Here is a 57671-nt window from a genome sequence, read left to right on the forward strand (position 1 = left end):
AGCTGAAGTGATGATGACTTGAACACCGCGATCTGTGTCTAATGGTTTCCTCATCACAAGTTTGCGTTTTTCCATCCGCGTCAGATGATGGGATAATCGACTCTTATCCCAGTCCATCGAGTCGGCCAACTCCTGTTGGCGAAGGCTCCCGTTCCCCAGAAGGACTAACCGATCCAATACCCCATAATCACCCTCTGATAGTCCTGTGTGTTCAGACATCTCTTTTATTACGCGACCGAAAATGCTCTGAAAGGAGCCTTTCCACATATGCCATATTCGCATTTCCTCTTCGTTTAGCTCGTTCTTATCCATAGGAACATCATAACACGGTTGACGTGTCAACCACAATATGCTACAGTTGCTTATAGTTGACGTGTCAACCTATTGTTCTGGCTTATTTCAGGGAACCTGCTTGATCGCTTCCTTCCAGAAGCAGTTTGGCTAATATTTCTTCAAGAAAGGAACATTTATGATGAATATCAACATTAGTTCGCCTAGTCCAGTCGTCTCGGTGAAGCCGGTAGTGCTACCAGCTCCAGATCGCGGTGAGAATCTGCAAGTGCGAGTGTCCGCGCCCGCGGTTGGGAGTGAATTGCCTATTATAGTTTTCTCGCACGGCTATGGCTGGTCGTTGGACGGCTACGGCCCGTTGGTCGACTACTGGGCTGCTCACGGCTTCGTGGTCATTCAACCCACTCATCTCGACTCGAGGACGCTGAACCTTCCTCCTGACGATCCCCGTACGCCACGGATCTGGCGTTTCCGAGTCGAGGACCTGAAGCGCATCCTCGACCAGCTTGATCTTATTGAAGCTTCCGTTCCCGGTCTCAGTGGGCGCCTCGATCGAAGCCGCATCGCCGCAGCCGGACACTCCTGGGGAGGCCAAACGGTGAGCATGCTGCTCGGCGCGCGAGTCCTCGATAACCACGGCGAGCCGGGAGAGGACATGTCCGACTCGCGGATCAAGGCGGGCCTGCTGCTTGCCACGACTGGCAAGGGTGGAGCTGACTTGAGTCCGTTCGCGGCAGAGCACTTCCCCTTCATGAACCCGAGCTTTGCGGAGATGAGCACGCCGACCCTCGTGGTAGCGGGGGACCATGATCACTCTCAACTGTCCACTCGGGGGCCCGACTGGTTCACCGACCCGTACTTTCTGAGCCCGGGCAGCAAGAGCCTGCTCACCCTCTTCGGGGGAGAGCATTCGCTCGGCGGGATCTCCGGTTACAGCGTCGCGGAGACGACGGACGAGAACCCTGAACGAGTCGCCCTGATCCAGCGGCTCACGCTGGCCTACCTTCGCAACGCGCTCGACCTCGACGATTTCAGTTGGCCGGCAGCTCGTGCGGCTCTGAAAGAGAGCGCCATCCCGTTGGGGCGTATTGAGTCGAAGTAAGGGTCTGGCGGGCAGTAACGACCCGACAGCCACGACAATGCCTACTGGCCCTTATGGTAGTGTAAATATTTCAATGAAATAACGAAGGAGCTGCCGCAGCAGCTCCTTTCGTTTTTTTTCGCCTATAGTCCCGTTAAGGAGAACCGTACAACTAGTGACGGATATTTGAAAGTTAGCATTACTAACGAGAAAAACGGGTCACATCGTTGATGAATCGGCATCTCGAAAGAGGTGCTTTTTTCGTTACAGCAAGATTGGGAAAGTGCAGGTCTAGCCATTATGTTATCTTGTGAGCATCCCATCATTATTGCATCAGAATGGAGGGCTTAAAGGAGATTAGGGGTGGCCGGAAGAGACCTATTCATAATCCGAATCAATAGGCAGTTTTTTAACAGGTGCATAGATGTGGTAGGTCGATTCAAGATTGTGAATATCATCAAAAGCTTGAATGAGTTCGATGTGTGAATGTTCAGTTTCCTGCTTGGAGATCTTTAAAAATCTTGCGTAATCCGTTTTGAGGACATCTCCTATATCAAGAAGATCACCAAAATATTTGAATTTGGCACAGAAGAGTTGTGGGACATCAACGGTAAAATAAAAAGGTTTATGGATCTGAATGTCATATGGAATTCCGAACAGGACCTTGAATTGGGTTGAATCGGGTTGGCAATTTGAATAAATGACATAACATGGGCCATGTACGGTTTTATCAATGTCATGTAACAGTTTATGCGAATGAGACCGGATCTTCGTCTTGTAATCATCCGTTGCCAGGTCAACCTCAAAGGCTATGCCGCACACCCGGATGGATTCGAAGTCCATTAGGGTGAAATCGGTAACGATATCACCATTAATGTTTTTGATGGGTCTTCTAACCACGGAAGGGATGGGTGTCTGGGAAATGGTTGAATTTTCTACTCTTAGAGTGCTTGGAGCCATACCGTATTGGTCTTTGAAAGCGCGGGTGAACGATGATGGAGTTCCAAAGTTTAGCTGATAGGCGATATCCGTTAGTGATAAGTGACCGGTATGAATGAATTGTAGGGAGGCGTTCAATCTTCTGGATCGTATGTAGTGGTTTAAAGAACAACCCATCATGGCAGAAAAAAGTCTGTGAAAGTAATATTTGGACATGTTGAAGGAATTAGCCACAGACTCAAGTGATAATGGCTGGTCTAAATTGTTCTCAATATGGATTAAAGCACGCTCTATGACTTCAAAATGGTCCATAATAATCCCCAATCCATGAACAGAATGTTCTGTAACTTATTGCAATTATGGTAATAGCCAAAGGAGGAACGTTATATGACGCAAGACAGAAAGAATGGAATTCTGATCGGAATTTTTTATATTGCCGCTGCGGTCACTTCGGTCATCGCTGTTATTTCTTATGAGCCGGTATTGTCAGAACAATGGTACAGGTCCGCGGCCAATGGATTGAAAACACAGGTTATGATCGGTGTTATTAACGATCTTTTGCTCGTCCTGACTGCAGTAGGGACGGCGGTTATGCTGTTTCCTTACCTTCGTCGATGGAATGAACATCTAGCCCTCGGGTACCTATGCTTTCGATTTATGGAGGCTGTTCTTATTGCCATAGGAGTGGTGAGTATATTAGGTTTAGTTCAGCTTAGTATTCATTATGAAGCAAACCGCATAGCAAGTGAAGACCATCTTCACGAGATCGGCTACATGCTGCAAGCTTTCCATCGTTGGACTTCGACGTTAGGCCCCAATTTTATGCTGGGTATCAATACGGCATTGTATAGTTATTTGCTTTTTAGAACAGGTTTGGTGCCAAGACCGTTAGCGCTATTTGGTATGATTACAGCAGCACTCGTATTCGCAGCCGGTCTATTAGAAATGTTCGGTCTGATCGAACCTCTCTCCGCTGCAAAAGGTTTCCTTGCTCTGCCTGTGGGTGTTTATGAAATGAGTTTAGCAGTCTGGTTCATTGCGAAGGGGTTTCACCAGCAAAACCTTGAAAAATTAAAAGCGAGATAGAGGTGCTTACAGATGCTAACGAGAAAAATTTTACACATTTCTAACCTTGCAAGGTCAAACCAAAATTCAGGTGAAAAGTAGGTAGACTCAGGACAAACGATCTCTATAATGGAATAAGAGACATATGATGCGAGGGGAAAAGGTGAGACGATTTGAAAGCAAATCGGATGGAAGCATTCAGCGATGGTGTGTTGGCCATTATTATTACGATCATGGTGCTGGAATTCAAAGTGCCGGAAGGCCATGACTGGCATGCGCTAGTTGAACTGGGACCAAAAATTATTAGTTATATTTTCAGTTTCGTATATGTCGGCATCTACTGGAACAATCATCATCATCTGCTGCATATGGTTCGAACGATGAATGGACGGTTGATGTGGCTCAACTTGCTGCTCTTATTCTGGCTATCCCTTGTGCCGTTCACGACAGCTTGGATGGGGGAAAGCCATTTTGCACCTACTCCAACGGCGCTGTACGGGATTATTTTATTGCTAGCGGCGTTCTCGTACTGGCTGCTTCAGCGCATGATTATGAACCAGCATTCCGGCGATTCCTCATTCATCGGAGCGATAGGAAAAGACTGGAAGGGAAAACTATCTCCTTTACTCTACTTGACTGCTGCCTTGACCGCTTATGTGAGTGTTTGGATATCCGGCTTCTTTTTCGTACTTGTTGCCGTAATCTGGTTCATGCCGGATAAGCGAATCGAGCACGCGTTGAGAAGCCACTAAGAAAAGCTCTTCGATTCTCGCATGCAGGCGGGCTTCGAAGAGCTTTTTTTGGTTTATAGAGCTTGCTTTCGTTCGATCATGGTCTTGCTTTTCATAGGCATAAATAATGTTATAACCAATGCGATCACGGAGAGAATCATCATGAAGTAGTAGGCGTCGCTTGCCCCTAAAATGGATGTAAGGGATTTAAGGAGCTCAGCAGTCGTTGTAGGATTGTTCTGCATCACATCCGCTGCGTGGCTGGTTGCCTGCACGGTATAAATCGTAATCACGACGGCTGTACCAATGGCACCGGCAATTTGGCGAACAGTATTATTCACGGCTGTACCGTGCGTACCGAGATGTTTAGGCAGCGCATTGAGTCCGGCCGTATTGAGTGGCATGGTGATGAAGCTTAATCCGATTCGCAGGCAAATGGTACGAATCATCAAATACATATACGTTGTTGACTCCGATAAATCTGTTACCGCCCACATGGATGGAATAATAAACAGCAAACCAATGATGAACAGCGGTCTCGCACCGAAACGGTCATATAATTTACCGGTGACGGGTGACATCAGTGCATTTACAAGCGCACCCGGCAATAAAAGCAGTCCTGCATCGAATGCTGTAAAACCCCGACCATCCTGCAGATAAATAGGCAGTAAGATCATGTCTGCGTACATCATCATCGTGACTAGTACGTTAATAAGAGACGTTAACGTGAAGATTTTATTTTTGAAGACAGACAGGTTCAACAGTGGATCATCGGACTTGACTTGTCGAATACAGAATAGGGCCGTTACAACGATCCCGATGCATAAGGATAAGATGACCATTACATCGTCCCAGCCTTTACTGCCTGCACTACTGAAGCCGTATAAAATAAAGCCGAATCCGACGGTTGATAATAGAACGCTTCCCACATCAAGCCTCGACTTGGCTGTTTCGGATACATTGACGAGATACTTGAATGCCAATGCGATGACCATGATGACAAGCGGGATGAGACCGATAAATAACCAGCGCCAAGAGTGGTATTCGACAATAAATCCCGAGAGCGTCGGCCCAATGGCCGGAGCAAAAATCATGGCCAGCCCCAGCAGCCCCATAGCGCTGCCGCGTTTTTCAACGGGAAAGATGGCGAGCACAACACCCATCATGAGCGGCATGATAATGCCGGCACCGGCTGCTTGGATCATCCGTCCTAACAAGAGCACAATAAAGCTGGGCGCCGCCGCACAAATGATCGAACCGATTAATAGAAACGACATGGCGCTTATAAATAATTGCCGCGTAGTAAAGCGTTTCATTAAATAGGCCGTAATCGGGATCAATATCCCGTTGACCAGCATAAATCCCGTTGAAATCCATTGTACCGTTGCTGCCGTGACATTAAATACATCCATTAGATTGCTTAAGGCGACATTTAATAGCGTCTGATTGAGCGTGGATAAGAAACAACCAAGGATTAAGATGGTCAGTAATATCCCTTTATTTATTTTCTTTATGTCTTCTTGCATGGCTGCTGTCCTCTCTTCATTGCTTTTTCGACACAGTGTCAATAAAATATATCTTATCAGCATTGAAGAGTGATTCCTATTTACAATTCGGCTGAAACTGTCAACTAAACGACAGTATGGGGAGATTGGTCGATGAAGTGACAAATAAACGATAATCGAGGGATGACATGGCTGAACATAAAAGAGTGGATCCACGAGCCATTCGCTCCAAAAAGATGCTGAAACAGGCCGTTTTTTCATTACTGGCCGACAATCAGGAAATTTCCCAATTGACCGTTCAAAAAATTGCAACCCGTGCAGACCTAAATCGTGCCACGTTCTATTTGCATTATGAGGATATTAACGACTTGCTGCGCCAGATCGTGCATGAGATCTTTGACGACCTGTCCATGAAAGTCGAGCCGCTATTACAAGTGAAGAGCCGAAACGAACGGGAGCAGCTGATTACATTTTTAAATTATTTTTATGAATACCGGAAAATTTTCGCCGTATTGGTTGAGCATACGGGCTTCAAAACTCACTTGTCGAACCTATTGAAAAATACGATAGAACAGCGCAGAGACGCTAGAAACATCAATTCCACGAGTCGGGTTGCCTCCGTTGATATTGTGGCATCATCCCTTCTCGGGATTATTATGTGGTGGATTAAGGATGGTACCGAGCATAGCGCTGAATACATAGCGGATCAGATTACCTTGATGTATAGAAGAAAGTATTTGTAACCGATTAGGCGCAAAGAGGCCAAGCTTGGAACGTTAGAACCAATATGCATAGAAACATTGAAAATATTCCCAGTCCTCTTTATCATGGACGTATCTTCAATAAAAGTTATGACAGCCAGTTTTTGATATCCTGGCCCAGGAGGAGAAGAATATGCACACATTGGAAAGCATAATGAAGCAATTAGAGCAGCTGGGCATTGACGGCAAAGGGACGCTGTTGGTCCATTCTTCCATGAAGAGTATGGGGCCGGTCGAAGGCGGCGCGGACACGGTCCTCGATGCGCTAACAGCGTATATGAAAGAGGGGCTGCTGGTGCTGCCCACCCACACGTGGTCTTATATCAATGCGGATAATCCAAGATTTTACGTGGACCAATCCCCATCTTGTGTCGGAGTCCTGCCGGAGCTTTTTCGAAAACGCCCGGATGTGGTGCGTTCGCTGCACCCCACGCATTCCGTGGCAGCATTAGGTCGGGATTCCAAAGAGTTCACAAGTGACGATCATCGTTTCGATACGCCATGCGCTAGGGGATCCGCTTGGGGCAAGCTGCTTGACCGCAAGGCGACGATTTTGTTAGTGGGTGTCGATTTAAAGCGCAACACCTTTATTCATGGCGTCGAGGAGTGGGTGGACATACCGGGCAGGTTAACGGATGACCATGAGAAGCTGTATACGGTGTTACCGGATGGGACGGAAATCCCCGTACCTTCACGCAGACATTGCGGGTTGTCGTGGTCGGAGCATTTTTGGAAAGTCGATGAGGTCCTTGAAAGTCGGGGTGCGATGCATAAGGGGTATCTTGGCGATGCCGTTGTCCGCGTATGCGATGCAGCCGCGGTGGCGGATGTCATAACGGAAATGCTCAAGCACAATCCGGATTTGTTCTCGGATAATCATCCTTTGGACCATACCATGCTTAACGTTTAGAGGACGTCATCGACCTACAGATGACGACATGAGAACTGCGGGACGAACTGAATGAAATGTCCGAAACGCTGCGGGTAAAGACTCAATACGAAGTGATTCAGAAGCTTTTGGCGTACTATCACCGGAGTGAGAAAGAAAAAAACGATCTGAGGGATTACCAGGAGCAACAGATGGTGGATTTAGGAATGGATTCAAAGATTCGGTTCAAGGAAATCCAGCAGGTGTTAGGATTGCGGACCGAAGGCGGGGTATTTCAGTTCCTGGGCGACTGCTATCAGGGTTCGTTGCAAATGCCTATGGTGGCGTTCGATACGTACCGAAAATTGAAGATTGATGGTAAGTAGTATACAAAATAGGGGCAGCTGCGCGAGGCCACTCACCCAGCCTATACAAAAAGGAGTTACACAGCAAACGGAAGCAATTCAGTTCCAGGGAAGCGAAAACGGCGCTCACGGTGAAAACGGCTGAAAACCGGAATCGGAGCGCCGGACTATTTCACCAAATTCCGAAATGTCCGGCGAAACGGGAGGTTTTGGGTATGATGTTTGAAGAATCAACGTAGAAGGAATACCGAGTGCTTGACGTGTTCAAAGCCATTTTGTTTCTGCCGAGATAGTAGTGGGATTTCAACACAATAAGGTAGTCCGTATATAGTTGAAGGCAAGTTTTTACTTTAGGTGGGCATAATGGAACCATTGCATGCGACAGAAAGGAAGGATGGGCATGTCTACGGAAATGGATTATCCCTGCATCATCTTGCCGGAAGAGCAAGCGCCCGAAGGTATTCATTGTGAGCGCTGCGAACTGTTCAAACAGCGGAATCGCGTCGTCTGGGGGGAAGGCAATCCGCAAGGCTCGCTGATGATGATCCTGGATAATCCGGGAGCCCGGGAGGACCGGGAAGGAAATGAGTTCTTATGCGGTACCCGGGAAACCCTCCAACTCGGCATGAGGGAAGCGGGTATGGATATACATACGGTTTATGTCACTTATTTGCTGAAACGCCGGCCAATCCGTGCTTACGATAAACCTGCAACCCGAGCGGCATGTCTTCCGCATCTGCAGTCGCAGATCCTTCAGAAGCAGCCGCTAGTACTATTTGGCTTTGGGAATGCCGTGGCCGAAGGATTATTCCCGCAGAAGGAGAATGCCACCGTCAAGGAGCTTCGAGGAAGCTGGCACGAGTTCCAAGAGGTACCGATCGGCTTTACCTATCACCCGCTGGCAGTAAGAAGAAGACCCAATTTGCTAAGGTTCTTTGTTGAGGACTTGAAAGCTTTGAAGGAGAAGTGGGAGGACAGGGCAGCAAGGGAAACATAAATCAACGAATTCTATGAAAAGAGAGCCGCTACGTTACCAATAGATCCTTCGGGCCTCCTCGACGTAGAAATCCAGAAAATAGGCTCCGAACAAATCAAAGGTTATCAAATGTTCACTTATGAAGAAGACCCCTAAATCGCTAAAATAACACGGTGATACATTTACTTGGAGGGGTGATGATAGGGGATGGCAAACCAGAAGTACGTAGAGACAAGACTGCCCAGAAACATCTAAAAGTGATTCCTATGATGTGGGTCATCGTCGTGTTATGCGTAAAGATAGTTGCGGGCCCTCTCATTAGTAAGGTGATGCCGAAATTTGTAGGACAGACCGATGGATTTAATGCAAGAGTATTACTAAATATCGTACTAAATGTAACGGTATTATCTCTTTTGCTCTCCATTATAGGCCCTATGGTTGGTACCAAACAAATAAGTCTGGACCGTTTAAAAATTTCCTCCATACTTGGCCTCGAAACTTTGGCGTAGCGTTCTGAATTGAATTGTTGATCGCACAGCCTATAGCAAGATTCGCAATGAAAGTTTTACATTCAAGACAGGCGGGTAAAGCGGCGAGTGCACATTCGTAATTTTGAAGCTATATGCAAAAAATATAAGAGATTCAACTAACGAGAACCAACGATAGATGAATATTTATGGCGGATGAAGGAGAGCGAGTTTATTTATATGTAGACCCATATGGAAGGAGGAAAAGCCCGATGTTGTGCGATTTACAAGGGGAAGCGAATATGTCACCGATCGTGGGCATGCTGTTCTCGGCTGTGAAAGAAAATAGCCAGCGACTTCAACTGATCACGAAGGGGATGACGCAGGAAGAAGTCGATTACAGGGGGCTCAATGGCAGCTTTAATAGTACCGCCCAATTAATAAGACATATCCTGTATGTTGATTTGAATTGGGTGTACCGAATGAAAGGGGAGCCTCTTCCTCAATCTTTACAAGAACAATATGGCCCCATGATTGATGCGAGTAACCGACTTCCGATGGTCAAAGGCAAGGCTCTCAACACCCTGATATCGGAGTATGAAGATGTGTTAAACATGTTGAAAGACACCTGCACCCAATTACAAGATGCTGATCTAGACCGAGTTGTCACCTTTGGCCATGAGAATGAAAAGCAAGCAACCATTCGCTGGGGATTATGGCATATGGCTGACCACAACCGATACCATCAAGCGCATATTAATCTATTAAGAAAGTGGTATGCAGAAAATTCAATTTCAAAATAAAAGGGGTTATAGGGCAAGCAATTGCCGTATTGAATCCATTTCCATAAAATCAGGGCCCTCTTATGAATGAGAGAGCCCTGATTTATTGGATATTGCGCACTTGCAACCCGGAGCAGACACCGGTTTTTCAACCATTTACATGTTCGCCCAGACTTACCGGGTTACTCCGGCGTTCCTTGCGTTATCCCATGAACATACGTCTGCCAAGGGGTGTCCAGTGCTCCTTGCCCCGGGTTATAGGTAAAGAAGTACTCGACGGTATCCCCATGCTTCAAGTTATTGACAGGGTAGGTATAGCTGCCGTTCCCCGTTGGGGCCATGGCTACGTTCAGCTGCCCGCCATGATTGACCTTATAGTGTAAATCGGCAAAGGTCGCGCCATTGACATAGAACATCAAGTCATCGCCGATTTTCTTCAGGCCCTTCACCTCATCGCCGATGACAATCACGGTGGATGGTGCCTGCACAACGGTAATGGTAGCGCTGGCTGTTTTATTGCCGTCAGCGGTCGTCGCCGTGACGGTTGTCGTACCCGGGGCAAGCCCTGTCACGAGACCGCTCGGACTCACGGATGCGATGCTGGAACTCGAAACGGACCAGGTGACCTGCTTATTCGTTGCATTGGACGGTGCCACGCTGGCGTTTAATTGAGCACTCTGCCCGACTTCCACCTGTGCTGTGGCTGGATTCACCGTTACGCCGGTAACGGGCACGTTTCCCGGATTCTGGCCGCCGCCTTCTCCTTCTTTATACACACGCACATAGTCCACCTGCATCGTTGCAGGAATATCGGACGGATCCGGGGTCCGGCCGCCGTCAAAGGTCCCGCCGATCGCCAGATTCATAATGAGGTAGAACGGCTGATCGAAAGGAGCATTCGGATTGTTCGGCGCCGCTGCGGAATACCATTGATCCTGGGTTACTTTAAAGAAGAACTTGCCATCCACATACCATTTAATGCTGTCCTCTTCCCAGACGACCGAGTAGACATGATAGTCATTGGCAAAGGTTTGCCCCTCAGGGAAGTGATATTCGCCGGAAAGATGCCGGTTCGTCGGCCATTGCCCCCCAAAGTGTACGGCGCCGCTCGTCGCGCCAGGCAGGCGTCCTCTTGCTTCCATCACATCGATTTCACCGGAGGATGCCCATGTCCCATACACATTATCCTGCGGAAGCATCCAGAGCGCAGGCCAGATGCCGTTGCCTGTAGGCAGCTTTGCACGGAAGTCCACTCGGCCATACTTAAGGGAGAAATGATCTTTGGTGTTAATCTTGCCGGAGGAGTATTGTGCATACCGATTTGGATCCTGCGGGAAGGATTTTGGCTCGTTTAAGGCCTTGATATTAAGCTTTCCATCCTGCACATAAACATTTTGTGCATGATCGGTATAATGCTGCAGCTCCGAATTGCCCCAACCCCAAGTATTGGGATCGTCGCTGAGATAATAGCCTGTTTCATAATTCCATTTGCTGAGATCGAGCGCAGTTCCGCTAAATTCATCCTGCCAGATGAGATCCATGCCCTCGATGGCCGAGTCGCTTGGCGTTCCGATCGGAATATCCTCCTGATCGGTTACATCCGGACGGGGAGCATCCGGGTTGCCAATCAAAGTATAGTTGACGAAATTGCTGCCCACACTTCCACCTGCCTGCCCATTTAGCGGATAGCCGATACGGATCTGCATATCCTCCTGGATCGGCTGAAACCACAGGCCATAGATATGGTCGGCCCAATATCCCCACTGATTGGCATCAGACATGTTGTTGTAGCCATTAGCGGCATATACAAATCCGCTCTGACTCGAATTGTCCAAATCCACCCATTGCCCGTTGATATGGATCTGGTATACGAAATTGCCAAGCTCGTTGCCGATTGGCGCACCCCCATCAATTTTAGGCAGTGGGATGCCGATAGCGCCGCTCGCATCGGCTGTAAAGGTCGTTCCTTCATAAGGCGTAAGGTCATAAGAATTTCTTACGGGCTCATTAAAGGTGATGGTATATACGATGTTAGCCGAAGAGGTCTTTGACTCTAATTTGACGTTAATCGATTCCGTTACGTTAAACCAGTAGCCGCCGCCTCCGTCGGTGAATTGTCCGAAGTTCTGATCATAGATCCAGCCGCTGGCTGCATTGTTGTCGATATCGATCCATTGGCTGCTGTTTACAGGCTTCACATACACCTTTAAATCATCCGCTACGGCCGCATAGGTTATCGCGGGATCATGGTTGAAAGTCGGATAGGTAAAGCCGGCACCGCCCGTAAAACCTGCCGTGATTTGCGGGCCTTGCGTCGGGGTCATCGCCGTGATGGTTGTTTTGTTGATGTTTTGAAAGACAAGTGAATATTCAAGCGTGACCCCATTGGCTTTGGAGTGCAGCTGAATTTCGGTCGTTGCGGTGAGCGTGAACCAATAGCCGGTAAAGCCGCCGTCGTTCCAGTGACCCCAATTCTGGTTATAGACAAAGCTGCTGACACTGTCGATATCAACCCAGCTGCCATTTACTTTCACCTTTACTCCCAGGTCCTGGGCAACATCATTCCAGGTGGCGGAGCCTCCGTTGAAGATCGGCATGACAAAACCGTAGCTAGCCTGATCAACCCCTGATTTTGTGATGACAGGCCCGTCTGCTGCCGAAAAGTAAGACATTGAGGTAATGGTAGTCCCGGCAGCCTCAGCTGCCTGAACCTTCGAGGTCGGCCATAGGCCGATGCCAGCCAGCATCAGGACCGCCAAGAACAAACTCAATCCCTTTTGCCTTAACCGCCTTTCCGTAATGTAAGATCGCCTCATAAATACCCTCCCTTAATCATTATGGATTCTCCCAGACTATGCGCGCAATGGAAAACGCTTACACCTAAGAACATCTTTATTCTATCGAATTTCATAATCAGAAGGATAGGTACCATTTTTTTGGTTGTGTCCCATTATTTCGGGTTTTAGGCGGGGATAGATCATTCATCAAAAAAGGAGTGAAACGCACCCGGCGTTCACTCCTTATGCTGCAGCTGTTTCATCAAGGTCTTCATAAAATGCTCCTGGAACCGCTTGGCGTCGACACCGGTGCAGACGTTGACGTTCGGCCGAGCGGTACAACGCGGACGCAGATCGGCAATGGTTCTGCCATAGGAGTGAATGCCTTCCAGATCCACCTGCAGCACCATCGGCTGAACCTCAACCAGGCTCGGGTCGATCACGACGGCTACCGCCAGCGGATCATGCAGGGCACAGCCGGTCCGGTCGCCATAGGCTTCCCGGTAGCCTCCGATATAGTAGGAAGTCATATCGGCCAAGAAGCGGGTCAGGTCCGAATCCAGGTCTCTCCAGCGCTGAATATCCTCCAGACTGAGCTCGGTCTGCATGGTCACGTCCAGGCCGACCAGCGTAATCGGAGCTCCGGATTGGAAGACGAACTGGGCCGCTTCCGGGTCGGAGTATACATTCGCTTCCGCATGCATCCGGCGGTTGCCCGGCACGCCCACGGCTCCGCCCATAATGATAATCTGACGGACCAACGACGATATCTCCGGCGCCTGCAGAATGGCCGCAGCCAGATTGGTCAATGGGCCGACGCAGATCAGCGTTACCTGCTTCGGATATCGCCGGACCTGATCCACCATAAAGGCCGCGGCGGACGTGGAGACCGGCTTGGCTCCCGGATCGGGGAATGCTAGGTTGCCGAGTCCATTCTCGCCATGAAACTGGACGGGATAAGACTTGATAGAGGGATGGAACAAGGGGGCGGCTTCCCCCATGGCGACAGGGATTCCGGTTGCGCCAAGTCGCTCCAGCACATGGAGCGTATTGCGAGTGGCGTACTCTACCGGAACGTTTCCGAAGGAGGTCGTTATTCCCAGGATATCAAGAGCCGAAGAGCGGACGGCATAGGCAATCGCCAGCGCATCGTCCACGCCCGTATCCACATCCAATACGATTCGATGCATTAATCATGCTCCTTCCTCTGACGGTTATGACAGCACCGTGCGAATGTAATGCTGTAGGAATGCCTCTTCACGGACCTGCATGCAGACAGAGGCATTGGTCCGTGACTGCGGACGCCTGAAGTCGACCAGCGTTGCACCGGAAGATACCTGTCCCTTTGTCTCGATATAGACGTAATAATCCTCCATCTCCACAAGGGAAGCGTCCTCGACGACAGCCAGCGCCAGCGGATCATGCATCAGCCGATATCTGCCCTCGTTCAAGCGGTCGCTTGCCTCAAAGCTGAAGGTGAATATATGGTGCATGAATGCTTTTAATTCTGCCTGTTCATCCGTGAAACCGTTCATAAGCTGTTGAAAATGAGCCTCGCCGAACTTGGCCTTTCCGGTCACGTCCAGGCCTACCATCGTAATCGGAATCCCGGACTCGAACACCCGGTGCGCCGCTTCGGGATCGCCGTGGATGTTGGCTTCGGATACGGGCGTTGTATTGCCCGGCACCTTGATGGCGCCTCCCATCAGCACCAGCTTGGCTTTCTGCGCGATCGACGGGTCTTTGGCGAGCGCCACCGCCAGATTGGTCAGCCTGCCCGTGAATACCAGGGTAATGTCATGTGCCTGTTCCCGTACCTTCCGCACGATGAAATCAGATGCCCTCTCGTTCACCCGCGATTGGCGCGCCTCCGGCAGTTCGTATCCGGCCAGGCCGTTGGCTCCATGAATGGCGGTTACGTTCTCGCGGCGAGGGCGAAACAAAGGGGCGTCCGCTCCCATGGCAACGGGAATTTCGTACCGGGGCTGTGCCAATTCGAGCACCTGGAGCGTATTCTCCGTCGCCTGCTTCACGTCCACATTGCCGAACACCGTTGTAATGCCTTCTATATGCAGCTTATTGGATTTTACGGCAAAGATGAGCGCCAGGGCATCATCCACGCCGGTATCCACATCCAACAAGATGTGCTTTACCTGCTCCATATCGTCACTCCCTTATTCCATCACTTATGCTTGGCAAGCTCGTCCGCAAGCTCCGCTATCGCCAGGATGTTGCGGCCGATCTCCAGGGAGTTGCAGAGCCTGCTAATATGCGGCTGCTTCAGCATCGCCTGCTCCAGTACATCCAGATTCCAGAAGATGGCCCGCTTGTCGTCATCCGCAATGACCTGGCGGTTTGCCATGACGATGACCCGATGGAAGTTGTTCACGACAAATTCCATATCATGCGTGATGGTGATAATGGTTTTTCCTTCCTGGTTTAAAGCCTCGATCAGATGGGCGAGCCGCGCCATGGCCGGAAGATCCTGACCTGCCGTCGGTTCATCCAGAATGATGACACTGGAATCCATCGCAATGACGGAGGCAATCGTTACGAATTTACGCATGGAATAGGGCAAATTATACGGATTGTCCTTAAGAAACGGGACGACGCCTGCCAGCTCCGCCGCTTTCATGACGTTTGCTTTGACCTGTTCTTCCGGAAGGCCGAGCTTGCGGGGGCCGAATTCAATCTCGCTGTACACATCGTTATGAAAGATCTGGTCGTCCGGGTTCTGGAATACATAGCCGACCTTCCGCGATATTTGCGCGGTGGTATAATCCCGCGTATTCCAGCCGTCGATGACGACATCTCCCTCGGAAGGCTTGAGGAGCCCGTTCATCATCTTGACGGTGGTCGTTTTCCCTGCCCCGTTCTGGCCGACAATGGCAACGGATTCCCCCTTTCGGAAGGACATGTTGACGCTATCCACCGCTTTGTAGCCGTTCGGATAGGCATAGGAAACATTCGTTAAAGTCAGAAAGCTCATGCGTTAACCCCCTTCTTCATCCATGTCTGCACGGCCTCGAGGGCTTCTTTTTCCGTTAAGGGGATGCTGCCGAGATCCATCCCCCGTTTGCGCATGTCCAGGCCGAACAGCGAATATTGGGGGAGCGCGGCTCCGAATGCCAGGGCACGCTCATCGGTAAGAATCTCCTGCGTGCTGCCTTGCATAGCCACTTCGCCCTCGCTCAGCAGGATGACATCGTCGGCATATTCGGCAATCAGCTCAATTTTATGTTCGACGAGAATGATGGTTTTTCCCTTTTTCTTCATCAACTCGATAATCTTGAACACTTCTTCCGTCCCCTTCGGATCAAGCTGCGAGGTTGGCTCGTCAATAACCAGCACATCCGGCTCCATGACGATGATGGAGGCGAGCGCAACCCGCTGCTTCTGGCCGCCGGAGAGCTCGAACGGGTTTTTGTCCCGCAGATAATCGATCTCCAGCATGTGGATGACCTGATCCACCTTCTCCCGGATAAGTCCGGGCTCCATGCCCAGATTTTCAAGGCCAAATGCAATCTCTTCAAACACGTTATCCTTCACGCCGCTGATCTGTGTAAAAGGATTCTGGAACACATAGCCGATTTTTTGGGAGAGCTCGCCCATTTCCCACTCACGGATATCCTTGCCTTCGATCAGCACCTCGCCGTGCAGATCTCCCTTATAGAAGTGGGGGATAAACCCGCGAATGACGTTGCACAGGGTCGTTTTTCCGCCTCCGTTGGCCCCGATCAGCGCATACAGCTTGCCTCTTTCGATCGTTACGTTCACGTTCTTGAGTGCATCGGATTCGCTGATCGGATATTGGTAGGATAGATTCTTGATCGTAATGATACTCATAGCGCAACTCTCCAGACGATTAAGATAGCAAGCAGTACGACCAGCAGTATTTGTACCAGCCGGTCATGCTTTGTTTTCTCCAGTTTGTAGATGCTGCTTTTTTTGACATTGGCCGAGAAGGCTCTCGACTCCAGCGTCAGTACCCGTTCCTCCGTGCTGGCCACGGAACCGAGAATGAGCGGGCTAAGAGTCGGCAGGAAGGCCTTCATGCGGACAAGCAGCTTGCCTTCGGTTTCAACGCCTCGTGTTTTTTGGGCATCCATGATGACGTGGGTCAGCTTTTTCATCTCCGGAATGAGCTGCAAGGTGGACAAGATGACATAGGTTACTTTGGAAGGCAGGCCGACCTGTTCCAGGGAATGGACCAAATCCTTGACCTTGGTGATGCGGAAGAACAGAATAAAGGTCGATGCCACCGCGACGATTTTGGATGTCAGGAACAGGGCGAATTCAAGTCCTTCCCGCTTGATAGAGAAGATGCTCCAGCTCCACAGAATGTCGTTGCCGGGATAGAAGAAGCTCTGCAGAATAAAGATGAACACAACAATCATCAGCAGTGCCTTGATCGCCAGATTGGAAAATTCCTTGAAGCTGCCGGCAAAGTAGGCCAGCACCATGCAAATCGGCAGAACGGCGTAGCTAAACCCGTAGCCGGGCACGATAAATGCTGCCATACATAAAGCGATGGTAATCATAAACTTGGTTGTTGGATAAAGACGGCTCAATAAGGACCGTTCGTTATTCACAAGAACCCCTCCTTTATGAAAGCGTATCCATTACGGACTACACGTCATTTCTTTTTGATAAAAGCTGCACCGTAATTGAGCTTGGACAAGTATCTCGGGGACATCTTCATCACGATGACAAAGGCAATGACGTTGCTGATGATTTTGTCGACGCTTTCCACCAGGATTTTGGTTGAGAAGACCGCTGTCCAGATCTGCTGACCGGAGGCCAGAAATGTAGCAACCACGGCATCCGAAGAGTTGCCTGTCGCTCCGCCGAACATCAGCACCTGGATTGGAGAAGCCACGATCAAAACGGTCAGTACGACAGCGAATGAGGACAAGATGACTTTCCACAGCTTCGTATACATGCCTCTCATGGAGAGCAGGCCGACCACCAGACCGACGGCCATTTGTACAGGCGTAAATGCGAACGAGACCGGGTTCGTTATGCCGACAACAAGATTGGTGCTGGCCCCCGTAATCATACCGACCCAAGGACCGGCGATCATGGCCGTCAGAATCGTCCCGATGGTGTTCAGGTAAATCGGCAGCTTGAGCAGCAGTATAATTTGCGCGCCGACAAAGTTGATTGCGATCCCAATCGGGATCAACAAAATGGCCAACAACGAAAAATCATATTTAAATCCGCGTTTGATTCCCATTGATTTTTCCCCCTAGAGCATAGTTTGTTTTCAAGCAATCCCTATTCGTCCGCTAAGATGGTATGGAGCGCGACCTCGACCATGTCGTGGAAGGATTTCTCGCTGTCTTGATGGGACGAACGTTCATTGGTCAGCAGATGGCTGCCTACCGTCAATATGGACAGGGCCCTGACGCCGTATTTAGCAGCCAGCGTGTACAGGGCGGCACTTTCCATCTCAACCGCGAGCACGCCGAAGTCCATAAATTTATGAAGACGGTCCAACGTTTCTCTATAGAATTCATCGGAATTATAGATATTGCCGACAAAGACATTCACCTGCTTCTCCTGAGCCAGTCGATGGGCTTTGCTTAACATGTCATAATCGGCTGTTGGCGCGTAATTGCAGCCATAAAATATTTTTTCCATCAGATTGCTGTCCGAGGATACGGCTTGAGCCAGTACGATGTCGCGGACCTGAAGCTCTTTTTGCATGGCCCCGCACGTACCGATGCGGATCAGCTGTTTGACCCCGTAATCCTGAATCAGCTCCGTCGCATAAATGCTCATGGTCGGGTTGCCCATTCCTGTACCTTGGACCGAAACGGGAACTCCTTTATAAAGGCCGGTGTACCCGTACATGCCCCTCACTTCGTTGTAACAATATACCTCCTCTAAAAAGTGCTCTGCTACAAACTTCGCCCGCAGCGGATCGCCGGGCAGCAGCACACGTTCAGCGATTTCTCCCTTCTTTGCTCCCAAATGTATGCTCATCTTGCTCCTCCTGCTTACTGGCCTCCCTCTTAAGAAAGCGCTTTATTATTGATCTGCCTTCATCATAGTCAGAATCGGAGGGATAACCAAGACCAGAAAGTTACGGAGCCTAACGGAAAAATGCAACCATGAGGTCTCATGGTTGCATTAATTCCTTGCGGATATTTTCCAAATCCCGTTTGGTCGGTATCGTTGAAATGATGACCACGGGTACCGCATTCAGCTCGACAGGAAACGTGCTGATCACAAAATCGATGCCGTGTTTTCGAATCATTTCATCGGTAAGCCCCTCCATAATGGAGGTGTTGATGATCAGCTCGTCACCGATTTCATTCTTGATGAGCTTGGCGACGTAATGGCGGATGGAGAATTCCTCGCCGATCAGCAGGAAAGCCTTTTTGCTGTTATAGCGCAGGCTGGAGCTGATCAACAGCGTCAGCTTCGTCAGATGATAGTCGTTATAATGAATGCCCGGGTAGCGCTGGCTCCATTCCAGCATGCAGCTTTTTACGCTCTGGTACATGGGCCGGCAATCCCTTTGAACATATTCCGTCAAGCTGCTTGCCGAGATGGCGATCAGATCGGGAAGCGCATTTTCCAGCCGCAGCTTCTCGAAGAAATCGCCGATTTCCCAGATGAACCGGTCGTTCATATCAATCGCAGGGAACGCGGCAAGCGCCAGCATGAGGAAATGATTGAGGAGTCGATACTTTTCCTCCCCGATTTCCACTAGGCTTGCTTTCTCCCTCGATATCATCGCGCTGACTTTCGCATCATCATAATAATTGTATTGGCCCAAGCTGAACATGGCTTGCAGAAACCGGATTTCGTCCAGCGGCAGATGAATGGCGTACCGCTGTTCCAGCGCTCTGGCCAATGCGGCAACAGATGCGTGAAGCATGCTGCTCTCCCAGTCATAGTGCCCGTTGGGAACATCCGCATATTTGCCCTGCAGCACTCGGGTAATCATGATCGCCGCCAGAAAAGACAAGCTCCGCTTGGCGTTCAGGAAATACACGATGTCATTCTCCGACTCGATCGCCGTAATATACTCATGGATCTGGGCTTGGTCGATGTCGGCAAATGGCCAGCCGGAGAATTCATAGGCATCGTAATATAATTTCCAGTAAAAATAACGGATACCGATTTCACTGCCTTTGACCTCAGGCATGGAATATGCGATGCGCAAATGGTATCGCTTCAGGTCATGGTTGTTCAGCCGGATAATCAGCTTTTTCAGCGAAGAAGAGCTCATATACAGCTTGTCGGCCAGCTCTTCCAGCGAGTAGCGCCCTCCCTCGGCGAATAGCACATCGAGCAGCTGGTAGAAGGTTCTCTGCCTGTACATGGAAGAGATGACCTCGCCAATCGCGACATTCCGTTTATCATAGTGGAGAATGACGCCTTTTCCACGCGAAATCTCAAAATGAATCGAAGGAGGAAGCTCCTCCTTGGCTTCATCGATAATTTTACGGATCGTTTTGTCCGATACGCCAATCTGCTCTTCAATCTCGGCAAGGGTGAACCAGCGATACTCGGAATCGAGCAGGGTCAGCAGCTTATGTGTCAGTATGAATTCCTTTTCCATGCGTCGGTTCTCCCCCTGCTTTTGGATTACAAATAAATCCTCCGCGCCTCCTCATTAAAGAACGCAATCACATTCTCATACTCGGCAATGTCGATCCGGTGTTGCCGCATGATCTTTTGGATAAAGATAGCATCCGTAAAAAGGGAATTAATCATTCTCTCGCACCATACCGGCGTGTCTTTAAAATAATCCACCAAATGATGAATTTCATCAAACTTAAAATAAAGGATATAACAGACATAATTCTGAAGCAGCATACGGAAACAATGATCGCGATAGGGGTTTGAGCGATTGTCCGAGAGAAAGTCTCTCATCATACCGAATAATGTTGTTTTATTTTCGGAGTACATATGTATTAAACCATCCACGTCATTAATCAGCTGCAATACAGCCGCTAGCCCTTCTTCAAGGGGCATCTCCAGCTTGGCCGATTTGCCCTCGATGGACCTTAACAGCTCCAGTGTAAGGCTTTTGCAGGTTTGGATTTGATGTGGATCGATGGATATTTGATCTCTGTACTTGTCGTGATGCTTGCTGTAGTAATCGTGATAAGCAGTTACATACTGCTCAACATGAATGTTGGTTTTCGTATGGACCAAATCAAGCCCGCGGAATGAAAAGGCGTAGAGGGTCTCCTCATTCACCGGGTGCGCGTATAAGTAGAAAAAGAAGAAAAAATCTCTTAATTGCTGTCTCTGTTCCTCGTTCAACCTGGAGGCATCCGTCAATTGGGCCAGCTGAAAAAAGCAGTAGTTCTTCATCATATCATTCATGGCATTATACGGGTTGAGCTTGGCAATGGACGTCGTCGCATTGATCGTAAACAACAAATAATAGAATACCAATTCATCATAGACATCCAGCTGCTTATAGGAGTCCGAGAGCACAGGCTTCCAGTCCGGACTCGCAACATAATTGGGGTCCCTTGGCTGTAATTCATACGCCCACTCCACAAAGGCCTCATCGCTACGTTCGGCAAAGAATAACGCTGCACTGTCATCCTCAAGAAGGCCATATACAAAGCCGTCCGTTTGAACGGACGGTAATCCTCTATTGAATTTAATATTAAGATATTCATTATATAGTAATTGAAGTTTCATTCGTCTATCCTCGGCTCTTATTTGATTTAACTCGTTATTAACGTTTTGGCGCTTCTCCTACTCTTTTCCTTATAGATATTCAACATATAGCGGGGCATTCCTCTAGTCCATAATAGATGGACGATACCTCAAAGCAGCGGTCCCGTGCCTATCCATGCGCATAAGCTGGCCTGGCTGTTCAATGCAATTCGCAGCATAGGGGTTCCTTGCCGCGTTCGGTCAGAACGAACGCCATGTCGCCCCCCGTACCCTTCGCAGTCCGTTAATGCTGTTCTAGTCAAACGGCGCTTGTTCATAAAGATGCAAATTTCAATTGCCGGGTTTACGGAAAGGGTGTACACTGGGTGCCGAAGTGACCATTATAGAACAGGGTGTGTTTCATATTTTCAGACTGCGCCAATTCTATTTAAATCATCTAAAGCGAAAAATGTTCAACAAAATCGTTGTGCTGTATTCGACCGTCATGATCGTGCTGTTCGCGATTGCGGCAACCCTGGTTTATCAATATCAGACGCAGCGCATACTCCGCGAGCAGACCGATGCGAATCTCAAATCCGCGCATGTTCTGAATATTTATTTGAGCCGGCAATACGAGGGCATACAGAATATATTTCAGCAGATATATGGAGATGCCACGCTGAGCGATGAGCTGATCTATTTTTTGAACAACGAATATGAGAGTTACCTGAAATATCGGCTGGATTTATACACCAGGACGGGAGAGCAGCGTTTACGGTCTTTTAATACCTTGCTGAAAAACTACCTGGAGCAGGAGTCAAGCGCCAGAAGCGTGTCGATCTACAGCTATCCGAACAATTTTTACATGCATATCAGCCGGACCAATCAGCAGTTGAATAATGAAGCGGGTTCCAAGAACAAGTGGGAGACCTGGTTTGCCCGCCGGGAGCAGCACAGCTGGGATACCATGCCTCAAAACGAGTCTTCGGGTTCATCCGGAGGTTCCGGTCCTAGATCATATTCCTATTCGAGAGAGCTGAAGGACCCGTGGACCCTGAATCGGGTGGGGATGATGAATGTGGAGTTCGACGCCCGGCAAATTTCATCTTGGCTGGAGAGCCGAGCTTCGGTAAAGGGCCGGATTTTGGTGTTGAACGCACAGGGAACCGTTATTTACGATTCGGAGGATGAGTACTACGGTCAAACCTATCCCTACCACTTGGAGCAGGAAAAAGCCGGGGACTGGGTGGAGCTGGATGAACCCTCTAAAGTGAACATATTGAATGTCGGCAACGCGGGCCTGTCGGTGGTGGGGATTGTGTCGCAATCCCTGATCAAAGAGAGCACGGAGAGTTTAAGAACCGGACTGATCCTGGTCACGCTTGTGTTTATGGCGGCCAGTTTTGCGATTACGTTTACGATCATTCGAAAGTTCTCCAAAAAAGTGCAGCGGATTATCCGCTCGATGAACCGGATCGGCGAAGGCGATCTGTCGACGCGCATTCAGATGTCCGGCGAAGATGAGCTCCAGCAGATTTCCCGCCGGTTTAACGACATGGGCGACCGTTTGGAGCAATATATCGATAAAATGTATACCTCGGAAATCAAGCAAAAAAATGCGGAGCTGGTTGCCCTGCAATCCCAGATCAACCCTCATTTTCTATATAATACGCTCGAATCCATTCGCATGAAGGCGTATTTCGAAGGGGCGAAGGAAGTGGGGCAAATGATATACAGCTTGTCGGTCATGTTCAAGAACATGGTGAAAAAAAGCACGGTGGTTACCGTTGAAGAGGAAATGGACATGTGTTCTGTTTATCTCGACCTGTTCCGCATCCGCTATGACGGACGGCTGGAGACGGAAATCGAGGTGGATCCAGAAATTCAAAGTGTCAGCATTATCAAGCTGCTGGTCCAGCCGATCGTGGAAAACTATATCGTTCACGGGTTTCGCCCGCTGGAAGATAACAATAAAATTTCAGTCCGTGCCCGCCGGGCAGGGGACCGGGTCGTGATCATCGTATCGGATAATGGAACGGGCATACCGGAGGAAAAGCTTACCCAAATCCGCGGCACGCTGGACAAGGTTCTCCAGCCTCCCGACAAGGGTTACCGTTCGATCGGGCTCATGAATGTGCATGAACGAATCGTGCTGAATTACGGAAATGATTACGGAGTGGCCATAAACAGCACGGAGGGACAGGGAACCGAGGTCCGCATGGAAATACCGATGGTTCGCAAGGGGGAGACGACATGAGGAAGGTATTTTTTGTTGATGACGAGCCTTTGATCGCTCAGGGGTTGGCCACCATTGTGGATTGGCAGAATTACGACCTGCATGTGTCAGGTTCGGCCAACGATGGGTTGCAGGCGCTTGAGCGGTTGAGGGAAGAGCCCGTGGATCTGCTGATCACGGACATTATGATGCCGAGAATGAACGGACTCGAGCTTATCAAGAAGGTAAAGGAAATGCATCCCCGCACCAAATTCATTGTGCTCAGCGGGTACGAAGAATTTGAATATGTGAAGGTGGGGATCACGCTCGGCATTCAGAATTATATTTTGAAGCCGATCAACATCGAGGAGCTGGAAGCGACCATTAAGCATATCCGAGGGGACTGGGAGCGCGAGGAATTGAAACGGTTTCGCTCCGAGGAGGATTGGAAGATCCTGCGCAGCAATATATTGCAGCGATGGGTCAACGGCGAAATCAAAAGCTCGGAATTAAAGCAAAGAGCCGAACTTCTCGGAATTCCGCTGAATTATGTCTCCTACCAGGTTTACGTTCTGCGGCTTATATCCGACGAACGCCCGGTATCCCAGCTCTATCGCTTGACCAGTCTAGCCGATGAATTTTGCCGGGCTTTTTCGGAAGAGCTTGGGGGAGATCATGAGGTGATCTGTTTCCCTGATGCCGATGACGACATCGTTGTGATGTCGGTTGCGATGAATGAACGGAAGGATGCGGCGCGGGAAGGCATGAGAAATGCCATGGCCAAGCTGCGGGTGTTGACCGGCTTGCGCATGTGGTGCTCCGAAGGAAATGCGGGCTTCAATGATTTCAAAGACATTCAGGAGAGCTACAGGAAGGCGAAGGGCCATTTCAACGCCTGCCTGATTGCCGGAGATGACATGACCCTCTTCAGTCCGCCTGCGGAACCGGAGACCGTTCAGGCTTCTTCGCCGTCCGCTCGTCCCGATACGTTTGCAAAGCTGTTGATCGAGGGGGACGTCCCCTCCTTGCAGGCTTATATCGAGTCCGTTCTCGGCGGTGGCAGCGGGGAGCAGACGGTACCCCGGGGAACCTGCTTGAACGCGGCAGTCCAATTGATGATCGCGGCGAAGGATATGGAGAAAAATCCCGATTACAGCGAGGTATTTACGCCAATGCACCGGATTAATACGCTCCAGGGACTCCGAAATCATGTATGGCGTATCGTCGAACGCTGCCTTGCGCGCCTGGAAGAAGCGGATCAGGGCTACAGCCTGCATGTCTCGTTCCTAGTGGAGCAGGTGCAGCACCATTATCCGGAAGAGCTTTCCCTGAAGACGCTGAGCCAGCGGCTGCAGATGCATCCGAATTATTTGGGGCAGCTCTTTCAGCAGGAGGTCGGCGCAAGCTTCTCGGATTATTTGAACCAGTACCGCATCGAGAAAGCCACGCAGCTCCTTTTACATACGGATCAAAAGACGGCGGATATTGCGTTCAGCGTAGGTTATACGGACAGCTCGTACTTTTACAGGCAGTTCAAAAAATACACGGGCGTGTCTCCAACCGAGATGAGGTCCATGTATCGGATCTAAATCAACAATAAACCATTTGCGACAGGCTCAAGGTGGATAACCTTTGGCCTGTTCTTTGTTGTTTTTGGGGGATTCTTTAATTTATCCATCCCGTTCTAGTATTTTTCAACTTGAGCGCGATAGCGCTTACTTGGCACAATGATAGTAGTTAAAGGGCGAGTGATAGAATAGCCGCATCGACAAAGATCATGGGGGATCTTCTACAACAGTCGCATCACTTGTATTTAACAGGGAAGAGGAGGAGTGTTCATGTCGGGGTTCATCAAAAAGGTCATACGCAACCGGTTTATGCTGTTGATGATACTGCCCGGAACCATATGGTTTCTTATCTTTGCTTACTTGCCCATGTTCGGCACCGTTCTTGCTTTTAAGGACTTCCGTATAAGCCCGGACGGGTTTTTCGCCAGCGTGTTCAACAGCGAATGGGTAGGGTTCAAAAACTTCGAGTATCTGTTTACAACCAATGATGCCTATATCATTACGAGGAATACGATTCTGTACAACCTGGCTTTTATTATCCTGGGCCTGATCATTGCGGTGGGCTTTGCGATCATGCTAAGCGAGCTTGTCAACAAGCGGACGGCCAAGGTATATCAGACCGGCATGTTTTTGCCGCATTTTTTGTCGTGGGTTATCATCAGTTATTTTGCGTTCACCTTCTTGAGCGTAGACAAAGGGACGTTGAATCAAATCATCACTTATTTCGGGGGAGAGCCGATCAGCTGGTACGCCGAAGCTAAATATTGGCCCTTCATTCTCGTTTTTGTCGGCATCTGGAAAGGCGTGGGCTATAACAGCGTGATTTACCTGGCAGCTATTACAGGGATCGACAAGTCTTATTATGAAGCAGCTGTTATCGATGGAGCCAACAAGTGGAAGCAAACGCGGTACATTACGATTCCGCTCTTGAAGCCGCTGATGATCATACTGACCATATTGGCAATCGGGGGCATCTTCCGTTCCGATTTCGGATTGTTCTATCAGCTTCCGAAGGACTCGGGTGCTCTCTACCCGGTAACGAATGTTATCGATACCTTCGTCTACCGCGGACTGATCAATATGGGGGACATCGGAATGAGTACGGCAGCGGGCTTGTACCAATCGCTTGTAGGGCTGGTTCTGATTCTAGTCGCCAACTATATCGTTCGACGAATTGAAAAAGATCATGCGATCTTCTAATCCGAGGGAGGTGTACCGTTCATGACGCAGCTATCAACGCAAACCGCGAATCAGCCGGCAAAGCGTTCAAAGAAGAGAGACTATAACGCCATCTCCCCATTGTGGAATACGATTTTCAATATCGTGATCGGCATCTTCTCGTTCTCCTGTATCTTTCCGTTTCTATTTGTTATTATTATTTCCTTGACCGACGAACAGACTCTGGTCTTGGAAGGCTTCAGGCTGCTGCCGAGTCAGTTCAGTACGGCGGCGTACGAATATATTTTCGAAACGGGAGGCGAGTTGCTGTCCTCGTTCAGCTTAACGCTCCTGGTCACGGTACTGGGGACGCTGGTGAGTCTGGCGCTGGTTACGACTTATGCTTATGCATTGTCCCGTCGAAACTTTGAATTTAGAGGGTTTTTCAGCTTCCTCGCATTCTTTACCATGCTGTTCTCGGGTGGTATGGTACCTGGTTATATCGTGATGACCCAGTTCCTGCATCTGCAAAACACGATCTGGGCGTTGATATTTCCTTTATCCTTGAGCGCGTTCTCCATCATTGTCATGAGAACCTTTTTTCAAACGACGATTCCGGATGAAATTATCGAGTCCGCCAAAATCGATGGCGCCGGCGAGTTTCTGACCTTTATCCGAATTGTGCTGCCGGTCTCGCTGCCGGGGATTGCAACGATTGGTTTGTTCAGCTCTTTGGGGTACTGGAACGACTGGTTTAACGCCTTGCTGTATTACAACAATCCACAGGCGACACCACCGCTGCAGTTCATGCTCATGAAGATTGAGAAGAATATGGACTTTCTGACACAGAATGCGCAGAATATCGGTTCATTTGATGCAGCAGCCGGCCTGCCGACAGAGACGGTAAGGATGGCGATGGTCGTATTGGCGACGCTGCCGATTGTTATGGCGTATCCGTTCTTCCAGCGATATTTTGTCCAGGGCCTGACGGTAGGCTCGGTCAAAGGCTAATTTCATAAGGTTGTACCCGCATCACACACGGCCGGAGAAATCCGGCTTTGATGTTCCAAGTGTGTAAGCGGTGCCAATATAGCATTAACCATTAAGTGATACAGGGGGAAAAACACATGTTTAAGAAAAAGGTTTCTATACTGTCCCTTGCTCTTGTGCTTCTGCTGACGGTTGTATTGTCGGCTTGCGGCAGCAAGGAAGGCGCTAATTCCGGCGAGCCTGCGAAGGAAGAGGCAGCCGTTCAGAGCGACGGCACGGTTGATGTTTCCAAGCTGGATCCGGTCAAACTGAAAATGTACATGATCGGGCCTAACCAGAAGGATCTTCCCGTGGTTCAAGAGGAGATCAATAAATATTTGACGGAAAAAATCAATGCAACAATCGAGATCAGTATGATCGACTGGGGCGATTACAGCCAGCGGATGCAGGTGATTACAAGCTCCGGCGAGAATTATGATATTGCCTTCACAAGCTCATGGGCGTTCGATTATCTTCCAAATGCCGCGAAGGGCGCGTTTAAGCCGCTGAATGACCTGCTTGATCAGTATGGAAAAGGCATTAAGGAAACATTGGACCCCCGTTTCTTGGAAGGAACGAAGGTCAACGGCGTGAACTATGGCATCCCGGCCAACAAGGAACTGGCACAGCAGTTTGTATGGCGCTTCAATAAGAAATATCTGGATAAGTACAATTTGGACATTTCCAATGTAACGACGCTTGAGGATCTCGAACCGCTTCTGAAAACGATTAAAGAGAACGAGCCTGCGGATATTACGCCGCTTGCCGTACCGAAAGGCTTTAAGCCGTACTTGCCGGTCGACTTCCCGCTTGGCGATGAAATTCCGATCGGTATGTACCTGGACACCAAAGACTTTAAATTTGTGAATTTGCTGGATTCACCTGAACTGAAATCGGCGCTGACCACGATGCGCAAATACTATAAAGCGGGTTATGTGCGCGAGGACGTAGCGACGCTGGATGGTATTGATAACATCAAAACCGGCAAATGGCTCGTGGACCGCGAGATTACGCAGCCATACGCGGAGCTCGGCTGGTCCAGAAACGCGGGATATGACATTGTGACGAGACCGATGCATGATCCAGTCATTTACACCAGCTCCGCAGCGGGCTCGATGATGGCGATTTCTTCGTACTCCAAAAATCCGGAGCGGGCGATGATGTTCTTGAACCTGCTGAACACGGATGAGAAACTGCGCAATATGATTCAATACGGTTTGGAAGGCACGCACTACAAGAAGCTTGAAGGGCCATACATCGAAGATATGCCTGCTATGCAGGAAAGCTATGCCATGCCTGGATTTGCGCTCGGCAATATGTTCCTGACGTATCTTCATGAAGGCGAGCCTGAAGACAAGTGGGAAGCGTTCGAGAAGTTTAACAGCTCCGCTGTAGTAGCTCCTACATTCGGCTTTAACTTTGACACGGCTCCGGTAAAAACGGAGGTTGCGGCTATCACGAACGTAGCGAAGGAATTTATTCCTGCCCTGTATACCGGCTCCATCGATCCTGAAGAATACTTGCCAAAAGCAAAACAAAAGTTCCAGGATGCTGGTATTGACAAAGTTATCGCTGAAGCTCAAAAGCAGTTTGATGAGTGGAAAGCTCAAAACAAGTAATCCGTCAAAAAGGTATGAGGGGTAGAAACGGCTGGTCTTCACGGCCGTTTCTCTCTGTCATTCCTTGAAACTTTAAATATAGGAGGTTATTCCATTGAAACGAATCAAACCGGATTATTTAACGAAAGCCCAGTGGAAACGGAAAATGACGGTATGGATGAGCACAGCAGTGCTGGCAGCGTCCCTGGCAGGTTTTGCTGGAGAAGCCGAAGCAGCACAGCCATACTCATCATATTGGTATCCGAACACGCTGCTGGAATGGTCGCCGTCCACGGATAAAGATGCACTTTTTAACCGGGGAACGGTGAAGCTGGAAGATCAGCGTATCCAGGGCAATAAGGTAAACAGTAATGCCAAGGAGGAAGTGAAGGTTCTATCGATTGCTTCCATGTATCCAAGTACAAGCGGAGCTCCATCCCAAGGCTCGGAGAAGTTCCACACCTATACGTTCAGTAATTGGCAGTATATCGACAAGCTGGTGATGTGGGGCGGCTCGGCAGGCGAAGGATTGATCGTTCCGCCAAGCGCTGACGTGATCGACGCGGCCCACAAGAATGGCGTACCTGTTTTTGGAACCGTTTTCTTGCCGCAAACCGAGCATGGGGGCAAGATCCAATGGATGCATGATCTGTTAAAGCAGCGGGAGGACGGATCGTTCCCGGTTGCAGACAAACTGATTGAGGTTGCTACGTATTACGGATTTGACGGCTGGTTCATCAATCAGGAAACCCAGGGCGGAACGCCGGAGGATGCCGCCAAGATGGCCCAATTTTTAACGTATCTTCAGCAGAAAAAAGCGCCGGGCATGGAAGTGATCTGGTACGATTCCATGATCAAGGAGGGACCGGTGAAGTGGCAGGGGGCTTTGACGGACAAGAACGAGATGTTCTTCCAAAAGGGAAATCAGCGGGTTTCCGACAATATGTTTATCGATTTCCGCTGGCAGTTCAAAGACGAGAAGAACGGCAAATACGATTACATCACTCCGTTCTTGAACTCCCCGGCCAAAGCGGCCGAGCTTGGCCGCAGCCCGTATGATCTTTACGCTGGCATCGATGTGGAGGCGAACGGCTACGAAGGCAAGTTCAATTGGCCGGTTGTGTTTCCGGACGGCAAGAAAGCTACGACCTCCCTCGGCATTTACCGCCCCGATTGGGCGTTCAACAGCTCCGAGACCCATGAGGAGTATTTGAAAAAGGAGCAGATCTTCTGGGTAGGACCCGGAATGAACCCGGCCAATACCTCGCAGCCTGAAGGAACCGATCCGCTCGCATGGAGAGGGATTGCGAATGATGTGGTTGCCAAAACCGTGCTCACCGATTCCGAATTCGTCACCCATTTCAATACCGGAAACGGCCATATGTTTGCGGTGGACGGCAAAGTGATGCGAAGCAGCGACTGGAGCAATCGGAGCCTGCAGGATATTTTGCCAACCTGGCGCTGGATCACGGAGCTAAGCGGTAAAGGCGAGGCCCTCAAGCCTGGATTTGATTTCAGCAAATCCTACTACGGAGGCAGCTCCCTTCAAGTGGTGGGTGCCGTAAGCAAAGACTCCTCCACCCATGTTAAGCTGTATAAGGCGAATATCCCGGTGGAAGCGACGACCGAAGTATCGCTCGTCTATGCGGACAATGCAAAGGACGCCAAGGTGAAGATTGGTTTAGCATTCTCCGATGCGCCGGATCGGTACGAATTTTTCGAGCCTGGCAAGTGGACTGCCACGGGTGCGAATCAGGATTGGAAGCAGGGAAGCGTCAAGCTGAACAAGTATAAAGGCCGTACGATCGCCGGAATCTCGCTTCAATTCGAGTCCGCGGCGGATCAGGCGGATTATCGGGCCAACATCGGCCGTCTGGCGGTTACGCAGGTGAACGACAAGGCGAAGAAACCGCACGCGGTGACCGATTTGAAGGTCATCGACAACGATTTCCGCGACGGGATCTATGGTGATGCGCGCTTGTCTTGGAAGGCACCCAAACAGGAAGAGGACGTCATGTATTACCAGGTATACCGTGTTCATCCGGACGGCAAGTACGAGTTGATGGGCATGACGGGGAATACCGTATATTATGTGCCGGAAATGAAGCGGCAGCTGAAAGAGCAGGCAACCCAAATGGTCGTGATTCCGGTAAACCGTCATTACGAACAAGGAAAAGCATCGTCGATAAGCTTTGACTGGCCGGAATATCCGAAGCCGGTTGCAGCCTTCGAGGCGGATAAAACGCTGATCGCACCAGGAGAAACGGTACAATTCACGGATCTTTCCTCGGAAGTAACGGAATCCTGGAGCTGGAGCTTCCCGGGTGGACAGCCAGCGTCCAGCACGGAGCAGAATCCAAAAGTAACATATCCGGAGGAAGGAACGTACGAAGTGACGCTAACCGCTACAAATAGCGTTGGCAAGGACTTGGTTCGGAAGAAGCTCATTACGGTTACACGCGAAGCGGAGAATGGCGTTGGCAACCTTGCCCTTGGCAAAAAAACGTCAGCATCCAGCTTCGTGAACGAGAAGGAAGCACCTCCATTTGCGGTGGACGGTAATGCCGCTTCCAAGTGGTGTGCTGTCGGAGACGGGCCTCACTGGCTGACGGTGGACTTGGGAGCCGAGCATAAGATCAGCGAATTCGTGATCAAGCATGCCGAAGCCGGAGGCGAGCCGGCCGCGTTCAATACGCGGGCATTCTCCATTCAGGTAAGCTTGGACGGCAAGGAATGGAAGGATGCGGTATCGGTCAAGGACAATACGAAAGCGATCAGCAGCCATGCCATCGAACTGACCTCCGCACAGTATGTGCGTCTCCAAATAGAGAAGGCGACACAAGGCGGGGATACGGCAGCGCGGATTTATGATTTTGAAGTACTGGGTTTGAAATAATTCCGATGACTTGAAAGAGCGTTCCCCTTAAATGGGGAACGCTCTTTTTTTGATTGCCCATATCGTCAGGACCCGTCATAGAATCGCCGTCAAGGCCCGAGCCCAGCATGCATAGATTTTGTATAGATGGCACCTACACGATATTCTCGGAGCGCGCCATTTGTATGGCTTCTTCCCGGTTATTGACGCCTAGCTTGGAATAGAGAATCGAGCAGTAATTACGGATCGTTCCCTCCGATAAAAATAGCTTGGCGGCGATCGACTTGTAGCGCAGTCCGCTCGAGAGATTCTCCAGAATCTCCATCTCGCGTTTCGTAAGCCCGTATGGGTAGTTTTCCTGACTTGAGCCGATTCGTTCCAACTGCTCACGTTGACGCTTCATCTCTTCGAAGACTTGTGCGGCGACCGATTGGTCGATCCAGGTTCCTCCGTTATAAATAAGTTTCAAGGCTTCCTTCATTTCCCGCGGATGAACTGACTTCAGGATGTAGCCTTCCGCCCCGTGCTCCAATGCAGTTGCAGCCTGCAAGGAATCCTCAAACGTTGTCATGAGCACAACCTTCATATTAGGCCATCGCTGTTTCATCTCAAGTAAAGCTTCAAGTCCGCCCATTCCCTGCATTCGAATATCCATTAACACGATATCCGTTTGGGTTCGCTCACAATGCTCCAATGCTTCCCGTCCGTCCCCAGCCTTACCTACAACGATAAACTCGGCATGCTGTTCCAAATTATGCTTTAAGCTGTCCGTGATGATCGCCTGGTCATCAACGATCAGCAGGCGGATCGCGTCATGTACTGGCTCAGTCTGCAGCGGAATATTACATATGACGATAGTGCCTTGCCCAGACCCGGAATGGACGGACAGCGTGCCGTTAAACAGTTCAAGTCGTTCCTTCATCCCATGGAGCCCAAAACCGAATTGGATGTTATCCATTCCAATGCCGTTATCTTCGATCTGTAATCGAAGCTGCTGACTATCGAAATGCAGCTGAACGGTTATCACGCTCGCCTGGCCGTGCCGAACGGCGTTGGTTAGAGACTCTTGAAGGCAGCGATATAGACTAAAGTTTATTTTTTGCATAACGAGAGTCTCACTTCCGATCACACGGAAATGGATAGTTAACCCTGTCGATTTCATAAACGAATCGCTTAACTGCCACAGCGACTCACTTAACGAATGGCTTAACGTGGTATGAGAGAGCTTGTGCAGATGCTTTCGGATATCCTCGAGACTGTGCTTTGCGATACCGACAAGCGAATCAATTCTCTCGATTTGCGAATCCGGTACGGATGATCGGAGTGATTCGACGCCGACGATGAGCGACGTAAGCGAATGGCCGATCGTGTCATGCAGCTCATGTGACAGCCGGCTGCGCTCCTCCATCAGCGTAAGCTCCTCGATCCGCTTAATATGCTGCTCCAGCAGCAGCTTCTGCTCTTGGATAATTCGGGATTGCTTATGGGACTGAATTAATATATTAAACGCGAAGCCGATGGCAAAACCAAGGCTGCAGTTAACGATATACTCATACGGGAGGCGACTAGCCATCCAACCGTTCAAGATCGGGAATATGATTCCACAGAGGATTCCTGTCCACACATAGCTTCTTCGACTGCTCGTCAAACTGATAATCATCACGAATAGAATGAAAGACCACAACAATTCCGGTGCTGCGTAGGCCAAATAGAGATGGAACAAGCCTGCTGTTGTGACTTCGACTGCAAGATACCGTTCTTCTTTTCTATAGCGTACCGTTAAGGGAATGAGATAAAGAGCCAGAGCAAAAGAAAGTACAACCCAAACCGACGCATGGATCAATGACGGATTGACAATAGCAGTGCTTACGATAATAACCAGCCAAAGTGTTCGTATGGCTACAAGTAACCAATCATACCAGAACCATTTTTTCATTAGGGAGAACACGGATGATGTACACCTGCTTGTATTTATTTGCAAACCAATTTCCAAATAATTCAGACCTATCATGCACCATAACTTCTCGATCCGTCAAGCAATGGAGGAGGTTGTTAGAACTTGGCTGCAGCCGGCACGTCACATGAACCGTTGACACTTTGTCATACGGGATATGTGACAGGTCCAAGTACGATGTCATCCAAAGCTTGGCGGTTTTATCACTGTCCGATTTAACAACCTCGGGGGTAGGGTGAAGGAGTGAAGAACACAACATTCCAAAATCATAGGAGCGATGCATTATGAAATCATTCACCACGCAAAAAGGAGCTGCGCTTACTCTAACAGCCATGTTGGCGGGTACACTGGTATTCCCCGCTTATGGAACCGTACATGCGGCAGTTAAGACACCAACCCAGCAAGCAATCGATAAAGTTGCCAATGCCGACCATATTCCGGGCGTTATTGTTACTGTAAAGAAAGGAACGGCGAGCTGGTCATATGCCTCCGGTGAAGCGAATATCAAAAGGAACCATAAGGTAGACGCCGACTCCGCTTTCCGGATCGGAAGTACAACGAAGACGTTTGTTGCTACCGTTGCCTTGCAGCTTGCCGGCGAAAAGAAGCTAAGCCTCGATGATACGGTGGAGAAATGGCTTCCGGGGTTGTGCACGGTAATGGATTTGATGGAAATAAGATTAAGATTCGCCAATTGTTGAATCATACAAGCAGACTTCCAGACTATTTGACTCCTGAGCTCAGGACTCAATTACTTACAAATCCAGGAAATAATTATACAGCCAAACAGTTAATTGACCTAGCCTTGGAGCAAAAGCCCGTAACAGGCTGGTCATATTCAAACACGAATACGGTTATTATGGGGCTTATTATCCAGAAGGTCACCGGGGAAACGTATACGGAGCAGATAAAGAAAAGAATTATTGAACCGCTTCAACTTAAAGAAACGTTCCTTCCCGGCAGCTCGGCGGATATTCCGAAGAAAAATGCTCGCGGCTACCTGAACACAGGGGATCAATTAGTGGATATCACCATGCTGAACCCATCGTTTACGAACGCCGCAGGAGAGATGATCTCGACCGGGGAAGACATGACCACGTTTTTCCGCGCCTTATTGGGCGGTAAGCTGTTGACACCGGAGATGCTGAAGGAAATGTTGACCAGCACAGCCGACTCCTTTCTTGGAAAGTATGGGCTTGGCATACACCAAACAAAGCTGCCGGACGGAACCATTGTATGGGGACATGGCGGCGGCATTCCCGGATTCACCAACTTTGCAGGCGGAACCGAAGGCGGTCAACATACCATTTCGATCAATATCAATGTACTGGGCGATGCTGATAAATATATCCCTGAAATTTTAGCGTCTGAATTCGCAGTAGAAGCCAAAAAGGAACTCACGGAGGAGGAAAAGAAAAGCAAGCGAAGGGAAGAAGTCAAACACGTCATGGATCAGGTGGTAACCAATAAACAAGTCCCAAGTGTCGTGGGAGGTGGGCTAAAGGACGGGAAACGTTGGTCTTATGCCACTGGTACAGCCAGCTACGAGGTACCAGGCCCCGTAGAGCCGGATTTTTCATTCCGGATTGGGAGCATTACGAAGACGTTCACCGCTGCCGTTGTATTGCAGCTGGCTGAGGAGAAACAATTAAACCTGGATGATTCGGTCGAACAATGGCTGCCGGGGGTCGTAAAGGGGAACGGGTATGACGGCAGCCAAATTACGATTCGTCAGCTGCTGAACCATACAAGCGGAATTGCGAGCTATACAGATGATGATATGCGAGACATGACCTTGCCTCAAAATCCATTCCGTTATTATGCCGTTGACGAACTCCTCCGCTTGGCACTTGCAAAGCCGCCTGTATATGCGCCAGGGAAAGGCTGGAACTATTCCAACACCAATACACTGCTAGCCGGTCAAATTATTCAGAAGGTCACTGGGGATACGTATGCGGAGCAGATCAGGAAACGGTTCATCGAGCCGCTCGGGCTGACGGAGACATTCGTTATGGAAAACAGCTCCTATATTCCGGGTAAGCATGCTAGAGGATATAATATGGACAGATCAGGTCATATGTATGATTTGACTGAAATGAATCAATCATGGGCAAATGCAGCGGGTGACATGGTTTCAACAGTCAAGGATCTGACCACCTTCTTCAGTGCGCTGTTGGGCGGCGAGCTTCTGAATCAAGAGATGATGGACCAGATGCTCACGGCAGTAGATTCACCTATAGGTAAATTCGGCCTAGGGATATACGAAAGAAAAACTTCGGACGGGCAATCCTATTGGGGGCATGCCGGCGGAACTTTCGGATTTGAGACGAGAGCCTTCGGACCTGTAGGCGGAAAGCATATTCTGGTAACAGCCATCAACTCGGTAGCCCCGGAAGTTGCGGAGGCTCACGATAAAATATTCAATAAAGAGTTTGGCCGTTAAGTTAAAAGCCGACATCGCGCCCTTTATTCGAGGGCCGATGCCGGCTTTCTTGTCGTGTTGCCGTTGATTCATGGAATTGGGGTACGCATGAAGCTCCGTTGTGGGCATGCCCGCTGAGACGATGATGGCGTACAGAATAGCAGCGCCCGCAATCGCATCGACCATTTGCGAAACTACGTACCCGATGAAGTCGGTACCGGTTAGCTTACGCCTAATGAGCATAGCAAGTGAAACGTTCATAATCTACCTCCTAGTAGGGCATTTAATTACTGAAAAAAATGACCGGCAAGCGGTCACTTTTTTCAAAGTGCCTCTTGCCGGTCATAGACTCATACTTATTGATTTAATCGATTAAATTCGTAACTTGCAGCAGACGCTGCATCAAGGCTACCGTTTCAGCCCGCGTCATCGTGGATTTCGGAGTCAAGCCCTTATCTCCGCTTCCTTGGACGATATCTGTTGACAGCAGGGTTGCTACGGAAGGTCGGGCCCATCTTGCTACTTGGAACGCATCTTCATAGCCTGCGAGCAGTCTGCTAATTTCGGTTTCGCTAATTGCATGGCCTGGCTTGATCAATTGATAACCTCGAGCGATCATCGCCATTCCTTCTTCTCTTGTAATCGTCTGGTTACCACGGAACGCGCCGTCGTTATAACCGAGTACGATGCCGAATTCACTGGCAATCGAGATCGCATTGCGGTACCAGGCAGTTGCCGTAACGTCGTCAAATGTTGTTTTTGGCTCTTCCTGACGCATTAGGCCAAGTCCCAATACAACAATCTCCGCAAATTCAGCCCGGGTCACATTTCGATTCGGAGCGAACGTATTGCCACCATTTCCTTGCAGGTCAAGGCGAGCAGAGATGTTGTTCACTTCCGTTTGAGCCCAGTGAGTTCTCACATCATCGAAATCCTGCGGATTCCAGATAACCGAGTACGAACCACTGCTGCGCAAATCATGAATCTGCGCGTAATAACGATCCCCAATCTTAGTAACTACAGTTGGCAGATGATATACCGATCCATCCGGATTGACCACAACGCCTGTCGTAATTCGATTCGGGTCAATACCTTCCGGAAGAGCGATATATTTAGGAGCGTATCCGTTCAATTGTCCGGATTTTACGGTCTTACCATTCTGGCTAAAAGTCATTTCCAGGTCGACCGGATCAACCAGCAGCTGGTAGCCTGCCGATGTTGCTTTGTTCTTGGCATTGTTTCTCACAGTCTCCGAGGAGCGCTTAATATCGATATGAACAGCGATATCGTTGAGTGCCGCATTTCCCAGCTGTCCGGACACTGAATTCAAGTCCAATTGCTTACTAGGCACCGGATAGATGGCTAACGGATTTCCGATGTCAAGGCTTGCTCCCTTATCGGCTAACAAACGAATGTCCGCAGCCGTTAAACCATCAACCTGCATATTTCCGTCATTCGGAGATTGAATGGACAGCTTCTGACCTGTTCCATTCGATAAAATATCGCCAAGCTTATCTCTGTTTACCTGTACAGAAGTTTGCTTGTTACCTTCCGAAGTGGTTGTTTTCCCTGTGGCAAACCCACCGTCGTTACCGTTAACGGACGTGCTCACGCCAGAGTCTACAGGAGGTGGTGTAGTCGTAGGCGGCGTAGAAGGAGTTGTGCTGCCTCCGCTGTTGCCTCCATTATTATTATTGTCATTGGACCCTCTGGTGATGGTCAGCGTATATTCCGTCACATTTCCTTGGGAATCCGTTACCTTCACAACAATCGTATTGGTGCCGAATGCTAACGGCAATTCATCACTTGCAGAGCCGTTAGGAATTCCTTGCCATGCCCCGCCATTAAGCGAGATTTCGATCGTGGCGTTCGGGTCATAAGTCGCCAGCGTTACGGTTGTATTGTAAACATCTTGGGTCACCGAAGCCTGATAATGGGTCACTCCCCCGTTAAAGGCTGGAGAGATCGCAATCGGTGTTCCATCCCCACGTTTTAGTTCTAGACCCGATAACTGTGACTCATCTGTTGCGTCTACCGTAACGACCTTGGAGTCTTTGGACACCTTGCCATTTTTCTCTGCCGTTACATTGACGGTATATTTTCCGTCTTTTAAGTCTTCGGACGGAGTGAAGCTCCAATTTCCATTGCTGTCTACTTCCACTTCGCGGGTCTCAATTACCTTACCGCTCTCATCTGTCAGTTCAACGATGACCTTGGCATCCTTGTCAGCTATACCTTTGAATTCCGGTTTGGCCACGTTGACTTTCTCACCGCTTGGTTCAGTGATCTGTACATTCGGTTTTGTGGTATCTACCTTCACATTTTTCTTTTCCGTGCTTGTCTTGCCGTCCTTTTCAGCAGTCACTTCAACCACATAGTCGCCATCAGGCAGCTCTTGATCCGGTGCAAAGCTCCATGTACCGTCCGGATTTACTTGGACCTGAGGAGTACCGATAAGGTTGCCGTCTTTATCATAAACAGCTGCTGTGACGTTTGCGCCTTGTGCGGCTACCCCCTCAAACTCAGGCTTTGCCACATATACTGTATCGCCGCTCGGCTCCGTGATTGTTACACGGGGCTTCAGCTGCTCTTGTGCATCTTTCAGCGCTTTCAGGGCTGCGTCTACCTCGCCTTGGGTTTTACTTTGATTTTTAAGGACCGTATTGGCAGCTTCCAAAGCTTTTTCGAATTCAAGCCATTCGGTCTCAGCATAGTCCTCTTCTTTTAATTGATCAGCTGCCGCTTTTGCTTTTGTAAGCTCGGTAACATTTACAAAAGAGAGGGTCTTCTCGGCACTGATCTGAACATTGTTATCACCTGGCATGCCGCCGTACTCAACAATGTATCCAGTTACCGTATTATTTGTTGGGGAGTAATCGTTCCATTTCCCAGCTTGAGTTCCGGGTCCGAAGATATGGGCAACGAATTCTGTTCCACCGTAGTCATTTGGTTCGCCAGCATCCCAGTTGGTATATAAAATATTTTGTCCGCTGCCTGTATAACCTTGATAGAATTGCGTACCTTGCCCGCCATTCTCCAAGCCTTCCGGTCCCGTTACCCAACGCCAGTCGCCCGTATTTTTAGGGACACCCGCATTCCGCTCGATATCTTTTGCACCAAGCCAACCGATACCTAAGGTCTTTTCCTTTACAAAGGTATTTTCTTGATCACTCGTTATAGTAACCAAATACCCTTTCCGTCCAAAATGTTCACTTCCCTCGGCCTCGGCCTTTGCCGCATCCCAAGTAATTGACGTTTTTTTATTAACATATTTATAAAAATGTCCGTTAGCTTCATAAGGAAGAGCATCTCCGAGCGTAAACTGAATTGTTCTGTCAGTCGTTACATTGGAGGTTGTCGAGAATCTGACATTAGATAAAGCCTCCGTATATTCTTGAACTGAAGACTGTGCCGACGCATTGGTGCTTAATGTCAAAATACCATTCTTTTCATTATAGAGCCCGGTTATCTTATTAGTATCATCGAAATCTAATTGATCACCGTTTTGGAAATTCTTAATAACCACTGTAGCGGCTTCCAAAGTGTACGTCGAGTCATAAACCGTAATTGCCGGATCTATAACTACTTCCAGTGGTTTCGTTGTATTTTCAATATAATTGTAGCTGGTGATTTCACTCGATGTGGTGATTAAAGCCTCCACCGGTTCAGCAGCACTCACGACTTTCGGAGCTAATCCTGCCGGTAAACCGCCAATGATCAGGATACTGCTCAGGAATAATGCTGCCTGTTTTTTCTTGAAAAGCTTGATCAATTTCCCCATCCTCTCATTTTATGATTTCTAGCCTATTAAAGGAATTAGCAGTCTTTTCTTGGATAGTTACAATTCCTCCTTATGCTAGAGTTGAATTTGATGGAAATTGTATCACGCAAATCTCTACAAGAACTCTACATTGGCTGTTGCATTTTGCATGAATTGCTCACATAAATGAAAATCCGGACGAATGATGGGAGGGGAGGGCGGTTGTTAAAAGCTAAACCCATAAAGAAACGCCCTCCGTTATACGAAGAGCGTTTCTCATTCGAACTATTCTCCTTGAAAAGCCGAGTTCGGATACTTCACTTCCGGATAGTCCTCAGTGGGACCGATCAGAAGCTTACTCTCGATTCCACGCAGATGCTGGTTGAAGAATCCCAGCACGTAGCGGTTCACGATCTCCGCTCCCCTTGCTCCATTCATGCTTCCGGTCATGCCGGTCAGGCGGATAAGGGGGGAGTACAGCTGAAGATCGGTGAAATTGTAATGTCCGGCTCCTTCGATATAAATGGTCCGTCCATATCCTTGTTGCGATAGGCGGTCCATCAGCTTCAGTTCGGATTCCCGATTCGCCAGAATGGTGTCGAATTGTTCTCGCGTTAACCGGAGCTCCTTGAGCTCAGCATCTGTGGCTGGGGTTTTGCGGTACTTCGCCTGCTGCTCGTTCACATGCATAAAATCTTCCGATTCCATGAACATAAATGGTTTCTTCATGTCATCCCGGTCCTTCGTGATGAACAACGTGCCATCCATATTCACGCCGGCTTTGATCCGCGGGTTGGAATAAACGGCTTCAAAGGCTGCTGCTCCACCAAAGGAATGACCCAACATGCCGATGTTATCCATGTCCAGCATTCCCTTGAATTTGCTGGCTATGGCGCCTGAATGCAGCTTCTCTAACTGATCCACAATAAATGCTGTATCCTTGTTCCACACATCTAAAATGGCGCGGCTGTCTTCAAATAATCGCTCCTGAGACTGTTCCGTAAGGAATCCGGTCACGTGCCCGTCCGGAAAGGAAGTCATAACGGTACTGTAAGTATGATCGACGGCGAATACGATATAGCCGTGGCTGGCAAGATGTTCAGCCTGCGACGTATGTAAAATTCTGCCGACCCCCATGCCGTGTGACAGCAGCACCACCGGATACGGATTGTCCGCGGGATGCAGATCGGCATTGATAGATGCAGTGGCCCGGCTGTATTTCCAATAGTCGAGGGCAGGAGCGGGAAGTCCCAGATATCCGGAATAAGCTTGCATATAGGCTTGGAAGAGCTCTCTGTCCTTAGGGAACACTGCAGATTTCTCGCCGCTCCGGCCAGATTCCGCAGCGGGGTACCATACCTGAACGACAAGCTCTCGCTTGTCGCCTTTCTGCTCGGTGAACGTTTCTTCCCGGTCGGCATGGATAAAATGGAACATTTCCGTCCCCACACTGAACTCGCCTGAAGGCTTAGGTAAATGAAAGACGGGCAGCAGCACCGATAAGGCAACCGATAAGCTTAGCAAAACAATAGATAGGGCCAATATCGTGTAACGCAGCGGATGCCCGACTTTTCTGCGTCTGAATAAGACAAAGGCAAGGAGCAAAGCGGTGACGATATAGGTCGGAATCATCTGCCACCTATACCCTTCAAACAGCAGCTGCGCGGCCAACAGTAAACCGCAAGCGATGCTGGCTGTAGCACCAACCTTCCGGTTGATTATGTTACGGAACAGTAAGACCATCAGCACCAAAACGGAGAATGCCACCAACAATATTTCCAATACTCTCATACGTTCGCTCCCTTGATTCTGCCAATTTCTTTTATCGTAACGGATCAAGGTTAAAACGAACGGGCAGTTCCGTTTAAAAATGGTTTAAATCTGGACTGTTCTAGTATGATTCCCCGGTGTCTGTACCGGACGCCCGGGCTTTTTACTGAAACTGTATGCCTCTATATACCCGCACCTTCCGGCTCAAGCAGTGCCAGCAGCTCCGAAATGGTGTCGGCATGCTGATCGTTGCCGTTCATAATCGTTTTGAAAACAGGAACCGCTTCCTGCAGCAGTACATAACTGAAGTTATAATAACTGATAAAGGCCTCCGCTTCATAGCCCGGTGGCTCCTCTTCTTCCCATCGCAAATCGTCTTCTTCATCGTCTTCTGGCCATAAGTATTTTTCGTCCAGCAGCTTATCCATCGTCTCAACCGTTTGTGTCGAATCCATATATTCCATGGTTATGGCTGAAGCTATGGATAAGTATAGCTCCATTTCCTCCGAAGAGACCTGCTCCGGTTTCTGTTTGGCAAGCACCCGCAGGAGCATAAGCAGGGCCCACGGCGTCGTCTGCCACAGGGTCCCTTGGTGCTCGATCAGGTTGGCCAATTCCTTATATTGTCCTGTTTCCAAGAGCCGTGGAATATCCGTTCCTCTTCCATAGGCGGTCGTCAACCGCTGCCACGGTACGCTGGTTACCGTTTGGGCCAAAGCGTGCATTCCGATCTCCTCCTTCAAGTCATAAACAAGGTGCACTGGCGTCCGAAGATGTTCACAGCCATCCTTTATCCTCAGCGATCGCCACGGCCTGCTGCCGGGAATCGGCCTCCAGCTTCTGTATGGCAGAGGAGAGGTAGTTGCGTACGGTTCCTCTCGTCAGGAACAGCGCTTTGCTGATATCGCCGGTGGTCATGCCTTCTTTGGTTAAGCGAAGCATTTCGATTTCCCGTTCGCTGAGCGGGTTCTCTTCCTTTATGAAGAGCGCAGCCGCCAGATCGGTGCTCACAACCCGCTCGCCCTTCATGACCCGCCGGATGGCTTCGATCAAGAAATCGATCGGCTCGTCCTTTAACAGGTAGCCTTCTACCTGCGCATCCATCGCTTTTTGCAAATAACCCGGGCGGGCGAAGGTCGTGACGATCATGATTTTGCAGGGCAGACCCGCTTGACGTATGGACTCGGCCAATTCCAGGCCGCTGATATGAGGCATTTCGATGTCGAGCAGGCACACGTCCGGCTGATGCTGCCGGATCGCGTCCCAGGCTCGCTGCCCGTCGGGCACCTCGGCCACGACCTCGATGTCATCTTCGAAATTAAGCAGTGAGGCGAATGCGCCGCGAAGCATTTTCTGATCTTCCGCAATGACGATTCGAATCATGAAGCGTCCTCCTTTTCATGCCGGCGAAGCGGGAGTTTCAGGGACACCCTGGTGCCCCCCTCAGGTGACGGGACGATGGCGGAGGACCCGCCCAGCGTCTTCATCCGCTCCATGATCGACGGGATACCGTTTCCGTCGCCTTGCCCCGTAAACCCAATGCCGTCATCCGCGATATGGATTCCGTAGACATGGTCCTTCGTTTCCAGCCTGATGGTGCACCGCTTAGCCCGGCTATGCTTGATAATATTGGTCATGGCTTCCCGGATGCAGAGCGCAAGCATCGTTTCTTCCACGCTGGATAACAGCGGGGGCTTCTCCAGATCCTCGATACTCAGGGCAATGCCCGCCGTATGCAGCAGCTTGGCCGAATGCTCCAGCTCGCTTGGCAGTGAGACGAACTTCATATCGGATACCAGCTCCCTCACTTGCTTCAGGGCGGTTCTGGTGGTATCCAGAATCTCGCTTAGCTCTCGCTTGGCTTGGGCAGAATCCTTATCCACCCATTTCGTCGCCAGCTCGCTCTTCATTTTGATCATCATGAGGGTCTGTCCCAAGGTATCGTGGAGATCCCTGGCGATCCGCTGCCGCTCCTCCTGCTGGATATACTTTGCGATCTGTTCGTTGGCTTCGTCCAGCTCCCCCTGCAGGCTTTTTGCTTTCTCCTTGATGTAGATGACGATGGGGTATACCGTCTGAATGATCATGACCGGAAGGTAAATGGCGTTGGACGTTTCGAGCAGCGGTTCCTGCCGGATGAGGAACACAAGCAGGTATGATATGGCAATGGCCCCACTGCCGATGGCGATGTGTACCTTGGATTTGGACCGGCCCAGCAAGTCGGCAAAAACGATCCCGAACATCAGGACGCTCGGCTCGGTATACACCCCGAACACGGCAATCGCCGACAGACCGGACAGCACGGCTGCCAGCAGCAGGCCGCCGCGGCACCACAGCGCGAAATAAAACGAAACGAAGTACAGTAGGAGCAGCAAGAGGCTGCCCCACAGTCCCAGCGCCGTATCTGAACGAAACACACAGTAGCATAAAAATACGGTCAGTACGACATCGATGAGCAAATAATTTTTGATCTGGTCCCTCGGGTACAACTTATAGAACATATCTAGCCCCCAATCCGGCTATTTTGATTCGAATAAGCCTACTGCCTGTTTGCGGACGGTCTCCATGGGCCCCAGCTTGAAGCCGCGAAGCCACAAGGACGCCATGCCGAGCTGAAGTGCGGAGATCAGCAGCCAGACGGCGATAATCGCGGCCGAATTCAGCTTGCCGGCAAGCCCTAAGCCCCAGCCGTAGAAGACGGCCGATGCGATGATGTTCTGGAGCACGTAGCAGCTCAGCGACATTTTTCCGACGTTTTCCAGACGGCGCCACAGCCATTCCCATTTCGCATATTGTATCATTCTCGCGATGATTGCTATATACCCCATGGACATCAGCGGGGCGAATAAATAGCGTACCGGTAAATCGAAAGCGCCGCCGGGAACGAATATGAGCAGGTTGAGCGGCACGCCGACATATAGGCCCAGCTTGAATAGCCTTTTCCGCAGTCTTTTGCCGTTCTCGTCCGGGGCGAATACGCCTGCGCGCATGAAACGAACGCCCAGCAGGAACAGAAACACGTTCGTCGGGATGACGAGGATGGCCTCCGCTCGCAGCGGGAGGAAATTCGCCAGCCGATATTGAACTTGCCCCAACCAAGTGCCTTCCTGATAAAGAACAGCGACATCATGAAAACTGCCCAGCGATACCTCTGCGCCGCTCGCCAGCATCAGCCCCGCAAGGGCGAGGATCGCAATGACGAAGACGCTGCCGATCACGTTCATCGTGCGGGCAATGAGCCGGTCGCCGCCCTTTACGATAAAGGCCGCAATGATGGCGGTAACTCCATAACTCATTAAGATGTCATACTCCATGACCAATATAAAATGCAGCAGGCCTTCAAGGATCAAAAACAGGACCGCCCACAAATAAACGCCCGGCCACGGTTTTCCCTTCCGCTTGGCCTGCCGATACTTCATTTCCAGACCGACGCCGAACATGATCGTCAGCAGTCCGAGCAGCTTCCCGTTCACCAGGAACAAGACGACCATCCGGAGAAGATCGTCCGCTCCCCACCAACCGGAATGATCAAAGGTTGTAATGTAGCGAAGATCCCCCGCATGCGCGAAGATCCAAATATTCGTCCCGAGCGTTCCGAGGATCGCAAAGCCTCGCAAAATGTCCAGCAGGCGAATTCTGTCCTTTCGTTGTTCCATCTCCGTATCCCTCTTTCATCTTAGGTTCTCTTGTAGTTTCATTGTAGAATCGATCCGTTTGACGCAACATTCACACCTGTAAAGAGATCCTTATGACACGTGTCATAAATATGGGGAAGGGAATCGGGCGAGCGGAAAAGGGGATATCGTCACCATTTGAAAATTATGGAATAATAGGAGAAGCCGTTGCTTCCGCACCCAATCAGCTTAGGATCATGCGAATCGAGGTTCATTGGCGGAAGAAAATCTGCTTGAAAACAGGAGGAGTGATCATGTACATCGTATCGGAACCAAGGCCGCTGTCGGATGGCCAAAATCAAGTGTTTGGAAGAGAGGGAGCAACTGTTTATCCACCGGGCTACGCCAAGTTTTTGCAGCGATTCGGCGAAGGGACTTACCGCGGGTGGATGAATGTCCAGCTGCCAGATATGGAAGTGCTTCAACCTTTTGCCGAGTACGGGTTATGGGAGCACGGCGAAGACTGCCCGATTACCGAGCAGCAGATTGCAGAGTGTATCGCAATAGGCACAACGGTGGATGGTGATTTTTTGGCCGTGCATCCTAAGACGGCTCAGTTGCTCTGGCTGCCTCGGCATGCGGAGCTTGTCCAGGCGATTTCGCTGCAGTCACGGGAGCAGGACGATGAAGGCCTGTACGCAGAAGTTCTGGACGAAATATATCGTCAGGTGTATGGGCGCAGCCAAGAGGAAGCCGTTTATTATGAACCGTGGACGGGTAAGCGGAGTCATATCTTCTTACGCTTCCCTCCTGGGCAGGATGGGCTGTCATTGCCTGAGCTAGCCGGTATGTGTCAAGCGTCCTTTCCGTCGGATCTGTCTGTGGAAAACGAATATACATGCAGCTTGTTCTACCGGGAACTGGGCGGATATGTACGATTCAATTATGCTTATCAGCAAGAGGTAGCCGTCTTCTATGAAGAGGATGCAGGGCTGGCATTTTCCGTTATGGAGCAATGGTTATTATCAAAAGGGTGCTTAGACCCTACTCCATCGTGATGATGAGGCGAAGTTGCTCAACTATGTCTGGAGCTGCCTGGCATGATTTCATACATAAGGGGTAGTCACGTTACTCAGGGAGGGAGAGTATAGATGATCGTTCTGAAAGATATCGGCAAATTCGAGGAGCTGCCGGAAATAGCCATGCACATCTACAAAGGAAATACTCCGGCATTGCAGGATGCAATCGCCGCTGGTTGGAATATAGAAGAAGGTATCGTACTAAGCAAATATACGACGCTAAGCCCGCTCGATCTGGCGCTGATCTCCCAGCGAATGGATGTTGTAAAGCTGTTGGTCGAGCACGGCGTTAACCTGAATGTCCATCATAATCCGGCTTTTTTAAAGGCTGTTCGCTATGGAAAGGAAGATATCGTTCGGTATATCGCAGCGCAAGGCGCCGAATTGGATAAGCTCAATCAGACCGGGTCAGGCGCGTATTCACAGGCCTATTACGGCAACAAAAAAAACATCCCGCTCATTCAAGAGCTGGGATTGGATCTCAAGCTGCATGGGAGCGCCGTGCTGCGGCAAGCTGTGTCGGATCATGACTATAAGACCATCGATTATTTACTCGATCATGGGGCGGACATCAATTATAATCAGCCCGATATGGTCTATCCTTATCGAGCGACTCCGTTAACCGTTGCTGTGCGGATGGGGAATCTAGCCATGGTTAAGTATTTGATTGAGCGAGGCGCGGACGTGACGATAGCGGAAAAGGATGGGGAACGGTCTTATACGATTGCTGTGAGTAATAAAGATACCGCCCTGGCGGACTACTTGAAATCGCTGGAGCCGGCCGAATTTCATAGTATAGAGAACAAGAAGTATGCGCTGAAAAAATATAAATTGACCGATGAACTCGTTCGCTTTCTGGCAGGAGACCAGCTGCGGCTTGAGCTATCGCAGAATGAATATGAAATCGGGTATATCGACTTCTTTGCACTGACGGATACGGTCGAGATGAAAGTCGCCCGGCAAAAGCTGCTGCGCCTGTCAGCCGACATTGACAATTACTCCGATCTGCAGCTCGTATGGAATCCGAAGAAAAAAGGATCGATCGGTTGTTACGATGTGGAGCATCAGACGTACGCCGATTTATGCAGCTTTACCGAGTTCCTCGCGCAGCCTGAATCGTACCTCATCCGTTTTCTTGAGGGAGAGTTGTAACCGAATCTCAATCTCAAGGCACATGGGCACCTACAACCTCAAATTTTAGCTCAGTGTCTTTCGCCTCCGATGACCGACGAGAGCTTGAACGATCATTTTGCGCACCCGGGCCTGATCAAACATCTTATTTCGCATCCAGAGTCATACAGCGACATCCAGTCGATGGATCAGTCTTTCCTGATCAAATTCGGCGCTCATTTTCCAAAGTCGTAATACTTTCGCCCTGTTGGCGGGCTATCAGGTATGGGATGATGGGTTCATCAAAGATTTGAGGTCGTGGACTTTGAACCTTTGGCCTTCAGGCTATTGCGATCCTTCCTTCTATTTATTTGGCGAACCTAGGGTCACAGCTTTCCTGAGGGAGTTCTATTATGAGAGGAGGCGTCCAGGCTATCATATTCCTTCCTTCTTACTCCTTAAACCAGTAGGGATATGGCTTTCCTGGACTCTTTTATGATGATTAACACCATTTATTTGCGAAGAGCGAACAAATTGATTGTAAATGAAGACCAAGGCTCGGGTCGTCTATCGAAAGCTTATTTGGCAGCGGCCATAGAAAACATGGAACACCTTGGATTTGCGTTTTCATATCCACTATTACACGCGGTGCGCACCTTGTCCAAGGAGCAGTTCGAAGCGTTTTATCAACCACTGATTGACGATTTAAGGGTGCTGGTAGGTGCACACGTGAAATATGAACCGATGTATCCTGCTTTCCCAATGCAGGTAATGGATGAGGACGATGCGGAGCTCTATCTGAATGCCATCTATCATTATCTTACATGGGAATTGCCTGAGTATGAGCTTGCCGAAAGACCTCCGTTGCTGGATGAGGCCAATCTGAAAGTGATAGATCTTGGAAGCACAGCGGATTTTTATGCCATGATACGCCAGCTTATCCAAGCCAAGGGGGCCATCTCCCAGACAGATAAAGATGATATTGAGGCTGTTATCGAGTTTGCGGATCCCGATGAACTGGATGCCATTCTCCCGTCCGAGATTCCGTTCAAAGAGAATGCGGGATTCGTGGCAGCTTCGTTGTTGAAGCATGATAAGGCGAACATCGAGCGGATCGGACGTTATTTTAAAACCGCAACCGATGTCCTTCGTCTGGCTGTGGCTTGGTCAGATGGAGATGTCAGTCTGGCAGAGACAACGCGTTTCCGCAAATTTAAGCGACGCGAGAGACGACTGCTGCTCGGATTGTTGGAGCGATGCCATCCGATAACCGAGGACATGCTGAGATATAAGGACCGCTGGATTCGATTAGGCGAAATCCTGCATCCATCCGAATACAAGCACCGATATATGCATTGTGAAGAAGCTTTTGATATTTTGCGCAATAACAAGCCCTTTACCACGTATAACGGGAGTATTGAACTTGCATTTCAATATAATCAAGCCTGGAATTTGATCGATTTGTTGATGCAGCGCCCGGGCGAATTTGCACGCAGATTGGATCAGTTATTGCGGTCAACCGAACATACGGAATATGTCGTGTTGGCATTTGGCGAGGTCGCGAATCAAGTATCGACGCCGGTACTATTGCAAGTGAAGAATCATTTTGCCCGCCGTCATGAGCCTCAAGAGCTGCGCGTCTTTTTTCCGAAAGGAAACGTGGCCAAAGCCTTTGCCGTACCCGATACGCTCCCGGATATCGATGAAGCAGCATGTCGGGACATCGTGCAGCTATGCGAACAAGTGTTGATCCAGCGGTTCTCCGCACTGCCGCCCTTGGGGAAGGTTTATGTCGATGAACGATTGAAGGACTATCACGTGCCGTTCTCCCAGAGATCGGCAAGCAAAACGCTGCATACAATTGTTCGGGGAAGCCGCGTGCCGATGAAGGAGGGGGATACCATCCGTTTCTTCAGCTGGTGGAAGGAAGGACGCGTTGACGGGGAGCCTACGGGCCGCGTGGATATTGACCTGTCCGCTGTCATGTATGATCAAGATTGGCAGTATGTTGAGCATATTTCTTACACGAATCTGCGATCTTCTAAATACCAGGCCGTACACAGCGGAGATATCGTGTCGGCTCCTTGTGGAGCATGCGAATTCATTGATCTGCATATTCCATCCATCGTCCAGTACGGCGGACGTTATATTGTGGCGACCCTTCATTCGTATACAAGTCAACCGTACTGCAACCTGCCGGAGTGCTTCGTAGGCTGGATGATGCGCAAGAAACCCGGTTCCGGCGAGATATTCGAGCCTTCGACGGTGGCCAATAAAATCGATGTCGCTGCAGATACACAGATCGCCATTCCGGTCATCCTGGATTTGGTGGAGCGTACGGTCATCTGGACCGATCTGTCTCTGACGAGACATCCTCACTACTACAATAATGTAGAGGGGAATCAAAAAGGGATGGTTTTGATGGGCAAAGCCATGACAACCCTACGGAAACCCGACCTCTACGATTTATTCATGCTGCATGCCAAAGCAAGAGGAGAGACGGTAGATGCAGCGGATCAGGCAGAAGCGATCTTTTCGGTGGAACATGGGGTTACTCCATACGATATTGAGCAGATTATGGCGGAGTATGTTGTTTGATCAGAGTTAATTGAGATTAATAGAAGGGGGAGCAGCTTATCACTGCTCCTTATTTTTAGGTAGGAGAGTAAAGCAGTATCTAAATTTTTCTGTTAATCCTATATGACTATCAATTGTAAAAATTTGTGAAAATAAATGATTACACGAGTCCCATACAGAAGGGTGACCTCAGCACAATGTTAAGATCACCCTTGTTATGACAAATTCAACTTTTTTATTTATTCCCTTTGCGCACCTTTAGCAGTTTGCCTTTGACCGTCGTGTTTTGCATCATTTCAAGCACAAGCGGTCCTTTACCGTTCAGAATCTCAACATCGGTCACAAAATCGAGGATCGTAATAATCCCAATGTCGTCTGCAGTTACCCCGTCAAGCTTAGCAATCGTCCCAACAAAGTCTACGGCTCTTAGCTTTTTCTTCTTGCCGCCATTGAAGTTAAGCTTCATGATTTGCTTGTTTAATTGCTCACGCTTATCTTTTTTCGGTTCAGGCTTAAATTTTAGTTTCTGTTCAAAATCTTCTCTATGGCGATCCACTTCCTGTTCGGAGGGAGCCTTTATTTTCGGAATCGCGAATCCAATATACGTCTCAATCTCGGCTAATCGTTTGAGATCCTTCGGCGTGACGAGGGTAATCGCTTTACCCGTCTTGCCTGCACGACCTGTACGTCCCGTCCGATGAACATAGCTTTCTTTTTCAAGTGGAATATCGTAATTGATAACATGGGTAATATTCGAGATATCGATACCCCTGGCGGCTACATCGGTCGCAATCAAGTAACGGAATTGTCCCCTTCTGAACGCATGCATGACCTCGAATCGCTCTTCCTGCTCCATCCCACCATGAATACGATCACATGAGTAACCGAGATTAGCCATTTCTCTGAATAGGTTGTCCACATGCTCCTGTGTACGGCAGAAAACAATGCAGCTGTCAGGACTCTCAACAATGAGTAGATCCTGAAGCAATGCCAGCTTGTCCGCCTCCTTCACCTGAATAAGAGCGTGTTCAATCGTTGCCGTTGTAATACCGCTCGCCTCGATCTCTATTTGGGCAGGATTGTCCATATATTTGCGTGCCAGCTTGGCCACATCCTCAGGAAACGTAGCGGAGAATAACAGCGTAACCCTGTCACGAGGCAGGGCTTGAATGATCGACTGAACTTGCTCAATAAAGCCCATATTTAACATCTCATCGGCTTCATCAATAACGAGATAGGCCATCCGCTCTAGCGATAGCGTGCCACGTTCAATATGGTCCAGCACACGCCCAGGTGTACCTACAACGATATGCGTTCTTTGTTTTAACTCGGCCTTTTGGATATGAAAAGGATGCTTCCCAAAAAGAGGGGTCGCCTTAATCCGCTTAAAGCGCCCAATATTCGTAATGTCTTCGCTGACTTGTAACGCAAGTTCGCGGGTTGGCGCTAAGATTAATGCCTGCGGCTTATTCTCGTTCCAATCCACTAGCTCACAGAGCGGAATTCCATAGGCAGCTGTTTTGCCGCTGCCGGTTTGCGATTTAACAACAAGATCCTTCTTCTTAAGCACGACAGGAATGACTTTTGTCTGAACCTCTGTTGGTGTCTCATAGCCCAAACTATGGAGCGCTCTCACAATCTCTTCACTTAAAGGATAATCTGTAAAATGCTTCTCACTCATCTTTAACCTCTTCTACGATATATTCGAATATCTATATATACAGACTCCCACCGTACATCTATCATATACTCATCCATAATAATCTGAATCCAAAGATATGGATCGGTACATTCATGAACGAAAAAGCCCTTAGATAACTATAACCGTAAATCGGTTGATGAATACACAACGTATAAAAGATTCGGTCCTCATATCGTGTGATCGCTTAACCACTTCCGCCAATCCTGCCGAGTCTGCACGTGTACCGTCTTATCGATTTCCATGTTTTTGGGTCACCCCCGGCTTCGTGAATTCACTATCTCTAAATAATGAGCATTGTACATAATTCCCAGCACGTTGCCGAATGGATCCGTGACAGATGCCGTGATGAATCCTTCTCCCCGGTGTACGAGAGGTTCGTACTCTACAGCACCCATGTATTTTAATTGGCTGAGGGTGGCTTCTATCTCATCGACATGCCAGTACATGATCGCACCGCCGGGGCCGGACGTTGGTTGTGCAGGGGCAAAACGGCGATCGATGAGACCCAGCTCGTGCTGGTAGTCTCCAATCCGAAATTCGGCATAGGCCAGTTGACCATCGGGTCCCGAACGTTCGAAATAAGGTGTTATACCCAGCAGATCCGAATACCAAGCCTTTGCCGCTTCCATATCGTCCGCCCAGTAACTGATGGTCGCAAATCCTCGCAATGTTGGGTGTGTACTCATCATTTATTTTCCTCCTATAACCCGTTATGGTTGGTTTTATAGCTATTATGAGCTGCGATGACTGACGGCAGTATGTCAGTGTTTTGGTTTTTAAGCGTGGGAATATTCCGTTAACAGCGATAGGAGCTGTCATTTTAATGATATGGGTATGTAAAATGACGATGTTCATGACAGGAGTCACGATTTTGAAAGAAATGGACGATATACATTTAGAAGGACGGTTAGATTTTGTCGATACAGGTAGTTCACATCCTATGGAATATGGCGTGAACCGCGATATATCCGGTATTTACATCATTTGATAGATCAAGAAACAAAACCACACATTAGGGGAGGAATATTATGTATTTTGCCAAGAAAATAGGGCTGTTATCTCTAATCGTATCTATTGTAGCGGGGCTGGTGTTTCTCAAGCCGACCGGCATAGTCTATGCATCGTCTCCGACATCCACGATCGTGGTTGCCGATAGCGTGCTATCGATTGGCGAAACTTCAAACGTAACGATCACGTTCTCGGAAGCGGTAACAGGCCTTACGCTAGCAGATCTGACGGTGGCAAACGGTACGCTTAATGCCATGAGCTCGTCCGATGGCGGGGTCACATGGACGGCGACGTTGACGCCAGTCACCGGCATCGCAGATGCAACCAATGTTATTACGCTCGACAACACGGGCGTGCAGAATGCGGCTGGCAATCTGGGAGCGGGTACTACCGATTCGAACAATTACGCAATCGATACACAGAGACCAACGGCTACTATTGTAGTTTCAGACACGGCGTTATCCATCGGCGAAACTTCATTGGTGATTATTACGTTTTCGGAAGCGGTATTAGGCTTCACTAATGCAGATCTGACGGTTGCAAATGGTACGCTGAGTGCCTTGAGCTCGTCCGATGGCGGAATCACATGGACGGCGACGTTGACGCCAACTTCTGGCATCAGAGATGCAACCAATATCATCACGCTGGATAATTCGGGCGTGGCCGATATGGCGGGCAATGCGGGAACGGGTACCACCAGCTCCAACAATTATGCGATCGATACGACTCTGCTGACAGCTACGATCTTGGTTGCCGATAGCACACTATCGATTGGCGAAACCTCACAGGTAACCATCACGTTCTCGGAAGCGGTAACAGACTTCACTAATACAGATCTGACGGTGTCGAATGGCACATTGAGCGTTTTGAGCACGTCCGACAATATCACGTATACGACGACGTTGACGCCAGTCACCGGCATCACAGATGCAACCAATGTTATTACGCTCGACAACACGGGAGTCCAGAATGCGACAGGACATGCGGGAGTGGGTACCACCGATTCGAACAATTACGCAATCGATACACAGAGACCAACGGCTGCTATTGTAGTTTCAGACACGGCGTTATCCAACGGCGAAACTTCATTGGTGACCATTACGTTCTCGGAAGCGGTAAGTGGCTTCACGAATGCAGATCTGACGGTGGCATACGGTACGCTGAGTGCCGTGAACTCCTCCGATGGCGGGATCACCTGGACGGCGACGTTGACGCCAACTTCTGGCATCGTAGATGCAACCAATGTGATCACGCTCGATAATTCGGGCGTGGCCGATATGGCGGGAAATGCGGGAGCAGGTATCACTAGTTCCAACAATTACGCGATTGATACGACGCAGCTGACGGCCACGATCGTGGTTGCCGACACGGCGTTATCGATGGGCGAAACCTCGCAGGTAACAATTACGTTCTCAGAAGCGGTAACAGGCTTTACGCTAGCAGATCTGACAGTAGCGAATGGCACATTAAGCGGTTTGAGCACGTCCGACAATATCACGTATACGGCGACGTTGACGCCATTCACCGGCATCACAGCTGCAACCAATGTCATTACACTCGACAACACGGGCGTCCAGAATGCGGCAGGACATGCGGGTAAGGGTACCACCGATTCGAACAATTACGCAATCGATACACAGAGACCGACCGCCACCATTGTAGTTGCCGACACGGCGTTATCGATCGGAGAAACTTCATTGGTGACCATAACGTTCTCGGAAGCGGTGAGTGGGTTCACCAATGGGGACCTGACGGTGGCAAACGGTGTCTTAAGCAGCGTTAGCTCATCTGACAATATGACATGGACAGCAACGCTCACGCCGAATTCCAATGTAAACGCGGCGACGAATACCATCACGCTTGATAACTCAGGGGTGACCGATTACGCAGGGAATGCAGGGTTGGGCACGACGGAATCCAATTCGTACGCAGTCTTCACGGTGGCAGCCTCTGCGGATTTGAGCAGCATGACGTTATCAAACGGGACCCTAAGTCCTGTCTTTGCTTCTGGAACTGAAGTGTACACGTCAAGCGTGCCTAATTCCGTTTCCACGCTGACCGTGACCGCGACTGCACTCGATAGTCATGCCACGATTACGGTTAACGGTAATTTAGTAATAAGCGGGCAAGCAAGTTCCAATATACTGCTGAACGTAGGATCGAATACAATAGCGATTGTTGTAACGGCAAGCGATCAATCGACGAGAACCTATACAATCACTGTGACCCGTGAGAATAGTTCTTCTACCGGTGGTGGTTCTTCTAATGGGGGAGGTACATCCACCGATGGCGGTTCGTCTACGCCAACGGCACCCATGGACAATACAGTAACCTCATCCGATGGAAAAATTACGCTGCCAACAGGAAGACCTGGGTTGGTTAGCCTGGGGAAAGAAATCATCATCTCCATTCCGGCAGGCGCCACATCTCAGGAGCTGAAATTATCGATAGAGAAAATACGAAATACCGAAGCTCTCTTAAAGAATAACGAGGTTTTGGCAAGCCCGGTGTTTGACGTTCTAACAAACGTCTCGGGGAACTTTAGCAAACCCGTCAAACTGACTTTAGCTTACGACGCTGCAAGCTTAAAGAGCGATCAAACAGCGGCCGTCTTTTATTTTGATGAAGTGAAAAAGGCATGGGTGAAAGTCGAGGGCGGCATGATACAGGAAAATGATATATCCGTAGAGGTCAATCACTTTTCGAAGTATGCAGCACTCGTAGTAAATAAAGCCAACGGAATGCCCGTAGTCGACAGAACAACAGACCCGACGACGGAAATTTCCTTTACCGATATTTCGGGACACTGGGCCGAAGTCAGCATTAAGGAAGCGGTACGTGAGCGTATCGTGACGGGATATCCGGATGAAACGTTCAAGCCAGGCAACACCGTGACGCGTGCAGAATTTTCCGTCATGCTGATGAATGCGCTGAAGTCGACTGATGCTGGAGCGGAGTTAATATTCACAGATACAGCGTGGATCGGGGATTGGGCTAAGAAGGCAGTTTCGCAGGCCGTCCAGGCTGGCATTATTCGAGGCTATCAGGATGGCTCTTTCCGTCCAAATGCAAAAATGACGCGCGCAGAGATGGCAGCAATGATTGCGAATGCGCTCGAGCTATCCACCGAGGACATCCCCACAACCTCTTTTTCAGATGACAAGGTTATTCCTGCTTGGGCGAAAAGCTCTGTTGAAGCGCTGAAGGAACTTGGTATTGTTAAGGGAATAGGCGCAGGCGATTTTAATCCAAGCGCTCAAACCACGAGAGCAGAGGCCGTAATCGTTCTGATGAACATGTTAGGTCAATCCAAATAAAGATTAGCACGAATACAGAGGACACCATATGGTGCCCTCTGTATTTGCATTGAACGTAATAAACCGCAGGTATGCGCTTGCTATCATATACTTGATCAGTTCTCTGGCTTCCATGCTGGAGAGGGCCATGCTGGAATGGTATAATCTCAGAAAGGATGATTAGAGTGGGAGGCATGAACGATGAGTGAGGAGCTTTTGGAGCAGCTGGAAGAGTGGCACGAAGAGGACGAGTTTGAAGAAATCGTGGATGCGATTACGGAGATTCCTGAGGAAGAGCGGGATTATGAGCTGATCAGTCACTTGGGCAGGGCGCTGAACAATCTCGAACGTTATGAAGAGGCGGTTGAGCAATTCATATCCATTCAAGAAGAGGGCAAGGATGATCCCTTGTGGCATTACCGCATTGGCCTTGCTTATTACTATTTGGAGCGGTATGAAGATGCTCGGAAAGCGTTTGAAGTGGCCGATCACCTGGATCCCGGCGATGAGGATACGCTGGAGTTTCTGGAATGGATTCGGAACAAAACGGCTCCGAAACCTGTTAAGGAGTCCACTGCGGTGTCTTATACAGACCCCGACGTGCTGGATTTCTGGGATGATAGCGCGCTTGAGGCAGACCAATACGTGTTGGCTCCGCCTACGGATGAATTGATTGAATCCGTGGAGGAAACACTGGTCTTCAAGCTGCCAGCATCTTATATTCAAGCGATGAAATTACATAATGGCGGGATTCCCCGGAACCGGAAATTCCCTATCGGGGGTGGAGCGCAGGATTATATTGAAATCACAGGCATTTTGGGCATCGGACGAGAGAAGAAAAAATCATTGTGCGGAAGCTTGGGCAGTCGTTTTATGATCGAGAATGGCGGATACCCTGAGATTGGCGTGGTCATTTGCGATTGTCCTTCCCAGTCCGAGGTTGTGATGCTCGATTACCGCTCATCCGGAAATGACGGGGAGCCCGAGGTTATCCATGTGGACAAGGCTAATGATTACAAAATAACCCGTCTTGCTGCGAACTTTGAGGCTTTCATTGGCGGATTGGAAAAATAACATAAGCAAGGTTTTTCCACTTTTCACACTTCTAATGGATTCGTAAAAAGAATGAAGCATCTCCTGAGTAGGAGATGCTTTTTCTATTATATGTAAAGCAGGGGCTTATATTAGTTCTCCCGATGATCCATCGTATCCACGATATCTTTAAGTACACGAAAGAGCAGCTTATTTTCAGCCAATGTACGAGAATAAAGCAGCGAGCTAATGGATTCTAGGACCGCTGCCTTTTCACTTGCGGTATCCAGACTCTCTATCTCATGGAACTGGAACATAGCTGCTGACGATACTCCTAGTCCCTCGATGATCTTTTCCAGTGTTTCAATGGATATATTTCGTTCCCCACGTTCTACCGTTCCTATGTAAGAGGCGTTAATCCCAGCCTTCTCTGCTAATTCCTCCTGTGTCATTCCCTGTTTTTTTCTAAGCTGCTTGATTCGTTCACCTATCATTTTCAGGAGCATCTTTTACCACCTCTATTCCAGATTAAAGAAGTAGTATGGGAACAAACAGAATATAATATTCGATATTTCATTGTAAAAAGTGCTTATATACACTAAAATGATCTTATACATCCAAGTATCTCTAATTTAACTTTAGCTAAAGGATAAGGTGCACAA

The 57671-nt window shown here is 49.3% G+C and carries 43 protein-coding genes and 1 pseudogene (1 of these 44 only partly in view); 20 read left to right on the top strand and 24 right to left on the bottom strand.

The features are described from left to right. Nucleotides 1–312 carry the 5' portion of a MarR family winged helix-turn-helix transcriptional regulator gene (locus ACETK5_RS27980; protein ID WP_394059186.1) on the bottom strand. Its footprint begins 159 nt before the window's first position, so the window shows 312 of its 471 coding nt (coding positions 1–312); the start codon lies at nt 310–312; its stop codon lies beyond the left edge, outside the window. A gap of 160 nt (nt 313–472) precedes the next feature. Between ACETK5_RS27980 and ACETK5_RS27985 the strand changes: the two genes are divergently transcribed. Then, the gene (locus tag ACETK5_RS27985; RefSeq protein ID WP_394059188.1) at nt 473–1393 is read left to right on the top strand and encodes an alpha/beta hydrolase family protein; all 921 of its coding nucleotides are present in this window, start codon (nt 473–475) and stop codon (nt 1391–1393) included. Between the two features lie 357 nt (nt 1394–1750). On the opposite strand, the gene ACETK5_RS27990 is transcribed toward ACETK5_RS27985, so the two are convergent. Further along, nucleotides 1751–2623: a helix-turn-helix transcriptional regulator gene (locus ACETK5_RS27990; RefSeq protein WP_394059190.1), complete on the bottom strand. Its 873-nt coding sequence runs from the start codon at nt 2621–2623 to the stop codon at nt 1751–1753. Nucleotides 2624–2698: 75 nt separating this feature from the next. Here ACETK5_RS27990 and ACETK5_RS27995 point away from each other — a divergent pair, with 75 nt between their 5' ends. After that, complete coding sequence (locus tag ACETK5_RS27995; RefSeq protein WP_394059192.1) at nt 2699–3397, top strand: DUF4386 domain-containing protein; 699 nt, start codon at nt 2699–2701, stop codon at nt 3395–3397. A 152-nt stretch (nt 3398–3549) separates the two neighbouring features. Then, the gene (locus tag ACETK5_RS28000) at nt 3550–4128 is read left to right on the top strand and encodes a TMEM175 family protein (protein ID WP_100541269.1); all 579 of its coding nucleotides are present in this window, start codon (nt 3550–3552) and stop codon (nt 4126–4128) included. Nucleotides 4129–4181: 53 nt separating this feature from the next. Here the strand turns inward: ACETK5_RS28000 and ACETK5_RS28005 are convergent, their stop codons facing one another. Beyond that, entirely contained in the window at nt 4182–5633 is a 1452-nt protein-coding gene (locus ACETK5_RS28005; protein ID WP_326118519.1) for a DHA2 family efflux MFS transporter permease subunit, read from the bottom strand. 167 nt (nt 5634–5800) lie between these two features. On the opposite strand from ACETK5_RS28005, the gene ACETK5_RS28010 reads away from it, so the two are divergent. The 5 genes from ACETK5_RS28010 (at nt 5801) to ACETK5_RS28030 (ending at nt 9852) form a co-directional block, all read left to right on the top strand. Further along, the gene (locus ACETK5_RS28010; protein WP_100541267.1) at nt 5801–6355 is read left to right on the top strand and encodes a TetR/AcrR family transcriptional regulator; all 555 of its coding nucleotides are present in this window, start codon (nt 5801–5803) and stop codon (nt 6353–6355) included. Between the two features lie 151 nt (nt 6356–6506). Continuing rightward, nucleotides 6507–7283: an AAC(3) family N-acetyltransferase gene (locus ACETK5_RS28015; RefSeq protein WP_326111267.1), complete on the top strand. Its 777-nt coding sequence runs from the start codon at nt 6507–6509 to the stop codon at nt 7281–7283. A 56-nt stretch (nt 7284–7339) separates the two neighbouring features. After that, the gene (locus tag ACETK5_RS28020; RefSeq protein ID WP_394059195.1) at nt 7340–7627 is read left to right on the top strand and encodes a hypothetical protein; all 288 of its coding nucleotides are present in this window, start codon (nt 7340–7342) and stop codon (nt 7625–7627) included. A 379-nt stretch (nt 7628–8006) separates the two neighbouring features. Then, a complete protein-coding gene (locus ACETK5_RS28025; protein ID WP_394059197.1) occupies nt 8007–8603 on the top strand; it encodes a uracil-DNA glycosylase in 597 nt (198 codons plus the stop codon). 718 nt (nt 8604–9321) lie between these two features. Next, entirely contained in the window at nt 9322–9852 is a 531-nt protein-coding gene (locus ACETK5_RS28030; RefSeq protein WP_326118524.1) for a DinB family protein, read from the top strand. Nucleotides 9853–10013: 161 nt separating this feature from the next. Here the strand turns inward: ACETK5_RS28030 and ACETK5_RS28035 are convergent, their stop codons facing one another. The 11 genes from ACETK5_RS28035 to ACETK5_RS28085 all read right to left on the bottom strand — a co-directional run bounded on the left by ACETK5_RS28035 (nt 10014) and on the right by ACETK5_RS28085 (nt 21565). Beyond that, complete coding sequence (locus tag ACETK5_RS28035) at nt 10014–12647, bottom strand: family 16 glycosylhydrolase (protein WP_394059199.1); 2634 nt, start codon at nt 12645–12647, stop codon at nt 10014–10016. Between the two features lie 197 nt (nt 12648–12844). Continuing rightward, the gene (locus tag ACETK5_RS28040) at nt 12845–13798 is read right to left on the bottom strand and encodes a nucleoside hydrolase (RefSeq protein ID WP_394059201.1); all 954 of its coding nucleotides are present in this window, start codon (nt 13796–13798) and stop codon (nt 12845–12847) included. A 24-nt stretch (nt 13799–13822) separates the two neighbouring features. Next, nucleotides 13823–14770, bottom strand: coding sequence for a nucleoside hydrolase (locus ACETK5_RS28045; RefSeq protein WP_394059203.1), 948 nt, complete (start codon nt 14768–14770; stop codon nt 13823–13825). A gap of 20 nt (nt 14771–14790) precedes the next feature. Then, a complete protein-coding gene (locus ACETK5_RS28050) occupies nt 14791–15597 on the bottom strand; it encodes an energy-coupling factor ABC transporter ATP-binding protein (protein ID WP_326118528.1) in 807 nt (268 codons plus the stop codon). Beyond that, complete coding sequence (locus ACETK5_RS28055) at nt 15594–16454, bottom strand: energy-coupling factor ABC transporter ATP-binding protein (RefSeq protein ID WP_394059205.1); 861 nt, start codon at nt 16452–16454, stop codon at nt 15594–15596. Before ACETK5_RS28055 ends, ACETK5_RS28050 begins: the two co-directional genes overlap by 4 nt. Further along, the gene (locus tag ACETK5_RS28060) at nt 16451–17200 is read right to left on the bottom strand and encodes an energy-coupling factor transporter transmembrane component T (RefSeq protein ID WP_394059207.1); all 750 of its coding nucleotides are present in this window, start codon (nt 17198–17200) and stop codon (nt 16451–16453) included. Before ACETK5_RS28060 ends, ACETK5_RS28055 begins: the two co-directional genes overlap by 4 nt. A 44-nt stretch (nt 17201–17244) precedes the next feature. Then, on the bottom strand, nt 17245–17844 hold the full coding sequence (locus ACETK5_RS28065) for an ECF transporter S component (protein WP_015738050.1): 600 nt from the start codon (nt 17842–17844) through the stop codon (nt 17245–17247). A 41-nt stretch (nt 17845–17885) separates the two neighbouring features. Next, nucleotides 17886–18596 carry a purine-nucleoside phosphorylase gene (gene deoD / locus ACETK5_RS28070; RefSeq protein ID WP_394059209.1) on the bottom strand — a complete coding sequence of 237 codons (711 nt, stop codon included), beginning with the start codon at nt 18594–18596 and terminating at the stop codon, nt 17886–17888. A gap of 136 nt (nt 18597–18732) precedes the next feature. Next, nucleotides 18733–20184, bottom strand: coding sequence for a helix-turn-helix domain-containing protein (locus tag ACETK5_RS28075; protein WP_394059211.1), 1452 nt, complete (start codon nt 20182–20184; stop codon nt 18733–18735). A gap of 26 nt (nt 20185–20210) precedes the next feature. After that, entirely contained in the window at nt 20211–21284 is a 1074-nt protein-coding gene (locus ACETK5_RS28080) for a hypothetical protein (RefSeq protein ID WP_394059213.1), read from the bottom strand. A 128-nt stretch (nt 21285–21412) separates the two neighbouring features. After that, nucleotides 21413–21565, bottom strand: coding sequence for a hypothetical protein (locus ACETK5_RS28085; protein WP_394059214.1), 153 nt, complete (start codon nt 21563–21565; stop codon nt 21413–21415). Between the two features lie 71 nt (nt 21566–21636). On the opposite strand from ACETK5_RS28085, the gene ACETK5_RS28090 reads away from it, so the two are divergent. The 6 genes from ACETK5_RS28090 to ACETK5_RS28115 all read left to right on the top strand — a co-directional run bounded on the left by ACETK5_RS28090 (nt 21637) and on the right by ACETK5_RS28115 (nt 31706). Then, nucleotides 21637–23499, top strand: coding sequence for a sensor histidine kinase (locus tag ACETK5_RS28090; RefSeq protein WP_326111246.1), 1863 nt, complete (start codon nt 21637–21639; stop codon nt 23497–23499). Continuing rightward, nucleotides 23496–25046, top strand: coding sequence for a response regulator (locus tag ACETK5_RS28095; protein WP_394059216.1), 1551 nt, complete (start codon nt 23496–23498; stop codon nt 25044–25046). Before ACETK5_RS28090 ends, ACETK5_RS28095 begins: the two co-directional genes overlap by 4 nt. A gap of 249 nt (nt 25047–25295) precedes the next feature. Then, a complete protein-coding gene (locus ACETK5_RS28100; RefSeq protein WP_071219420.1) occupies nt 25296–26225 on the top strand; it encodes an ABC transporter permease in 930 nt (309 codons plus the stop codon). Between the two features lie 21 nt (nt 26226–26246). Continuing rightward, on the top strand, nt 26247–27194 hold the full coding sequence (locus tag ACETK5_RS28105) for a carbohydrate ABC transporter permease (protein ID WP_194540187.1): 948 nt from the start codon (nt 26247–26249) through the stop codon (nt 27192–27194). 116 nt (nt 27195–27310) lie between these two features. Then, on the top strand, nt 27311–28831 hold the full coding sequence (locus ACETK5_RS28110) for an ABC transporter substrate-binding protein (protein WP_326118538.1): 1521 nt from the start codon (nt 27311–27313) through the stop codon (nt 28829–28831). Between the two features lie 94 nt (nt 28832–28925). After that, nucleotides 28926–31706 carry an endo-beta-N-acetylglucosaminidase gene (locus ACETK5_RS28115; RefSeq protein WP_394059219.1) on the top strand — a complete coding sequence of 927 codons (2781 nt, stop codon included), beginning with the start codon at nt 28926–28928 and terminating at the stop codon, nt 31704–31706. A gap of 133 nt (nt 31707–31839) precedes the next feature. On the opposite strand, the gene ACETK5_RS28120 is transcribed toward ACETK5_RS28115, so the two are convergent. Then, nucleotides 31840–33633: a response regulator gene (locus ACETK5_RS28120; protein ID WP_394059221.1), complete on the bottom strand. Its 1794-nt coding sequence runs from the start codon at nt 33631–33633 to the stop codon at nt 31840–31842. A 290-nt stretch (nt 33634–33923) separates the two neighbouring features. Here ACETK5_RS28120 and ACETK5_RS28125 point away from each other — a divergent pair. Continuing rightward, nucleotides 33924–36082 (top strand): annotated as a pseudogene (locus ACETK5_RS28125) (serine hydrolase domain-containing protein). A gap of 343 nt (nt 36083–36425) precedes the next feature. Here the strand turns inward: ACETK5_RS28125 and ACETK5_RS28130 are convergent. The 6 genes from ACETK5_RS28130 to ACETK5_RS28155 form a co-directional block, all read right to left on the bottom strand. Beyond that, nucleotides 36426–39833 (bottom strand): S-layer homology domain-containing protein, encoded by a 3408-nt coding sequence (locus ACETK5_RS28130; RefSeq protein ID WP_394059223.1) that lies wholly within the window; start codon nt 39831–39833, stop codon nt 36426–36428. A 273-nt stretch (nt 39834–40106) separates the two neighbouring features. Beyond that, nucleotides 40107–41612, bottom strand: a complete 1506-nt coding sequence (locus ACETK5_RS28135) for an alpha/beta hydrolase (RefSeq protein WP_394059225.1) — start codon at nt 41610–41612, stop codon at nt 40107–40109. 161 nt (nt 41613–41773) lie between these two features. Continuing rightward, nucleotides 41774–42316, bottom strand: coding sequence for a hypothetical protein (locus ACETK5_RS28140; protein WP_394059227.1), 543 nt, complete (start codon nt 42314–42316; stop codon nt 41774–41776). Between the two features lie 52 nt (nt 42317–42368). Further along, nucleotides 42369–42974 carry a response regulator transcription factor gene (locus ACETK5_RS28145; RefSeq protein WP_100541244.1) on the bottom strand — a complete coding sequence of 202 codons (606 nt, stop codon included), beginning with the start codon at nt 42972–42974 and terminating at the stop codon, nt 42369–42371. Next, on the bottom strand, nt 42971–44092 hold the full coding sequence (locus ACETK5_RS28150; protein ID WP_394059229.1) for a sensor histidine kinase: 1122 nt from the start codon (nt 44090–44092) through the stop codon (nt 42971–42973). The genes ACETK5_RS28145 and ACETK5_RS28150 overlap by 4 nt, the downstream gene beginning before the upstream one ends. 18 nt (nt 44093–44110) lie before the next feature. Then, nucleotides 44111–45247 (bottom strand): DUF418 domain-containing protein, encoded by a 1137-nt coding sequence (locus ACETK5_RS28155; RefSeq protein WP_394059231.1) that lies wholly within the window; start codon nt 45245–45247, stop codon nt 44111–44113. Nucleotides 45248–45519: 272 nt separating this feature from the next. Between ACETK5_RS28155 and ACETK5_RS28160 the strand changes: the two genes are divergently transcribed. The 3 genes from ACETK5_RS28160 to ACETK5_RS28170 all read left to right on the top strand — a co-directional run bounded on the left by ACETK5_RS28160 (nt 45520) and on the right by ACETK5_RS28170 (nt 49992). Continuing rightward, complete coding sequence (locus ACETK5_RS28160) at nt 45520–46263, top strand: hypothetical protein (protein ID WP_100541241.1); 744 nt, start codon at nt 45520–45522, stop codon at nt 46261–46263. Between the two features lie 93 nt (nt 46264–46356). Continuing rightward, a complete protein-coding gene (locus ACETK5_RS28165; protein ID WP_394059234.1) occupies nt 46357–47436 on the top strand; it encodes an ankyrin repeat domain-containing protein in 1080 nt (359 codons plus the stop codon). Nucleotides 47437–47889: 453 nt separating this feature from the next. Continuing rightward, nucleotides 47890–49992 (top strand): cytoplasmic protein, encoded by a 2103-nt coding sequence (locus ACETK5_RS28170; protein WP_394059236.1) that lies wholly within the window; start codon nt 47890–47892, stop codon nt 49990–49992. A gap of 214 nt (nt 49993–50206) precedes the next feature. Here the strand turns inward: ACETK5_RS28170 and ACETK5_RS28175 are convergent, their stop codons facing one another. Together ACETK5_RS28175 and ACETK5_RS28180 are read right to left on the bottom strand one after the other, a co-directional pair. Continuing rightward, complete coding sequence (locus ACETK5_RS28175; RefSeq protein ID WP_100541239.1) at nt 50207–51652, bottom strand: DEAD/DEAH box helicase; 1446 nt, start codon at nt 51650–51652, stop codon at nt 50207–50209. Between the two features lie 272 nt (nt 51653–51924). Continuing rightward, complete coding sequence (locus ACETK5_RS28180; RefSeq protein WP_100541368.1) at nt 51925–52359, bottom strand: VOC family protein; 435 nt, start codon at nt 52357–52359, stop codon at nt 51925–51927. A 342-nt stretch (nt 52360–52701) separates the two neighbouring features. Here ACETK5_RS28180 and ACETK5_RS28185 point away from each other — a divergent pair, with 342 nt between their 5' ends. Together ACETK5_RS28185 and ACETK5_RS28190 are read left to right on the top strand one after the other, a co-directional pair. Next, nucleotides 52702–55998, top strand: coding sequence for an Ig-like domain-containing protein (locus ACETK5_RS28185; RefSeq protein ID WP_394059239.1), 3297 nt, complete (start codon nt 52702–52704; stop codon nt 55996–55998). A gap of 180 nt (nt 55999–56178) precedes the next feature. After that, nucleotides 56179–57051 (top strand): SMI1/KNR4 family protein, encoded by an 873-nt coding sequence (locus ACETK5_RS28190; RefSeq protein WP_394059241.1) that lies wholly within the window; start codon nt 56179–56181, stop codon nt 57049–57051. Nucleotides 57052–57161: 110 nt separating this feature from the next. Here ACETK5_RS28190 and ACETK5_RS28195 read toward each other — a convergent pair whose 3' ends face one another. Next, complete coding sequence (locus ACETK5_RS28195; RefSeq protein WP_100541236.1) at nt 57162–57515, bottom strand: helix-turn-helix domain-containing protein; 354 nt, start codon at nt 57513–57515, stop codon at nt 57162–57164. Nucleotides 57516–57671: the final 156 nt, after the last annotated feature.

This window comes from Paenibacillus ilasis (assembly GCF_043195395.1).
GTDB lineage: Bacteria > Bacillota > Bacilli > Paenibacillales > Paenibacillaceae > Paenibacillus_AQ > Paenibacillus_AQ lautus.

Excerpts from the sequence above, each read along its gene's own strand:
- ACETK5_RS27985 (WP_394059188.1), top strand. The coding sequence starts at position 473 with ATGAATATCAACATTAGTTCGCCTAGTCCAGTCGTCTCGGTGAAGCCG.
- ACETK5_RS27990 (WP_394059190.1), bottom strand. The coding sequence starts at position 2,623 with ATGGACCATTTTGAAGTCATAGAGCGTGCTTTAATCCATATTGAGAAC.
- ACETK5_RS27995 (WP_394059192.1), top strand. The coding sequence starts at position 2,699 with ATGACGCAAGACAGAAAGAATGGAATTCTGATCGGAATTTTTTATATT.
- ACETK5_RS28005 (WP_326118519.1), bottom strand. The coding sequence starts at position 5,633 with ATGCAAGAAGACATAAAGAAAATAAATAAAGGGATATTACTGACCATC.
- ACETK5_RS28010 (WP_100541267.1), top strand. The coding sequence starts at position 5,801 with ATGGCTGAACATAAAAGAGTGGATCCACGAGCCATTCGCTCCAAAAAG.
- ACETK5_RS28015 (WP_326111267.1), top strand. The coding sequence starts at position 6,507 with ATGCACACATTGGAAAGCATAATGAAGCAATTAGAGCAGCTGGGCATT.
- ACETK5_RS28020 (WP_394059195.1), top strand. The coding sequence starts at position 7,340 with ATGTCCGAAACGCTGCGGGTAAAGACTCAATACGAAGTGATTCAGAAG.
- ACETK5_RS28025 (WP_394059197.1), top strand. The coding sequence starts at position 8,007 with ATGTCTACGGAAATGGATTATCCCTGCATCATCTTGCCGGAAGAGCAA.
- ACETK5_RS28030 (WP_326118524.1), top strand. The coding sequence starts at position 9,322 with ATGTTGTGCGATTTACAAGGGGAAGCGAATATGTCACCGATCGTGGGC.
- ACETK5_RS28035 (WP_394059199.1), bottom strand. The coding sequence starts at position 12,647 with ATGAGGCGATCTTACATTACGGAAAGGCGGTTAAGGCAAAAGGGATTG.
- ACETK5_RS28040 (WP_394059201.1), bottom strand. The coding sequence starts at position 13,798 with ATGCATCGAATCGTATTGGATGTGGATACGGGCGTGGACGATGCGCTG.
- ACETK5_RS28045 (WP_394059203.1), bottom strand. The coding sequence starts at position 14,770 with ATGGAGCAGGTAAAGCACATCTTGTTGGATGTGGATACCGGCGTGGAT.
- ACETK5_RS28050 (WP_326118528.1), bottom strand. The coding sequence starts at position 15,597 with ATGAGCTTTCTGACTTTAACGAATGTTTCCTATGCCTATCCGAACGGC.
- ACETK5_RS28055 (WP_394059205.1), bottom strand. The coding sequence starts at position 16,454 with ATGAGTATCATTACGATCAAGAATCTATCCTACCAATATCCGATCAGC.
- ACETK5_RS28065 (WP_015738050.1), bottom strand. The coding sequence starts at position 17,844 with ATGGGAATCAAACGCGGATTTAAATATGATTTTTCGTTGTTGGCCATT.
- deoD (WP_394059209.1), bottom strand. The coding sequence starts at position 18,596 with ATGAGCATACATTTGGGAGCAAAGAAGGGAGAAATCGCTGAACGTGTG.
- ACETK5_RS28075 (WP_394059211.1), bottom strand. The coding sequence starts at position 20,184 with ATGGAAAAGGAATTCATACTGACACATAAGCTGCTGACCCTGCTCGAT.
- ACETK5_RS28080 (WP_394059213.1), bottom strand. The coding sequence starts at position 21,284 with ATGAAACTTCAATTACTATATAATGAATATCTTAATATTAAATTCAAT.
- ACETK5_RS28095 (WP_394059216.1), top strand. The coding sequence starts at position 23,496 with ATGAGGAAGGTATTTTTTGTTGATGACGAGCCTTTGATCGCTCAGGGG.
- ACETK5_RS28100 (WP_071219420.1), top strand. The coding sequence starts at position 25,296 with ATGTCGGGGTTCATCAAAAAGGTCATACGCAACCGGTTTATGCTGTTG.
- ACETK5_RS28105 (WP_194540187.1), top strand. The coding sequence starts at position 26,247 with ATGACGCAGCTATCAACGCAAACCGCGAATCAGCCGGCAAAGCGTTCA.
- ACETK5_RS28110 (WP_326118538.1), top strand. The coding sequence starts at position 27,311 with ATGTTTAAGAAAAAGGTTTCTATACTGTCCCTTGCTCTTGTGCTTCTG.
- ACETK5_RS28135 (WP_394059225.1), bottom strand. The coding sequence starts at position 41,612 with ATGAGAGTATTGGAAATATTGTTGGTGGCATTCTCCGTTTTGGTGCTG.
- ACETK5_RS28140 (WP_394059227.1), bottom strand. The coding sequence starts at position 42,316 with ATGCACGCTTTGGCCCAAACGGTAACCAGCGTACCGTGGCAGCGGTTG.
- ACETK5_RS28145 (WP_100541244.1), bottom strand. The coding sequence starts at position 42,974 with ATGATTCGAATCGTCATTGCGGAAGATCAGAAAATGCTTCGCGGCGCA.
- ACETK5_RS28150 (WP_394059229.1), bottom strand. The coding sequence starts at position 44,092 with ATGTTCTATAAGTTGTACCCGAGGGACCAGATCAAAAATTATTTGCTC.
- ACETK5_RS28155 (WP_394059231.1), bottom strand. The coding sequence starts at position 45,247 with ATGGAACAACGAAAGGACAGAATTCGCCTGCTGGACATTTTGCGAGGC.
- ACETK5_RS28160 (WP_100541241.1), top strand. The coding sequence starts at position 45,520 with ATGTACATCGTATCGGAACCAAGGCCGCTGTCGGATGGCCAAAATCAA.
- ACETK5_RS28165 (WP_394059234.1), top strand. The coding sequence starts at position 46,357 with ATGATCGTTCTGAAAGATATCGGCAAATTCGAGGAGCTGCCGGAAATA.
- ACETK5_RS28170 (WP_394059236.1), top strand. The coding sequence starts at position 47,890 with ATGATGATTAACACCATTTATTTGCGAAGAGCGAACAAATTGATTGTA.
- ACETK5_RS28175 (WP_100541239.1), bottom strand. The coding sequence starts at position 51,652 with ATGAGTGAGAAGCATTTTACAGATTATCCTTTAAGTGAAGAGATTGTG.
- ACETK5_RS28180 (WP_100541368.1), bottom strand. The coding sequence starts at position 52,359 with ATGAGTACACACCCAACATTGCGAGGATTTGCGACCATCAGTTACTGG.
- ACETK5_RS28185 (WP_394059239.1), top strand. The coding sequence starts at position 52,702 with ATGTATTTTGCCAAGAAAATAGGGCTGTTATCTCTAATCGTATCTATT.
- ACETK5_RS28190 (WP_394059241.1), top strand. The coding sequence starts at position 56,179 with ATGAGTGAGGAGCTTTTGGAGCAGCTGGAAGAGTGGCACGAAGAGGAC.
- ACETK5_RS28195 (WP_100541236.1), bottom strand. The coding sequence starts at position 57,515 with ATGCTCCTGAAAATGATAGGTGAACGAATCAAGCAGCTTAGAAAAAAA.